This is a genomic window from Actinoplanes sp. NPDC049548 (assembly GCF_040676695.1).
GTDB lineage: Bacteria > Actinomycetota > Actinomycetes > Mycobacteriales > Micromonosporaceae > Actinoplanes.
The window spans coordinates 1-57,671 of the sequence record NZ_JBFAPM010000018.1; the positions used below are offsets into that span (position 1 = coordinate 1).

A 57,671-nucleotide genomic window follows, 5' to 3' on the forward strand; every position below is an offset into this window, starting at 1 on the left:
CCGGTCAGGTCACTGCCGGCGCCGACGGTCACGGCCTCGGCGGCCATGGCGGGCGCGGCCAGGCCCATCGTGGCGGCCACACCCGCGGCGGCGGCCGTGCCCAGCAGCGTCGTCCAACGCCGCAGACCCTTCGAGGTCGAAGCCTTCATCACAGTGATCCTTCCCCGTTGTGCGCTTACCCGGAGAAGCATGCCGACGCAGGCTCAACCCCAGCTCAAGCGCACATCTGGATCACCGCAGAAGGGGCGCCGGGCAGTGGACCTGCCCGGCGCCCCCCGTCGTACCGCTTACGGCCGCGCCGCTCCGGAACGGACGAACACCGGCATCGTGTCCAGCGTCGTGATGACCGAGGCGGTGGTGCCGCCCGCGTACCGCTTGCCGGTGAAGTAGTCCGTCCAGGTGCTGCCCGGGGGGAACCACACCGTGGTGGACGCGGTCGCGCCCGGCGTCGTCACCGGCGCCACCAGCAGGTCGGGGCCGTACAGGTACTGGCTGCCGGCCGTCGCGTACGCCTCCTGCTCACCCGGGTACGCCAGGTACATCGCCCGGACGATCGGGGTGCCCGTGCGGGTGGCCGCCGCAGCTGCCGCGTACGTGTAGGGCAGCAGCTTCTTGCGCAGGTTGAGGAACTTCTTCGCCGAAGCGTTCGCGGCCGCGCCGTACTGCCAGGGCAGGCGGTCGCTGTGGTTGGAGTGCAGGCGGTCGATCGGCTGGAACGTGCCCATCTGCACCCACCGGGCGTACAGGTCGTCAGGGAGCTTGGTGCTGCCCGGCTCGCTGCCCGGCTCCTGCAGTCCGAAGGTGTGCCCGCCGATGTCGTGGCTGATCGCAGCCAGACCGGTGGCCGCCGACTCGCCCGGCGTGTAGCCGACCTCGAAGCGCAGCGTCTCCCAGTTCGAGATCGCGTCGCCGGTGAAGTGCAGGGTGCTGCGCTTGTCGGCCCACGGCCCGGTCGGCACCGCGCCCGGGTTGCTGTAGCCGCCGGCCTGCAACGACCCGTAGGCCCGGGAGAAGGCGAAGCCCGTCTCGTCGGCGTACTTCTGGTTGATCCAGGCGTCCGGGGTGACCCCGGCCAGGGTGGAGCGGGCGGCGTCGCAGCACCAGTCCAGCCACCAGAAGTCGAGGTTCTTCGCGCCCATCGCCTCGTGCAGCCAGAAGTACGCCTTCAGCTGGTCCGGGTCGCCGAAGTCGAACACGAAGCAGTCCGGGCCACCGTTGCAGCCGGTCCGCTGCAGCTTGCCCTTGGCGATCTCCTGCGCCTGCGCGAACTTCGGGTCGGAGCCGAGGATGCTCGGGTGGATGTTCAAGCCCGTGCGCACCCCCTGCGCGCGCAGCCGCTTGGCGAACGCGTTCCAGTCGGGGAAGCGGGTCGGGTCGATGGCCCAGCCGTTCCACTTGTCCGGCGCCTTGAAGTCGGTGTCCACCACCATGACGTCCAGCGGCACGCCCTCGCTCTTGAAGCGCGACGCGATGCTCTCGAACTCGGCCGCCGTGCGGTCGTAGTACTCCGAGTACCAGACGCCGTACGCCCAGCGGGGCAGCAGCTTCGTCGGCCCGGTCAGCGTGGACAGCTCCCGCAGGCCGCGCCGGTAGTCCTGCCCGTACGCGAAGACATAGCCGTCCTGCCCGGCGGCCGGACGCTGCGTCACGGCACCGGTGGCCGGACGGTAGAGCGCGGACGCCGAGTCGTCGAGCAGCGACCAGCCGTCCTGGTAGAGCAGCCCGCCGTTGGTGCGCGCACCGCCGTTGACGCCGTCGAGGCCGCGCCGGTAACCGCCCAGCGGAGCGTGCGGGGCGAGCAGCGGTGCACCCTTCGCGGCGACGGCGACCGTGTCCACGTTGACGTTGCAGCTCTGGTCGGTGGGGCAGCCGAGCGTCACCGTGTTCGTCCCGGACCGCAAGGGAACCACGACCGACGCCGTACGCCAGTAGTCCCATCCGCTGGTCGGCGGCAGCGTGGCCGTGACGGGCGCGGCGTCGTTCGCCGTCACCGACATGGTCCGGGTCTGCACCGGCTGGCTGCCCGCCTGGCCGTTGGCGTAGCGCAGCTGCACCTGATAGTCGCCCGCGGCCGGCACGCCGGTCACGGTGAGAGCGACCCCCGCACCGGTACGCTCAAGCCCGGCCAGGAACCCCTCACCCGAGTACCCGTTGTGGTCGTCGGCGAGCCGTGCGCCCCCGGCCGGCGCGCCGGTGTCCGCCTCGCAGACCGCGCCGAACGCGCACGGCTGCGGGCTGGGCGGCGTGGGCGCGGGATACCCGGCGCCCGGCGCGAGCACCGCGAGACTGTCGACGTTCACGTTCCCGGAGTCGCCCGCCGTACGCACGAGGCTCACCTCGTGCCGCCCGGCGCTCAGCTCCAGCGGCACGGAGGCGAGCGCCCAGGTGTCCCAGTTCCCGGTCGGCGGCAGGCTCAGCGTCCCGGCCGCGACACCGTCGACCGTGACGGTGAGCGTACGGGCGACGTTCTGCCCGTCCCCGCCGGTGCTGTTGGCGTAGCGGACGGTTAGCTCCTGGGCGCCCGCAGCGGCGGGAGTGACGGCGAAGGTGAGCGCGTTGCCCGTACCTTCGAAACCGGCCGCGAACCCCTGACCGGTGTAGCCGCGATGATCGGTCGCGGTGCCCAGGCCGTGCAGCGCGAGCGCCTCCGCCTCGCACAGGGCACCCGGCGCGCAGTCGGGAGCGCCGAGACCCGCCCAGGGCGCGGCGGTCACCGTCTGCCGGCCCGCCTTCAGGCGTACGGTGAGGTTGTCGGCGGTGAACGGCCCGGAACCGACCCGGTAGCGCAGCGTCGCGGCGCCGGTGTCGATGGTCAGCCAGCCCTGCGAGACCCGCTTGGTGAACCGCGCCGGCGCGAAGTCCGCACGGCCGATCACGTTGAAGGTGTCCTGGTCGGTGAACCGGCCGCCGGGGGAGTACTCGGTTCTGATCAGGGTCGGCGAGAGAACCTGGAACCGGGCGTTCCCGGAGACGACGGTCTGCCGTCGTGCCGCGGAGGCTTGGGCAGAAGCGGGCGGTATCAGGGCCAGGCCGCCCGTCACCAGAAGAAGAGAGGCCGCGGCGGCGACCCTCCGTCGATCGAAGTCGCGCACAGACGCTCCCAGTAGCGAATGAGATCTTTCGATGGCAACGCTGTCATCTATGCGTAACAGAAGTCAATGCTTCGAGGTGCCGGGCGGGCTTGCCGTCAGCCGAGATGCCGCAGCAGGAATGCGCCAGCCGCCGAGAAGGCCTTCGCCTGATTCTCCCGTTTGGTGAATCCGTGGCCCTCATCCGGGAACACCTCGTAGCGGACCTCGACACCGTGGGTGCGAAGGCGTTCGACGATCTGCTCGCTCTCGGCGGGCGGGACGCGGGGATCGTTCCTGCCCTGAATGACCATCAACGGTGCCCGAATGTGCTCGGCGTAGGTGATCGGCGACCGGGCCAGCAGTTCGCCGGCGTCCGCGACGGGGTCACCGAGCATGGTCTCCACCAACGTGCGCCAGGTGGGGGGAGAGGCCTCGGCCAGGGTGACGAGGTTGCTCGGACCGTAGAAGCCGACACCTGCGGCCCAGTTCAGCTCCGGCAGCCGGCTCAGGCAGGAGAGTGCGGCGAAGCCTCCGTACGACGTACCGAAGACGCCGATGCGGCTGCGGTCCACCCAGGGCTCGCGATGGAGGAACGCGACCGCGTCGGCGAAGTCGGCCAGGTCGACGCCGCCCCAGTCGCGGAAGATCCGGCTCTGGTAGCTCCTGCCGTACCCCGTCGATCCGCGCACGTTCGGCGCGAGCACGGCGATGCCGTGGCCGAGCAGGTACTGGTAGAACCCGTCGTACATGTACGCGGGGGTTTCCTGCCAGTTCGGGCCGCCGTGAATGGAGAGCAGGACGCCGGCGGGACGCTCGAGCGCCGCCGGACGGTAGAGAAACGCGGGCACCTGTGCGCCGTCCCGGGTGGGATAGCGAACGAGGCTCGGTTCGACGAAGTCCGCTGCGCTCGCGCGTGCCGGCTTGGCGTTCGTCAGCCACCGGACGGACCCGGTAGCGAGCTCGATCGCTGCGACGTTCCACGGGCGGGTGGGGGTGGACAGCTGCAGGATCGCCTGCTGCCCGTCCGGTGTGAGGCTCAGGCCGCTGCCGGCGCCCACGGGCAGCATCGGCACGTCCACGTCTTTCCCGGTTGACAGGTCACGGGCGCGCAACTGGGCGGATCCGTCGACGCGCACGTTCCATGCGACGACCGCCCCCGACCGGGCCGAAGTCACCTCTTCGATGTCCCAGTCCGGCGTGTCGAGCCAGGACAGCGCGCCGGAGGTCGCGTCCATCACCGCCAGCCCGACGAACTCGCGGCCGGCATTCGTCAGCACGAGGAAACCGCTACCGTCGGGCAGCCACGGTCCGAGCCGGTAGGAGTGCGACTCGTCCTCCGGTGTCAGCCGGACCGCCGGTCCACCGTCCAGCGGCACGACGTATACGAGGTGGTCGGTGTTGGTCGTCCGCCATTCGGCCGCCGTCAACCGGGTGCCGTCGGGAGACCAGTGGCCGGCGACGACTCGCCCGCCGCCCGAGTACACCCGGTGGACGGCCCCGGTGGCCATGTCGCGCACCAGAACGTCCTGGTCCTGCGGCACGCGGTCGTTGCCGGCGTACGCGAGGTGGCTGCCGTCGGGGGAGAAGGGGTCGCCCTGCGCCAAGGCGTACTGCGCGCCGGGCGAGGCCGTCAGGGCGACGGGATCACCACCGGCCGCCGGCACCTGGTAGATCTGCGTACTCTCGTCGCCCCGGGCGTCCGCGGTGAAGACCAGGAGGCCTTCGGCGGGGTGCCAGGCGACGCGCCGCACGGATGAGTCGGTGTACGAGGTGAGCGTGTGCCGCTCTCCGCCATCGATCGACCGGACGGTCAGGTTGAACTGGCCGGACGCGTCATCGACGTAGGCGACCCGGCGGCCGTCCGGCGATACGGCCAGCGTGGGAAGAAGCCTCAGATCCGGCTGGAAGTCGGGATAGTCCGGCATGAGCGCAGCGTAGCGTCGATAACCCTCAATGCGAGGTCCAGGACCAACCCCGCGCGAGCAGGGCGTCGCAGGCGACCACGGCGTCGCGCAGCCGGGTGGGATAGGGCCCGGTCAGGACCCGATGGGGTACGCCCTGAGCCGCCAGCACCTCGGTGAACCGCCGCGTCATCCACGGCCGGATGTCCTCGCCGTCGCGCAGCCCGTCGTCGACGAACGGTACGCACTCGTGGTGGGTCAGCAGGTAGAGATGCGGGGCACGGATCTGGGCGCGGACGGCCGGCGAGCAGCTGCCCAGGTAGCGCTCCTCCCACACGGTGGTCGCCAGGGCATCGGTGTCGCCGAAGAGGATGGGTGAGCCCGTGCGGGCCGCCTCGTCCTCGGCCGCGTTCTGCTCGCGGGCGACCGTCACGAAGTCGGCGCGGTCCCAGGTGACGTCCTCGACCCGGGCGCCGGGGTCGGTCTCGCGGAGCGCCGCCAGCTTGCGTTCGGTGAGCTCGCGGCCGAACTCGGGCACCCACCGCGTGTCCGCCCACACGCCGCCGCGCAGCCGGAAGTGGCGGGCGAGAGCGCGGGCCAGCGTCGTCGTCCCGGTGGACTCGGCGCCCACCACGACGACCCGCCGGGCCAGCCAGGACCGTACGCCGGGGCCGAGCCGCGGCCAGTGGGCGACCGGGTCGGCGCGGACCGCCGTGCCGGAGACGGGCAGCTCCTCGCGCCGGAGGGTGACGGCCGCCGCCCCGAAGCGCCGGGCCAGCTCGGCGCCGTACGGTTCGCCGGAGAACACCGCGTCGACGCGGTCGGTGGCGACGGCCGTGCGGAACACCGCCATGTGCAGGTCCCACACCGCCGGGTCGGCGTAGTCGATCGGGTGGTCGTCGTAGGTGCCGACGAACCGGACGTGGGGCGGGTGCGCCGCCCGCAGCCAGGCCAGGCGCAGCTCGAGTGGTGGGGACTCGCGGGTCGTGGGTGCGACCACCACGGTGACCCGGTCGCAGGCCTTCGCGGCCGCGTCGATGAGGGCGTGGTGGCCGGCGTGCGGCGGGTAGAACTTGCCGACCACCAGGCCGTGGGTGTACCTCATGCGGGCACTGTCGCCGGCGCCGGCAGTGCCGCACGCCAGGTGCGCAGGCCGAGCACGCACAGGGTCAGGAACGCCACGTAGAGGATGGCGGTGAGCCAGAGTTCCTTGTACCCGTACAGCGGGATGTAGATGAGGTCGGCGGCGATCCACAGCCACCAGCTCTCCACCAGCTTGCGCGTCTGGCCGTACGTGGCGAGCAGCGACAGTGCGGTGGTGACCGCGTCGGCGAGCGGCACGGTGGAGCCGGTGAGCCGGTCCAGGAAGAGCCAGAGGGCGGCGGTCAGTACCGCGCCGGCCACGGCGAGCCCGGTCCACTCGCCGGTGGTCGTGGTCCGCACCGTGAGCCCCGCGTGACGCTCGCCGCCGGAGAGCCAGGCCCACCAGCCGTACAGGCCCAGGAGGATGTAGACGATCTGCAGGCCGGCGTCGGCGTAGAGGCCGGCCGACCAGAAGACAACCATCAGCAGCACCACGTTGAGGATGCCGACAGGCCAGTTGAGGATGTGCCGGCGTACCAGCAGCCAGACGTTGACCACCCCGGTGGCGAAGCCGAGGAGCTCCGCCCAGGTGGTCGGTGCCCCGAAGGCGGTGAAGGCGGTCGTCAGCAGCCCGTCGATCATGGTGACAGCATCCCGGGCGGCGCCTCCCCAGGCAAACGGGTACGGCCTCACGTGGGGCGTGCCAGCTCCTCGCCGGTGTGGGCGAGGATCGCGTTGAGGGCCGCGACGTGGATCTTGAGGGCTGTGCGGCCGGCCGGCGTGAGGGCCAGCCAGGTGCGCGGGCGGCGGCCGACGTATCCCTTGCGGACGGAGATGTAGCCGGCCGCCTCCAGGGCGGTGGCGTGCTTGGACAGGTTGGAGTCGGTCAGGCCCACCGCGTCGCGGACGCTGGCGAAGTCGGCTTCGGTGGTCGCGGCGAGGAAGGCGACCAGGGAGAGCCGGGTGGTCGTCGACAGGACGGGGTCCGGCTGCGCGGGATCGGGTTGCGGTGTCACGCCCGGGGGCCCAGCCGTCGGTTGAGCACCACCGCGGCGACGGTCATGAAGACGGCGGTCGCGACGCCGGCGAGGGTGTGCGGCAGCGAGGTGTGCGGCTCGAGGACCTGGAACGTGAGGAACCACACCGCACCGCTGAGCAGCGCGGAGCCGACCAGGGCGGCCCAGCGGACGACGCCCCAGTGGCGGGCTCGGGACTTGACCCGGCGGCGCCGGTCGACGATGAAGGAGCCGGCGACGTAGACGGCGGCCACGCCGAGGAACAGGGGCATGGCGACAGCCGACGGCCGGTCGGTGAAGAAGCCGATGGCGATGAGCCAGAGCGCGGCCAGGGGCACGGCCGGCCACTGGATGGGTGCGTCGGCGGCGACGGCCTGGCGGGTGCGGGAGTCGATGTCCGCGAGGGCGGCGCGGGCCTCGTCGGCGTTGTACTGCGTCATGGCGCTCTCCGGGGGGATAGTACTTTCCAAGTGGAAAGCTATTGCCGAATGTGTAGCACAGTCGGGCCACCCGCGCCAGCCGCGCCGTGAACCGCCGGCCCCTCGGCGCCGTCACACGAGGGCGCGGCGTCCGATCACCCGACGAGAAGAGGTTTCATGCCCGGGACCACTGTCTGGGTCGGCGACGACCTGCCGTCCTACGCCTTCGACCGCCTCCGGGAGATGGCGGCGGCCTCGCCCGGCCGCCCCCGCGACCTGTGGCTGCACGCCGCCGATCCCTCCCGGGTGCCGGAGGTCACCATCAGGGCGGAGCAGGCCGGGTTCGCCGTGCGCGACCTCATGGCCGGGACCGACGACCTGGCCCGGGCGTTGCCGCCGGGCACGCCGTACACCGGGCAGACGCTGCGCGACATCTGGGCGTACGAGATGCGCTCGCACGGGCAGGTCTCCGTCAAGGACATGGCCGTCTACCTGATCGAGGCCCGCAGTGGCGACGTCACCACCGACCTGTCCGTGCGGCCGTCGCCCGGCGCGACCGGGCTGCGCGACGGCGATCTGAAGTTCCCGATGGTCGACGACCGTCCCGAGGCCGTGCTCTACACCGCGATGGACCAGGGCGGCAACCCGTACGACCCGGACAACGACGACGCCCTGATCCCGATGCCGAAGATCGACATCTGGGCCTTCCACGCCCGGCCCGGCGGGGCGGGTCAACAGGTCATGAGCCTTGCCGCGAAGAACATGATCGACCGGTACTTCGCCATGGCCCAGCAGGACATGGCCGAGGGCAACGCCGTTGTGCGATCCGACGACGTCGCCCGGGGCCGGTTCCTGCCGAGCGACATCCGGCCCGGCTCCCGGCTCGCGGAGAAAGCGGATCCCGCCAGCACCTGGCGGGTCACGCTCACCGGCGAACTGGCCGCCCACGCCTTCTACGACGCGTACCGCCAGGTCCGCGGTGTCCCCGGCAGGAACCCCAACAACGGCGCCCCGATGCTCGAGGTCCCCGCCGCGCAATGGGCAGCGGACAGCTGGCCCACCCACCAGCCGGCGCGGAACGTGCGAGTGGCGCCGGACGCCGGGCTGACCAAGACGTACGAGAACTCGTGGAAGCGGGAGGCGGTGAGCGCGGTGGCGGCGGCCGCCGGGGTGTGGCACGACCGGTCCCGCTCCACGTCCGGGAAGTCGTCGCCCGTGGCGGCATCCCCGCCGCGCACGCCTCCTGCGGTCCGGTCGCCGTCGCGGTGACCGTCAGACCGCAGTGACGGCGGCGGCCAGGGCCCGGCGGGCGTAGGCGCGCACGTCGGCGTCCGGGTCCGCACCCGCGGCGCGCAGCGTGGCCGCCACGTCGTTGCGGTGAGCCCACCCGGCCAGGGAGCGGACGGCGGCCCGGCGGACGTCCAGGTTCTCGTCGCCGGCCGCGTGCAGCAGCGCCGGGACGGCCGCCTCGGGCTCGGCGGCCGCGAGCGCCTTCGCGGCGCCCTCGCGGACCTGCCAGGCCGGGTCGGCCAGTGCTTGCCGGGCGACCTGAGCGAGCGGGCCGGGGCAGCCGACCGCAGCCGCGGCCTGGAGCGCGGCACCCCGGACGAGAACGTCGCCGTCGCCGGTGAGCCGGTGCAGGGCGGCGGCACCCCGCGGGTCGCCGACCGTGCCGAGACCGTGGGCGGCGGCCACCCGTATCTCGCGGGCCGGGTCGGTGGCAGCGGCGGCCAGCCCGTCGACGTCGTCGCGGCGCACCAGCCCGCGGACGGCCTGGAGGCGTACCGTCACCTCGACGTCCTCGGCCGCGGCCCGGAAGTCGGCGGCGGTGCCCAGACCGGTGACCCGGAGCAGTTCCACGACGAGCTGCCGGACGGCCGGGTCGACGCTGCCGTACGCGGTCCGCAGCCGGTCGGCGAGGCGCTCCTCGGCGGGCAGCACGTCGGCCAGTTCCCGCAGCCCCGAGGCGGCGGCGGCCCGTACGGACGGGTCGGCGTCGGCGAGGGCGTCCACGAGCGCGTCGGCCACCCCGGCCGGTGCCACCTCGGTCAGCGTGGCCACGGCGGTACGGCGTACCTCCGGCTCCTCGTCGGTGAGGAACGCCGAGAACGCGGGCAGCGCCGGCTGCTGCTCGGCCAGCGCGAGGACCGCGACGATGCGGTCGGCGGCCGGGCCGGCCACCTGTGCGGCCGTACGCTCTCCGCTGCGCTGCCCCGACACGGTGCCGAAGTGGCGCGGTTCGGCCACCGGCGTCTCGGCGGGGCCGGCGGGCGGCTCGAAGGCCTCCACGGGCACCAGGTACTCGGCGACCGGCCGCTTCACGAACTCCATCTCGCCGTCGGCGCGCCGGCGCACGTTGAGGTGGTAGAGCCATTCGGCGTCGTCACGCTGCGGGTGGTCGGTGCGGTCGTGGTAGAGCCCCCAGCGGCTCTCCGTACGGACCAGGGACGCCCGCGCGGCCATCTCGGCGCAGTCGCGGATGAACGTCACCTCGGCGCAGCGCATCAGCTCGTGCGGGGTGCGCGCGCCCATGCCCGCGATCTCGGCGGCCATCCGCTGGAACGTCTCGACGGCGATCTCCAGCTTGGCCGCCGACTTCGGGGGCGCCACGTAGTCGTTGACGAACCGGCGCAGCTTGTACTCGACCTGCGGCTGCGGCGGCCCTTCCGGCCGGGTCAGCGGGCCGTAGATCAGTTCGTGCGCCGCGGCGACCTGGTCGACCGGGAGGGGGGCGGGCGCGACGGGCGGCAGGCCGGCGGCGTGCGTGCCGGCCAGGTCGCCGAAGACGAACGCGCCGATCATGTAGTTGTGCGGTACGCAGGCCAGATCGCCGGCGGCGTAGAGGCCGGGGACGGTGGTGGCGCCGTTCTCGTCCACCCACACACCCGACGCGGAGTGCCCGCCGCAGAGGCCGATCTCCGAGATGTGCATCTCCACGTCGTGGGTGCGGTAGTCGTGTCCGCGCCCGGCGTGGAAGGTGCCTCGCGTCGGGCGCTCCGTGCTGTGCAGGATGCCCTCCAGCGCGCCGATGGTCTCCTCGGGCAGGTGGCTCACCTTGAGGTAGATCGGGCCGCGGTCGGAGTCGAGCTCCCGGGCCACCTCGGCCATCATCTGCCCGGACCAGTAGTCACAGTCGACGAAGCGCTCGCCGCGGTTGTTGACCTGGTAGCCGCCGAACGGGTTGGCCACGTACGCGCACGCCGGCCCGTTGTAGTCCTTGATCAGCGGGTTGATCTGGAAGCACTCGATGCCGGACAGCTCCGCACCGGCGTGGTACGCCATCGCATAGCCGTCGCCGGCGTTCGTCGGGTTCTCGTAGGTGCCGTAGAGGTATCCGCTGGCGGGCAGCCCGAGCCGGCCGCACGCCCCGGTCGCCAGGATCACCGCGCGGGCGGCGACGGTGACGAACTCGCCGCTGCGGGTGTCGAACCCGACGGCGCCGACGGCCCGGCCCTCGTGGGTGAGCACCCGGACCGGCATCACCCGGTTCTCGATCTGGATCTTCTCGCGCATCTCGCGGCGGCGCAGCACCCGGTAGAGCACCTTCTTGACATCCCGGCCCTCCGGCATCGGCAGCACGTACCGGCCGGAGCGGTGGACCTGGCGCACCGCGTAGTCGCCGTACTCGTCTTTCTCGAACTTGACGCCGTAACCCTCGAGCCGTTGCACCATCGCGTGGCCGCGGGTCGCGGTCTGGTAGACCGTGCGCTGGTTCACGATGCCGTCGTTGGCCCGGGTGATCTCGCGGACGTAGTCCTCGGGCGTGGCCTTGCCGGGGATGACGGCGTTGTTGACCCCGTCCATGCCCATCGCCAGCGCCCCCGAGTGCCGGACGTGTGCCTTCTCCAGCAGCAGGACGCGGGCGCCGTGCTCGGCCGCGGAGAGTGCGGCCATGGTGCCTGCGGTGCCGCCGCCGATCACGAGGACGTCGCACTCGAGCTCGCGGCGTTCGGTGAGCGAGGGGATCAGCACGGGACACTCCTGTCGTCGTGGGCGCCGAGGGCGGTGAGGATCTCGCGGCGGGCGGTACGCACCAGCGGGGTGCCGCGGGTGGCGGCGTCGCGCGGGTGCGGGACGTCGACGAGGGTGCGGACGCCTTCGGCGCCGAGCACGGCCACCCGGTCGCCGATGAAGAGCGCCTCGTCGACGTCGTGGGTGACGAAGACGACGGTGGCCGGGGTGGTGCGCAGCACGTCCACGAGCAGCCGCTGCATCGCGCCGCGGGTCTGCGCGTCCAGCGCGCCGAACGGCTCGTCCATGAGGATGGCGCGGGGCTCGCCGGCGAGGGTACGGGCCAGCTGCACGCGCTGCCGCATGCCGCCGGAGAGCTGGGCGGGCAGGCGGTGTCCCTGACCGTCGAGGCCGACCTGCGCCAGCCAGTGTTCGGCGCGGGCGCGGCGCCGCGCCCGGGCCACCTTCCGGATCGCGAGGGGCAGCTCGACGTTGCGCCGGGCCGTACGCCAGGGGAGCAGCGCGTCGTCCTGGAAGACGAGGGCGCGGTCGGGCGAGGGGCCGGTGACCGTGGCGCCGTCCGCGCTGAGCGTCCCGGCGCAGACCGGCAACAGGCCGGCGAGGCTGCGCAGCAGCGTGGACTTGCCGCAGCCGGAGGCGCCGACGACGACCAGCACCTCGCCCGGGTGGACGTCGAGGCTCAGGTCGCGGACCACGGGTTCGCCGCCGTGGCCGAGGCTGACGCCGTCGACGCGCAGCGCGAGGCCGGTGCGGGCGCTCATCGCGCACCGCCGCGGGCGGGCAGCCAGCGGGTGACGCGCCGGCCCAGCAGCTCCACCGCCGCCGCGGTACCCCAGCCGAGCACCCCGATGGTAATCATGCCGACGAGCACGGCCGGATAGTCCACGATGGTGTACGCGTGCCACGTCCGGTAGCCGACGCCGAAGTCCCCGGAGATCATCTCGGCGGAGATGACGCAGATCCAGGACACGCCCATGCCGACGGACAGCCCGCCGAACACGCCCGGCAGCGCCCCGGGCAGCACCACGCTGGTGAGCACCCGCCACCGCCCGCCGCCCATGGTGCGGACGGCGTCCTCCCAGACCGTCGGGAGCGCGCGGACGGCGTGCCGGGTGCTGACGAGGATCGGGAAGAACGCCGCGGTGAAGGTGATGAAGACGATGCCCTGCTCGTTGCGCGGGAACAGCAGGATGGCGACCGGCACCAGCGCGATGGCCGGGATGGGCCGGACCACCTCGAACAGCGGTTGCAGCAGGTCGGACAGCAGCCACGAGCGGGCGACCGCGATGCCGGCGGCGATGCCGGCCAGCGCGGCGAGCGCGAACCCGGTGAGGATCCGGACCAGGCTCTGCGCGATGTCCTGGTAGTACACCGGGTCCTGGAGCAGGCGCCCGAACTGGGCGGCGACCTCGACCGGCGTGGGCAGCCGGTCGAACCGGACCCACGGGGTGGCGTCGGTGACGGTGAGCCACTGCCAGATCAGCAGAGCGGCCACGAGGGAGGCGAGGCGTACCGCCCAGCGCAGGCCGGTCACGCGCCGCCGGACCGGGGGCAGGGCAGTGGCCGGCCTCGCCGGGGCGAGGGGTTCGGCGACGGTGGACACGGCGGTCATGCGGCGCTGACCGCCTGCTCGTACGACAGCACCGCGCTGCCGGTGTGCGCCGACGCGTACCGCTGAGCGGCCGCGGTGGTCACGAAGGGCAGGAACTGGGCGCCGTCGCGTACCCATGCCGTCTTGTCGGCGAACCAGCGGGTGCCGGTGCCGGCGTCCGGGACGTACGCGGCGCGGATCTGCTTGCCCGCGGCGCGGGCGGCCTTGACAGCGCGCAGCAGGCAGCCCGGGTCCGCGGCGGCCTGGGTGGTCTTCTCGCCGGCCAGCCACAGCTCGCTCGCGGTCGCCGGGTCGCGTACGGCCTTGTGGCAGACGGCGTCGGTGCCGCCCAGCGCCGCCTTGTTGGCGGTGCTCGCCTCGTCGGCCGGGTAGCCGGAGCCGTACACCTGCTTGAGGTAGCTGTCGTCGACGAAGGCGTTGAGGTCGATGTGCTGGAGCACGCCGATCGAGGTCAGGAACGGCACGTCGCGCTCGAGGGCCTGCCGCAGCGAGGGCTTGAGCGTCAGGTCGAAGGTGGCGATGCCGTTGGCGCCGTTGTAGAGGTAGACGACCTCGGCCGGCAGCCCGGTCTCCTTGGCGACGATCTCGGCGGCCTGGACGGGCTGCTGCCAGAGGAACCTGCTGGCGTCGAGCTGGGCCTGCAGGAAGGCCTTCACGACGTCCGGGTGGGCGCCGGCGTACTGCTCGCGGACCACCGTGCCGTGCAGGGTCGGCACATTCAGCTCGCCGCCGTCGTAGAGCACGGTGGCCTGTTCGCGATGGACCAGCAGGCCGGGCCAGGCGACGAACTGGGAGAGCGCGTCGACGTTGCCGGACTGCAGGGCCGAGGCGCCCACCGGCGGCTGCTGGTTCTCGATCTTGACGTCCCGCTCGGGGTCCAGGCCGGACCTGCGCAGCGCCTGCACCAGCGTGCCGTGCGCGGCGGAGCCGGAGCTGGTGGAGACGACCTTGCCGCGCAGGTCGGCCAGCGAGCGGATCGGCGACTTCGGCGCGACGACGACGGTGTTGAGGGCACCGTGCAGGTTGTAGCCCGTGACGGCGACCATCTTGGTCCGCGTCTGCTCCGACTGCTGCCCCCGGGCGCCGTTGATCAGCAGTGGGTAGTCGCCCATCGAGCCGATGTCGATCTTGCCGGCCATCATCTGCGCGGTGATCGGGGCGCCGGTGTCGTAGTCCTGCCACGTGACGGCGTACTTCTTGCCGGTCCGCCCGCCCAGCTCCGCGAGCCGTCTCTCGAAGAAGCCCTGGGCGCGCAGCAGCGTGCCGGCGGTGACGGTGTTGATGGTCTTGGACTGGTAGCCGACGACGACGGGCTCGCTGCCCGCCTCGGCGGCCTGGCCGGCGACGGTGCAGCCGGCAGCGGCGGTGACGACCGCCAGCGTGGCCGCGAGACGGGCGATGCGACGGGACTTCATCGGGAACCTCACCTGATCAGGAACGGCATGTTGACGGTCACGGCACCGGTGGGACACCGGGCGGCGCACGGCCCGCAGTACCAGCACTCGTCGACGTGCATGTACGCCTTGTTGCTCTCCGGGTCGATCGCCAGGGAGTCCAGCGGGCACATGTCGACGCACAGGGTGCAGCCGTCGATGCAGAGGCTCTCGTCGATGGTCACGGGCACGTCGACCCGCTGGTTCACCAGGGCCATGCGCTTCTCCTTCGGGTGTCCTGCGGGACGATGTCGGGCCGGACCCGCCGCAGCTGGGTCTGGAAGGTCAGGCGGTCGCCGCGGAACCGGATCCACTCGAGGTCGACCGGGCGGCCGTCGTCGAGGTGGCTGAGCCGCTCGACCATGAGCAGCGCGGCGCCGTCCGCCACGGCGAGCAGGGCGGCGGAGTGCGGGTCGGCGTTGACCGCCTCCACGCTGATGTCGGCCGTGCCCAGCGGCCGGCCGGTGAGCTGTTCGATCAGGGCGAAGACGTCGCGGTGCGCCAGGTCCTCGGCCATCAGCGGGGCGCCGATGTCGTGCGGGAGGTAGGTCAGGTCCAGCGACACGGGTACGCCGTCGATCCGGCGTACGCGTTCCAGGTAGACGACCGGCTCGTCCTCGGGCAGCTGGAGGCGCTGCGCCACCATCGCGGGCGGCCGGACGACCGTCAGGGTGCGGACCTCGTTGGTGACCTCGCCATGCTCGTGCAGGGTCTCCGCCAGGCCCGCCAGCCGGTGCAGGCCGTGGGCGTACTTCGCGGTGACCACCGTCGTGCCCACTCCCGGCAGGCGCTCCACCAGGCCCTCGGCGGCGAGCAGCCCGAGCGCCTCGCGGACCGTGTTGCGGGAGACCGCGAAGTCGTGGCAGAGGTGCGCCTCGCCCGGCAGCTGCCCGCCCGGGAAGGCTCCGGCCAGCACCTGGTGGCGCAGCACGTCGGCGACCCGCCGGGCCTGGTCGGCGCGCCGCCGCCGCGCCTCGACCAGCGTCGTCGCGGCCGTCCGCTGCGGCTGCGTCATCTGCCACCCCCCTCTGCGGTCAACGGCTCCGCCGAAACCTATGAAACTAATAGGAGAAGTGGAAGTACCGGCGGCCTGCGCCACCTCCTCCGGCCACCCGTACGGCCGTGAGCTGCGCAAACACGTCCCGGGCGAATGGTTGCGCCGGCAACATGTCCGCATCCTGGAACCGGGGCCTCCGAGGGGTCCGCGCCCGCGGCAGTCCGGCGCACATCGCGATTACTGGGCAGATTGCTCAACAAATGCTGGCCTGGCACGGCAACTCTGCGCAGACTGCTCGCTTCAGACTGGACGTGTTGTGCAGCACACTTCGGTTCGCCAAGGTGGAGTCCGCAGCCCGGCCCAGCGGAGGGGGAGAAGCCCATGTCCGTCCATGACACGCTCACCGACGAGGAACGGCTCGCGGAGCTCGACCTCGACACCCTCAAGCAGCTCGTCGGCCTGGTGGAGTACGACTCCACCGCCGACCCGTTCCCGGTGACGGGCTGGGACGCGGTCGTCTGGGCGGTCGGGAACGCCACGCAGACCGCGCACTTCTTCCAGTCCGCCTTCGGCATGGAGCTGGTGGCGTACTCCGGCCCGGAGACCGGCAACCGCGACCACATGTCGTACGTGCTCAAGAGCGGCGCGGTCCGGTTCGTGGTGCAGGGCGGCGTGCACCCGGACAGTCCGGTCATCGCCCACCACGCCCGGCACGGCGACGGCATCACCGACATCGCCCTCGAGGTGCCCGACGTCGACAAGTGCATCGAGCACGCCCGGGCGCAGGGCGCCAAGGTCCTGGTGGAGCCGCACGACGTCGCCGACGAGCACGGCACGGTCCGGATGGCCGCGATCGCCGCGTACGGCGAGACCCGGCACACGCTGGTGAGCCGCCGCACGTACTCCGGGCCCTACCTGCCGGGCTACGTCGCGCGCACCTCGACGTTCCGCAAGCGCGACGGCGCGCCGAAGCGGGTCTTCCAGGCCCTCGACCACGTCGTCGGCAACGTCGGCCTCGGCGAGATGGACGAGTGGGTCGGCTTCTACAACCGGGTCATGGGCTTCACGAACATGGCCGAGTTCATCGGCGACGACATCGCCACCGACTACTCCGCGCTGATGTCCAAGGTGGTGGCGTCCGGCAACCACCGGGTCAAGTTCCCGCTCAACGAGCCGGCGCTCGGCAAGAAGAAGTCGCAGATCGACGAGTACCTGGAGTTCTACCGCGGGCCGGGCGCCCAGCACCTCGCCCTCGCCACCAACGACATCCTGCGCACGGTCGACGTCCTGCGCGACGAGGGCATCGAGTTCCTCAGCACCCCCGACTCGTACTACGAGGACCCCGAGCTGCGGGCGCGCATCGGTGAGGTCCGGGTGCCGATCGAGGAGCTGCAGAAGCGCGGCATCCTGGTCGACCGCGACGAGGACGGGTACCTGCTGCAGATCTTCACCAAGCCGATCGGCGACCGGCCTACCGTGTTCTTCGAGCTCATCGAGCGGCACGGCTCGCTCGGCTTCGGCAAGGGCAACTTCAAGGCCCTCTTCGAGGCCATCGAGCGCGAGCAGGAGCGCCGCGGCAACTTCTGACGGAGGTACGGATGGCGCACTACCAGCGAGCCGGTAGCATCCCGGCCAAACGTCACACCCAGCACCGCGATCCCGGCGGCGCTCTCTACTACGAGGAGCTGATGGGTGAGGAGGGGTTCTCCTCCGACTCGTCGCTGCTCTACCACCGGCACGTGCCCTCGGCCATGGTCGACGCCCGGGCCTGGGACCTGCCCGACCTGGCGACGGTGCCGAACCAGCCGCTGATGCCGCGGCACCTGAGGCTGCACGAGCTGTTCGGCGAGCAGGAGTGGAAGTCGCGGGACGCGGTGCGCGACCGGCGGCTCGTGCTCGGCAACGCCGACGTGCGGATCGCCTACGTCGTGGCCGGTGAGGCGTCCCCGCTCTACCGCAACGCCACCGGCGACGAGTGCGCGTACGTGGAGTCCGGCGCCGGCACCGTGGAGACCGTCTTCGGTGACCTCGAGGTCGGATCCGGCGACTACGTGATCATTCCGCGCGCGACCACCCACCGCTGGGTGCCGGCCGGGAACGAGCCGCTGCGCCTCTACGTCATCGAGGCGAACAGCCACATCGCCCCGCCCAAGCGGTACCTGTCGCGCTACGGCCAGTTCCTGGAGCACTCGCCCTACTGCGAGCGCGATCTGCGGACCCCCGGGCAGCCGCGCACGCTCGACGAGCAGGACGTCGAGGTCTTCATCAAGCACCGCGGCGACGGGCCCGCCGGGCTCGCGGGCACGGTGCACGTGGTGCCCCATCACCCCTTCGACGTCGTGGGGTGGGACGGCTGCCTTTACCCGTACGCCTTCAACATCGCCGACTTCGAACCGATCACCGGCCGGGTCCACCAGCCGCCACCGGTGCACCAGGTCTTCGAGGGCACGAACTTCGTCATCTGCAACTTCGTGCCCCGCAAGGTGGACTACCACCCCCTGGCGGTGCCCGTGCCCTACTACCACTCCAACGTGGACAGCGACGAGGTCATGTTCTACGTCGGCGGCGACTACGAGGCCCGCAAGGGCTCCGGCATCAACGTCGGATCGGTCTCGCTGCACCCCGGCGGCCACTCCCACGGCCCGCAGCCGAGCGCCGTCGAGGCCAGCCTCGGCGCCGAGCGGTTCGACGAGCTCGCCGTCATGGTCGACACGTTCCGTCCGCTCGGCCTCGGCGAGGCCGGCCGGGCCTGTGACGACGGGAAGTACGCCTGGACCTGGGCCGGCAGGGGACCGGCCTCGTGACGGGGCTGTTCGCCGGCCTGCTCGACGACGCCGCCATCTTCCCGCCCGGCAACGCCCCCGTGCCGGACGCCGTGGCGGCCTACCGCGGCCGCCGGTCGTGGCCGCTAGTGGGCCCGTTCATCTGCTCCCTGCCCCGGTGGGAGGAGCTGAGGGGGACGCTGACCGCCGGCTCCCCCCTGCCGGTCGCCCTCACCGTCCCCGGCGGCGCTCAGGACGTGCCGGCGGCCCTCGCCCGGGCACGCGCGGAACCCCGCGTGGAGCTGGCGGCACTGGAGGTGCCGGCGTCCGCCGAGACGCTGGACGACCTCGTGAAGGCGGCCGACCCGCACGTGCTCACCTACGTCGAGCTGCCCTGGGCCGATGTCACGGCAGCCACGGTCGCCGCGCTCGCCGACGCCGGCCTGCGCCTCAAGGTGCGCACCGGGGGACTGGTCGCCACCGCCTTCCCCGACGAGCGTCAGCTGGCCCGCGTCCTTGTCACGGCCGTGCAAGGAGGCGTCCCGTTCAAGCTCACCGCGGGCCTGCACGACCCGATCCGGCACCGGGACCCGGCCACGGGCTTCGAACACCACGGTTTCGTGAACGTGCTCCTCGCGACCGCCCGCGTCCTGGACGGCGGCGACGTCGTCGAGGCCCTGGCCGACCAGGACGGCGTCCGTGTGGCGCGCGCGGTGGCCGGGATCGACGACACCCTGGCCGAGCGCATCCGGCACCACTTCGTCAGTTTCGGCACGTGCAGCGTCACCGAGCCGGTCGACGGCCTGCTGCGCCTCGGACTACTCCCGGAGGACCCGCGTTGACCACCGTCTCTGCCGCCACCTGGCTCGACGTCCCGGCGGACCACCCGTTCGGCGTCGCCACCCTGCCGTACGGGGTGTTCAGCACGGCGTCCGACCCGGGCGCCCGGGTCGGGGTGGCGATCGGCGAGATGATCCTCGACCTGGCACCTCTGCTGCGGAGCCTGGCGCCGTCGCTGGCGCCGGCGGTGACGGGACCCTCGCTGGACACCCTGCTGGCCGCCGGTCCGCGGACCTGGGCGCAGTTGCGGGCGTCGGTGACCACCTGGCTCACCGACGCCACCTTCAGCTCGCGGCTCAGCGGATATCTGGTGCCGGCGCGGGACGCCGTCATGCACCTGCCGTTCACGGTCGCCGACTACGTCGACTTCTACGCGTCGGAGCAGCACGCGACCAACCTGGGCCGGATGTTCCGGCCCGGGCAGGACCCGCTGACCCCGAACTGGAAGCACCTGCCGATCGGCTACCACGGCCGGGCCGGCACCGTCGTCGGCTCGGGCACCGACATCGTGCGTCCGGGCGGGCAGCGCCGCGGCGCCGACGGCACCATCACGTTCGGCCCGTCCCAGCGGCTCGACATCGAGGCCGAGCTGGGCTTCGTCGTCGGCACCCCGTCGCGCCTGGGCCGGCCGGTCGGCCTGACCGCCTTCGAGGACCACGTCTTCGGCGTCTGCCTGGTCAACGACTGGTCCGCCCGCGACATCCAGGCCTGGGAGTACGTGCCGCTCGGGCCGTTCCTCGGCAAGTCCTTCGCCACGTCGGTCTCGCCGTGGGTCGTGCCGCTGGCCGCGCTCGCGCCCGCCCGGGTGTCGCCGCCGGCGCGTACCGTGCCCCTGCTGCCCTACCTCGACGACTCGGGGACGCCGCCGTGGGGCCTGGACGTGCGGCTCGAGGTCCGGCTCAACGGCCACGTCGTCTCCCGCCCGAGGTTCGACGGCATGTACTGGACCGGCGCGCAGATGCTGGCGCACCTGACCGCGAACGGGGCGTCGCTGCGTACCGGTGACCTCTACGCCTCCGGCACGATCAGCGGTGACTCGCCCGACCAGCGCGGCTCGCTCATCGAACTGTCCTGGGGCGGCGCCGAACCGCTGCGGCTGCCCGACGGGACGAGCCGGACCTTCCTCGAGGACGGCGACGAGGTCGTGATCAGCGCGCGCGCGCCGGGCGCCGACGGTACGGTCATCGGCCTCGGCGAGGTCCGCGGTCGCATCCTGCCCGTCCGTACCCGGTAGGAACCGCGGTCGGCACGGCTGGTGAGACTCGTCAGCTGTGCCAGGCGGCGAGCTTCGTCTCCTGAACGGTGAGCGACGGCAGCTTCGGAGTGAACTGCGGCGCCGAGGGATTCCAATCGGCCCAGGGACCGTCCACCTCACCGACCGGCCGGTACACGGACTTGCGTCCGATCCGGTCGCTGGTCTGGATGCCCGTGAAGCGCCAGACGCCGGCCGCTGCGTACTTCGGGAGTGAGCCGCGGAACTCCCACACGCCGTCGGTCGCCGTACCCTGCACGAGTCTGGGCCAGGACATCTCGAGGACGACCCCGCCGGGCCCGCCGAGAGTGACGAAGAGATTGGTCGCGCCGCCTGGGCTGACCCCCACCCCGTCGTCCGTGATCCGGACGCGGACGACGACGGGCTGGTCGACATTGTTGGTCACGGTCGACGGGCTGGTGAAAGTGATCGACTCGAAGTCGGCTGCCGGGCCCGCCACGTCGGAGACAACGCCCTTCACGGCGAACGGCGAGAGCGGATTGGGTACCGTCCCCTTCCCGTCACCGGAGTCCAGGACGGTGTTGGTCTCGAAGTCGGCGTTGTAACCCACGCCCTGGCCGCCTCGGTCGGCGGACGCGATGCTCAGCAGGTGCCAATCGGCCACGGTCGCGTTGGCGGGCAGGACCGTCGTCAGCTCCCAGACGCCGTCGGCGGGTGTACCCGACACGAGCCGGCCCGTCACGTGGAGAACAGCTCTGCGGTCAGGCGAAAGCACCGCGGAGACCCAGGCCACGCCGGTGCCCGCGTCGGTCACCCGGACCCGCAAGCCGACTGTCTGCTCGGTGGAGTTGTCCACCACGGACGCGTTCGTCCATTGCGCGGACGGCAGATCGATCGTCGGCGGCGCGTCGTCGGTGGCCGCTCCGGTGACCGTGAGCGGCCCGAGCGCCGAGACGCCGGCCTGCTCGGAGAAGTCGACGGTGTAGGTGCCGTCAGCCGCGATCCGGTACGCCGTATCGTGCAGCGCCCGGTCGGACACCCACAGGTTGGTCAGACGCCACTGTCCGGTCGTTGCACCGGCGGGCAGGGTTCCGGAGACACGCCAGACACCATCGTTCGCCGTACCGGAGCTCGGCCGGCTCCCCTCCAGAGAGATGTAGCCCTGCGGTCCTGCCAAGATGGCCGACACGCGGGCGACCCCGCTGCGGTCGTCCGTCGCCCTCATCTGCAGGGTGACGGTGCGTGCCTGGTCATTGTCCACCGTGCTCGAGCCGAGCCAGGTGGCGCCGCCCAGATCAGCCTGGGCTCGGGTCGTGTCCGAGCACGCGTCCGCGGGCGAGATGTCCTCGGCGACGATGACGCAGGTGTCCAGGCCGGTGCCGCCGTCCACCCGGTCGCTGCCGGGACCGCCGTCGAGCTTGTCGTCGCCGTCGCCGCCGGAGAGCTGATCGTCGCCGTTGCCGCCGCCGACGATGTCGTCGCCCGCTCCGGCGTCGAGCTTGTCGTTGCCTTCGCCGCCGTCGATCACATCGTCACCGCCGCCGCCCTCGATGACATCGTCGCCACCGAGACCGCAGATGACGTCGTAACCGGGGGTGCCGTAGATGCGGTCGTTGCCGTGGGTGCCGACCTTGGTGCACGCCGTCTTGTGACCGGTGATCGAGGTGGTCACCGCAAGCGGAACGTCGGGGCTGTCGGGTACGGGGCTGGTCGGTGCGGGCGCGCTGGGCAGGGGGCAGCTGGACCGCCGATCACCGGCGCCGCCGGTGCAGAGATCGCGACCTGCCCCGCCGTCCACCGTGTCGGTGCCGGTGCCGCCGTCGATCCGGTCGTCACCATCCTGGCCGCGTATCGAGTCGTTGCCGGCTCCGCCGGCCAGGATGTCATCGCCGGCTCCGCCGATCAGCTGGTCGTTGCCGGCCCCGCCGTCGATCCGGTCGTTGCCGGCTCCGCCGGTCAGGGTGTCATCGCCGGTGCCGCCGATGAGCTGGTCGTTGCCGGCCCCGCCGTCGATCCGGTCCCGGCCGGCACCACCATCGATCACATCGTTGCCGGTCCCGCCGACGATCGTGTCGTTGCCGCCCAGGCCGCAGATGACGTCATTGGCGCGGGTACCCCGGAGCCGGTCGTTGCCTTCGGTTCCCACGATCGTGCACGCCTTGCCGGTGGAGGCTGCCGGCCGCGCGGCCGACGCCGGACCCGCCGAGGTGATCGTCGCGCCGAAAAGGGAGGCCACGACCACCAGACCCACCGCCGGAACCGACCGGAACGCCGAACGACCGGGACGACGCAGCATCTATGGTCTCCTTGTGCCCGTGAAACGTCGAGACACCGCCGACGCGGGTGCCCGAAGGGAACACCAACTGTCCCGGTGATCCGTTGAGGCCCGGGATCCCACCGGGTGCAATGCGGGTGCGGCCGTACGCCTCTCGCGTATGGGGGGATATCGCGGTTTTCACTTATGGTGAGTGTTGGTCCGGCGCCCGTGTCGGCGCGGGGCCCTTGCCCGTTAGGGCGGTGTGCGGCCTCCGTACCTTCTGCATCGACACGACCCGGGCCACGGGGACGGCGTCAACGTCCAGCTGGACCCCGACGCCTCCATGGTGGTTCTCGAGGTGCACGGCGCCTGGCAACGGCCGCTGCGACGCCGCGCGTCCACGGCGGTCGTCAAGTGCCTCAGCGAGCACCCCGGCGCGCTGCTCATCGACCTGCGGGCGATGGCGGATCCGGGGGGCCTCAGCGTGCCGACGTGGATCACCGCGCGGCGCACGGGTCAGGCGATGGCGCCCGCCGTCGAGGTCATCGTCTGCCTCCCGCCGGAGACCACGCTGGCCGACCGGCTCCGGCGTGTCGGTGCCGAGCGGTTCCTGCCGGTCTTCCCCACCATGGCCCTGGCCCGGGCGGCGGCGGCCGAACGCCTCCCGATGACCGGCCGGCTGAGGATCCAGCTGCCGGCGAACGACAGCGCCCCGGCCGTGGCACGCGCCGTGGTCACCGACGTGTGCACGGCCTGGCGGATGCCGCACCTGAGGGACGACGCGTGCCTGGTGATCACCGAGCTGGTGAGCAACGCGATCAAGCACGCCGGCATGCCGGCCAGCGTCCTGCTGTCGCGCCGGGGCCGCGGCATCCACCTGGCGGTGCGCGACAACGATCCCCGGCTGCCCCGCCCGGTCGAGACCCCGGCCGGTCCGAAGCAGACCCATGGTCTGGGCCTGCGGCTGGTCCAGGCGACCGCCGCCGCGTGGGGAGCGATGCCGACCGAGGACGGCAAGGTGGTCTGGGCCGCCATCTACTCCCCGCTCCGCGGAGGCGCCCCCTCGTAGCCCGGCAGCGACAGCAGGGCGCGCAAGGGCGCCGGCGGGGCGGGCGAGCGGCGCCAGACGAGGACCTTGCGGTACGGGATCCGGGGCGTCACCGGAAGGACGGCCACCCGTGCGTCCTGGCGGATCTCGGGATCGGCGCCCGGAGCGAGGGCGATGCCGATCCCCTCGGCGGCCAGCGCCACGAGCAGTGCCACGTCGGGCGTCTCGTAGGCCGGCCGGAACGCCGGCCCGGCCGCCGCGAAGGCGCTGTCGATCAGCGGGCGCAGGCCACTCTCCGGGCCGAAGCTGATCAGGGTCTCGCCCCCGAGGGTCTCGAGCGGCAACGACGGCCGGGTCGCCGCCGCGTGGGTGGCCGGGACCACCGCCACGATCTCGTCCTCCAGCACGGTCCGCACGCCGAGGCTCGCCTCGAGCGGCTCCAGGGGGTGGGCGATCGCCGCGGCATGCAGCGACCCCTGCCGGACCCGGTCGAGCAGCACGGAGCTGGTGCCGCCGCTCAGCCGTACGCTCACCGCGGGGAAACGGCGGTGGAACATCCCCAGCAACGCCGGCAGGGCGGTGACCTCGACGCCGTCGACGCTGCCGAGCGCGAGCTCTCCGGACAGGACACCGGCGCGCAGGGCGAACTCCGCCTTGGCCGCGGCGACGGCGGTGAGGGCCTCGCGCGCGTACGGCAGCAGGGCCGACCCGGCGGGGGAGAGCCGCACCGATCGCGGCAGGCGCTCGAACAGGGGCTCGCCCATCTCCTTCTCGAGGCCGCGGATCTGCTGGCTGATCGCCGGCTGGGCGACCCGGCAGCGCTGGGCAGCGCGGCTGAAGGACTGCTCCTCCGCGACGGCGACGAAGTAGTGCAACGTCCTGAGCTCCATCGCGGCACCGTATCAGCGCTGCTTATGCGTACCAGAAGATCTTCGTCTTTGTCTTATAGATCGGGCCGATCGAGGCTGAGGCAATGACGTTGGAAAACAAGTCGACGCTCACCCCTGGCCGTGACAGGCACCGTCCCGGGCTGGTGCTGCTGCTCGCCGTCGCCTGCGGCATCGCGGTCGCGAACATCTACTACGCCCAGCCGCTGCTGACGCCCATCGCCGGCGCGTTCGGCATCACGGCGGGGCATGCCGCGCTCGCGGTCACGCTCACCCAGATCGGGTACGCCGCCGGGCTGGCCCTGCTACTGCCGCTCGGGGACCTGGTCGAGAACCGCACCCTTGTGTCGCGGATCCTGCTGGTGACCACCGCCGCGTCGCTCGCCGTGGGACTCGCCCCCACCTTCGGAGTCTTCGCGGCGGCCGGGGCGCTGCTCGGCTTCACCTCCGTCGTGGCGCAGATCCTCGTCGCGTACGCCGCCCACGTCGCCCCGGACGAGCGCCGCGGCGCCACCGTCGGCGCGGTCATGACCGGGCTGCTGCTCGGCATCCTGCTGGCCCGGACGATCTCCAGCCTGGCCGCCGCCGTCTGGGGCTGGCGTGCCATCTACTTCCTCTCCGCCGGGCTCGCGCTCGCTCTGGCGGTCCTGCTCAGGCGGGCGCTGCCCGTCAAGCCGCCCGCGCCGGGAGTCACATACCCCCGGCTCATGGCGTCCCTCGCCGAGCTGGCGCGCACCGAGCCGGTCCTGCGCCGCCGAGCGGTGACCCAGGCGCTCGTCTTCGGGGCGTTCAGCGCCTTCTGGACCTCGGTGGGCGTAGAGCTCGCCCAGCGGCACCACCTCGGCCAGGCGGGCATCGCCCTGTTCGCCCTCGTCGGTGCCGCCGGGGCGGCCGGCGCGCCGATCGCCGGACGCCTCGGCGACCGCGGCTGGGGAACGGCCGCCACCGGCGCGGCCCTCGCCGTCGCCGCCGCCTCGCTGGTGCTGGCGTGGCTGCAGGTGGCGAACCTCGTCCTGCTCGCCGTCACCGGGGTGGTCCTCGACGTCGCCGTGCAGTGCCACCTGGTGCTCAGCCAGCGCGAGATCTACGCGCTGCGCCCCGACTCCCGCGCCCGGATCACCACGGTCTTCATGACCACGGTGTTCCTCGGCGGTGCCGTGGGCTCCGGCGTGAGCGGCCTGCTGTTCGACGGCCACGGGTGGGCGGGCGTGACGCTGTTCGCAACGGCGCTGACCGTGGCGGGCCTGCTCGTCTGGGCCGCCGCCGTCACACGAGGTCGAACGACTCCCAGGCGCCGACCGCCGTACGGTTCGCGATGAGTGGGTCGGCGCCGGCGCCGGCGTGCTCGACCTGACCCGACCGGGCCCGGATCTTGCCCGTTCGGGCACCGGTTTCCCGTCACATTGACGCGTATCTGTCCCGAAAATACGATCTTGCGCGGAGGGACGCAGGAAGGGATCGCGACAGATGGGGGTACCCGGCTACCGGGATCATCCGGCCGCCGGGTGGGATCCGGCCGCGCCCGCCGACGCCGGCGAGGCCGAGGACTTCCTGCGGCAGTACCACGCCGAGAACCCGGACGCGGGTCCGGTCGAGCCCCGGCTGGCGGCGGTGCGAGCCGAGATCGACGCGACCGGCACCTATGGACACTCCCTCGAGGAGATCACGTACGGGGCGAAGCTGGCCTGGCGCAATGCCAGCCGGTGCATCGGGCGGCTGTACTGGCGCAGCCTCGTGGTGCTGGACCGCCGCACCGCGCGTACGCCGCACGAGATCTTCGCCGCGCTGGTGCAGCACCTGGAGGTTGCGGGCGGCACCGGTGCGCAGGCCGGGCGGCACGCCCGCGGCGGCGCGATCCGGCCGGTCCTCAGCGTGTTCGCGCCCGCCGTCCCCGGCCGGCCGTACGCTCGCGTGTGGAACGACCAGCTGATCCGGTACGCCGGACACCGGCAGCCCGGCGGCGGAGTCGTCGGCGACCCGGCGCAGGAGGGGTTCACCGCGGCGATGGAGCTGCTCGGCTGGAAGGGCGCGGGCACCGCCTTCGACGTCCTGCCTCTGGCCGTGGAGACGCCCGGGTACGGGGTCACCCTGTTCGACCTGCCGCCCGGCGCGGTGCTCGAGGTGCCGCTGACGCACCCGGAGTACGCCTGGTTCGCCGAGCTGAACCTGCGCTGGCACGCCGTCCCCGCGATCGCCAACCAGCGGCTGACCGTGGGCGGCGTGCACTACCCGCTGGCCCCGTTCAACGGCTGGTACATGGGCACGGAGATCGGTGCCCGCAACCTGGCCGACCGCGACCGCTACGACCTGCTGCCGACGGTGGGCCGGCTGCTGGGCCTGGACCTGTCGGCCGAGTCCACGCTGTGGCGCGACCGGGCGCTGGTCGAGCTCAACCGGGCGGTGCTGCACTCCTTCGAGCGCGCCGGTGTGAAGATCACGGACCATCACACCGAGGCGGCCCGGTTCCTGGAGCACGTGCGGCGCGAGGAGCGCGCCGGGCGGCCGGTGCCCGCCGACTGGACGTGGATCGTCCCGCCGATGTCCGGGGGCGTCACGCCGGTGTTCCACCGCTACTACCACGAGGCCGACCAGCGCCCGAACTTCTATCTCGACGCGGAGGCTGCGATGCTCGCCCGCGGCTCACTCCAGGCGGAATCCTGAGGCGAGCATGTGCGCGCTCATCCAGTCGTACACCCAGATCCATGCGGAACTGGTGGCGACCGTCCAGTCGCCCGACACGTCGCGGACGGCGCGGACGAGGGCGTGGCCGACGTAGGGGTAGTGCTCGGGCTTCACCGCGTACCGATGGGCATGGTCATGGCCGAGCCGCCGCAGCGTGTTCTCCATGCCGGCGGCGAAGCGGTCGGGGTCGACCAGCGCCTGGACCGCCGCCAGCAGGGCCCGGCAGAGCCGCTCGTTCTGCGCCGTCATGTCCTCGGGGAACATCTCCCGTACGTCCGGCGCGAGCTGGAACAGGTGACGGTAGAAGGCTTCCGCGAGCGCGACCGGCCGATCGGTCACCGCGGCGGCGCTCTGCTGGACGATGGTCATCGCTTGTGCGCTCGGCCGCCGGTCCGGCCCGAGCCCGAGGCCCCGGCCGGTCCCGGCTCGCGTGTCGATCATGGACACAACCTTACGGCGCTACGCAGAATATGTGCTCTGCTACGCAGCGTCTGCCCTCGCGGGCGCCACATTGGGGACGCGAGGGAAGACGAGCGCCGCGCCCGGTCAGAATGGCTCCGTCAGGCGTAGTCCTCCGCTCGGCGCCTGGCGAGAAACCGCTTCCCCCACCTTTCCGCTGGATTACGCACATGACGCGGATCCAAGCGGGATGCTGTTGAGAAAGCGCTTTCTCGCCGTCGATACTCCTGGGCACCCCGATCTCCCCATCCCCAAGGAGCATCGATGCAACCATCCCCGCGTACCCGCATGCTGCTCGCCTCGACCCTCGCCGCGGCCGCGGTGGTCCTGGCACCCACCCCCGCCCAGGCCGCGACCGTCACCGTCCAGGCCGAGGCGTATGCCGCGCAGGCCGGCGCGCAGACCGAGGCCACCAGCGACACCGGCGGCGGCCAGAACGTCGCCTACCTCGCCAACGGCGACTGGCTGCGCTACGACGGCGTCGACCTGGGCGGCGCCGGAGCGCTCACCGTCTCGGCCCGCGTAGCCTCCGCCGTCGGCACCGGCACGGTTGAGCTTCGTACGGGCACCGCCACTGGCCCGCTCCTGGCGCAGTTCGGCATCACGGCCACCGGCGGCTGGCAGTCCTGGACCACGCTGTCCGCCACCACGTCCAGCCACCCGGCCGGCGCGCAGACCGTGTACGCGGTGCTGCGCAACACCACCGGCGGCGACTTCGTCAACATCAACTGGTTCTCGTTCGGCGACGGCGCGCCCGCCAACTCCGGCCCGGGCTGGGTCCCGATCGACCAGGCGGCGTGGAACGCGCAGCTCGCGCAGTTCAACGCGCTGGTGCCCAGGCCGGTACCGGCGAACAGCGTCCGGGTGCCCGAGTTCAACGCGACGTGCGCGTACAGCCATTCACGCCCGGACGACCCGATCGTCTTCCCGGGCATGCCGGGCGCTTCGCACATGCACTCGTTCCTCGGCAACTCCAGCACCAGCGCGACCACGACCACCGGTTCGCTGCTGGCCAACGCCGGCACGACGTGCCGGCCGGGGGCGGACCTGTCCGCGTACTGGATTCCCAGCCTGTACCAGAACGACCAGGTGATCGAGCCGAACGACGTGGTGGTCTACTACGGATCCCGGCTGACCGACCCGTCGCGGACCGTGCCGTTCCCACAGGGCTTCCGGATGATCGCCGGTGACGCCAAGCTGCAGACCCCGACCCCGGCCGGCTCGGTGAACGCCTTCTACTGCGCCGGTCCCGGCGGCGAGATCGGGCGCAGCTCGGACGGCAACTGGCCGATCTGCGCGTCCACCGCCACCCTGATGTTCCACCTGGTGTTCCAGGACTGCTGGGACGGCAAGAACCTGGACAGCCCGAACCACAAGTCCCACGTCGCCTACAGCTACGACGGCACCTGCAAGGGCGACTACCCGGTGGCCATCCCCAACCTGTCCTTCCTCATCTCCTACCGCACCAGCGGCTCCGCGGCGGGCTTCCGGCTCGCCTCGGGCATGGCCTCCTCGATGCACGGCGACGCCTTCTTCGCCTGGGACAACCTGGCGCAGAGCCAGCGGGTGAAGAACTGCCTCGTGCAGAAGGCGAAGTGCAACAGCGACGGCGACTTCTGAAAGATCCGTGCGGCACGTCTGGCTTGCGGGGCTTCCGCTCACTAATTTCGATGCTTGAATAAAGGCGGAAGCTCCGCAACGAAGGGATCTCAACGTGTCACGACGAAGGTGGGGCGCCGGGTTGGTCGCCGCGCTGACCCTGGTCACTCTGTGTCCGGTCGAAGCATCCGCGGCGGCCGGCCCGTCGGCGAGCGTGTCCGTACACCTGACCGACCTTGCCGCCAAGACCTATCTGTCCCGGCAGCCCGGCGTGTCGTGGCGCCGCGGCCACGCCCCGGACGGGCCGACGATCACGGTCGACAGCCGGCGGCGGTACCAGGAGATCACCGGTTTCGGGGCGTCGTTCACCGACTCGTCCGCGTGGCTCGTCGGCACCCGCCTCGACCCCGCGCAACGCGATGCGGTGATGCGTGACCTGTTCAGCTCCCAGGGCATCGGCCTGAGCCTTCTGCGTCAGCCGATGGGCGCCAGCGACTTCGCGGTCACCGGGAACTACTCGTACGACGACATGCCGGCCGGCCAGACGGACCCGGCGCTGGAGCACTTCTCGGTCGGCCACGACCGGGCGTACATCATCCCGTTGCTCCAGCAGGCGCGCCGGCTCAACCCGAAGCTGACCCTCATGGCGTCACCGTGGAGCCCGCCGGGCTGGATGAAGACCAGCGACTCCATGATCGGCGGAACCCTCAGGCCCGACGCCTACCAGCCGCTGGCCGACTACTTCGTGAAGTTCCTCCAGGCCTACGCGGCGGCCGGGGTTCCGGTCCGCTACATCACCCCGCAGAACGAGCCGCTGTACGTGCCGTCCGGGTATCCGGGCATGTCGCTCAGCGCCCAGCAGCAGAACGACCTGATCAAGAACCATCTGGGCCCGGCGATCCGTGAGCGCGGGCTGCACACCGGGATCCTCGCCTACGACCACAACTGGGACGTGATCGGGTACCCGGAGACCATGTACGCCGATCCGGCCACGACGGGCTTCGTGGAGGGCACGGCGTGGCACTGCTACGGCGGCGACGTACGGGCCCAGTCGGTGTCCCACAACGACTACCCCAACAAGCCGGCCTGGCACACGGAGTGCTCGGGTGGCACCTGGGAAGGCGACGAGCAGGCCGGATTCGCCGCGGGCATGGGCCTGGTCATCAACAGCACCCGGGACTGGGCCAAGGGTGTCGTCCGCTGGAACATGGCCCTGGACCAGAACAACGGACCGACCAACGGCGGCTGCCCCACCTGCCGCGGCGTGGTGACGGTCGCACCGGACGCCTCCGGCCGCTGGTCGTACGCCAAGACCGTCGACTACTGGGCCCTCGGCCACGCCAGCAAGTTCGTACGCCCGGGCGCCCGCCGCATCGCGTCCAGCTCGCTCGGCGCCGGTGACGTGCAGGACGTCGCCTTCGTCAACCGTGACGGCTCCACCGCCCTCGTCGCCTTCAACTCCGCGACCAGCGCGAAGACGTTCCAGGTGCAGTGGGGCGACAAGTGGTTCACCTATCGTCTGCCCGCCGGGGCGGCAGCGACGTTCACGTGGTCCGGCACCCAGCACGGCGCGGCGAGCCCGTCCGAGCTCGGTTCGGTGGACGTCCCGTTCGTGAACCGCGACGGAACCCGGGCGGTGATCAGCTACGACTCCGGTCTGCTGGCTCACCAGGCGCAGGTGCGGGTCGGCGACCAGTGGCTCGGCTACTCGCTGCCCGCCGGGGCCTCGCTCGAGCCGCCGACCGCCTCGGCGCCGTTGCCGCGGGACGCGTGGACGGTCTCGGCATCGACGAGCAACCCCACCGAGCCGCCCGGACGCGCGGTCGACGGCGACGCGGCCACACGGTGGAGCACCGGCCGTGGGATGAAGGCCGGCGACTGGTTCCAGGTGGACCTCGGCGCCAACCAGACGTTCAACCAGGTCGTCCTCGACACCACGGGAAGCAGTGGCGACTCGCCGCGGGGTTACCAGCTGTTCGTGTCGGACGACGGCACAAACTGGGGCCGGCCGATCGCGACCGGGCAGGGCAGCCCGGTGACGAAGATCCTGGTTCCGCAGGTCACGGCGCGCTACCTGCGCGTGGTCAACCAGGGCGACGCGGGCGGCTGGTGGTCGATCCACGAGCTGAACGTGCTCGGGCCCGGCGGTCCGGCCGCCGGGGCGGCACGTACCGACGAGCGCGGCCTCCAACGCAAGACCGCCGTGCTGCCGGACGGTACGCGGCTGCTCGTCGCGTACAACTCGGGCCGTTCCGTCACGACGTTCGACGTGCGCTGGGGCGACACGACGTACCGCTACCGGCTGCCGGCGGGCGCCGCCGCGGTCTTCACGACCCGGCAGGCCTGATACCGGGCCGGGTGCCGGCCGAGCGTCTCCGGCCGGCACCCGCGCCGATCGGGGCCTGCTTCACCAGGGTGTGTCGCCCCGCGGAACCAGCGACGAAGCGGAATAATCGGACAAGCCGCCTCCGCTCTCCGCTCAGGGGGTCCCCGATGCAGGTCCTTCACGTCATCGCCACGCCCCGTTCGGCGATGTCCGCCACGCTGCGGGTGTCGACCCCGTTCCTGGAGCAGCTGCAGCTCGCGTGCCCCGGCGCCCAGGTCGAGACGCTGGACCTCTTCACCGCCGACATGCCGACAGTGGCCGGCCAGAACATCGACTCGAAGTACGACATCATGCGCGGCCGGCCGATCGAGCCGTCCCGGGCCGCGCCGTGGCGCAGCATCGAGGCCCTCATCGGCCAGTTCCAGCGGGCCGACATCTGCCTGATCTCGTCGCCGATGTGGAACTTCAGCATCCCGTACGCGCTGAAGTACTACATCGACGCGATCGTTCAGCCCGGCTACCTTTTCGCCTACGACGAGACCGGCGTCCCGGTCGGCCGGTGCGGCGGCAAGAAGCTGGTGTGCGTCACGTCCCGCGGCGGCGACTACTCGGCCGGCAGCCCGATGCAGGTTCTCGACCTGCAGGAGCCGTACCTGCGCACCATCTTCGGGTTCGTCGGCATCACCGACATGGAGTTCATCAACGTCCAGCCGACGGACCTGGGCCCCGCCCGCCGCGAGGAGGCGATCGGCGCCGGCATCGTCGCGGCCCGGCAGCTCGCCGACCGCCTGGCGCCGGCGCTGCAGGGCTGAGCCCAGGTCTCCCGCGGAGATCCTTGACTCTGACACAGTGTCAGGGCCGAGGGTGGGGAGACCATGTTCAGTATCGGAGAGTTCGCCGGCCTGGGCCGGGTGTCGGTGCGCATGCTGCGCCACTACGACGCCATCGGCCTGTTGCGTCCCGCCCATGTCGATCCGCACAGCGGTTACCGCTTCTACACCGCCGCGCAGCTGCGGCTGCTCAACCGGGTGACCGCCCTGAAGGACCTCGGGTTCAGCCTGCAGCAGGTGCAGACCCTGATCGACGAGAAGGTGGAGACCGCCGAGCTGCGCGGCATGCTGCGGCTGCGCCGGGCCGAGCTGGCCTCGCGCATGCGGCAAGACACCGCCCGCCTGGCCCAGGTCGACGCGCGCCTTCGGATGATCGAGAGTGAGGGACACATGGACACCGGAGACGTCGTCCTCAAGAGCATTGCTGCGATGCGGGTGGTGCAGCTGTCCGGCACGGCCGCCGGCTACGACCACCCGACGTCGATCACCGAGAACCTCAGCCCGCTCTATCCGCGCCTGATGGAGCTGATGGAGCGGCACGGGATCGCGATGACCGGGGCGCCGATCGCCTGGTACGAGCCGGCGCCGTCGGAGCCGGGCGACGAGACGATCGCGGTGCACGCGGCCTTCCCGATCGGGGAAGCCGAGGTGGGGCCGGATACGGGCCTCGAGGTGGTCACGCTTCCGCCGGTCGAGCAGGCGGCGACCGCCCTGCACCACGGCTCGATGGCGGAGGCGTTCCGCACCGGGCACAAGATCGCCACCTGGATCGACGACAACGGTCACCGGGCGGTCGAGCCGGGCTTCGCCCGCGAGGTGTACCTGGACTGTCCGCCGGACGACTTCGACAAGTGGGTCACCGAGATCCAGGTGCCGGTCACGGGCTGAGGGTGCCCAGGACCACGGTGAGCTTCTCCAGCTCGGCCGCCCACGCGCGCCGCGGCGCCTGCCACTCGACGGCGTACGCCTCCCCGTCCGCCGTCAGCAGCCGCCGCAGGCCTCGCATCTCCTTGCCCGAGCGGCTCTGGTACGTGTACTCCCACACCGCGTTCCCCGGCTCGGGCAGCGCCTCGATCCGGATGCGCCGGTATGCGGCGAGCCGTACGTTGTCCTCCTCGGCCACGAGCGCCGCGACGACGTCGCCCGGCGGCGTGGCGTACCTGCTGATCCGCAGCGTGGGCGAGCCGCCCGGGGCGGTGAACGTCAGCACCCCGGCGGCGTCCCGGCCGCGGCGCCAGCCATCCGGGACGGCGACCCGGAATCCCGTGGGGTCGTGCCACCACGTGAAGCCGCGCGGCAGCACGATCGCCGTGCGGGCGGTCGGGGAGGCGGCCACAGTGGGCTGCGCGGGCGCCCGGTCCTCCTGGCGGGGGACCTGGGCCGCCGCGCCGGCCCCCGCGATGACGGCTGCCGCGGCGACGGCTGCCGCCCAGTAGACGCGCCGGGACCGGGAGGGTGCCGGCGCGGCGGACGGTTGCGGCGGGAGCGGCGCGGGCGGCTTCGCCACCGTGCGCAACCGTTCCTCCACCTCCGCGGGCAGCGGCCGGGCGGCGGGATCGGTCCGCAACAGATCTTCCAGTACGCCGGTGAGCGGTCCCGCCCGCACGGGCCGAGCCGGTGTGCCGCCGGGCGGACGGCCCTCCACCGCGTGGTAGAGGGTCGCGCCCAGCGACCACAGGTCGGCTTCCGGTGTGGAGCCGCCCCCGAGCAGCCGTTCCGGGGCGACGTACCGGGGCGAGCCGAGCCTGACGCCGGTGTCGGCCGGGCCGAAGTCGGACAGCACGATCCGCCCGCCGTCGCCGATCAGGACGGTCGCCGGTTCGACGTCGAGGTGGCGCACCCCGGTGCGGCTGGTGCCGGTCAGCCCGTGCAGCACGGCCAGGCCGACGGCCGCGACCCGGGCCGGCGGGAGGGGGCCGGTCTCCTCGATGACCTGCAGCAGGGACCGGGACGCGACGTACTCCATCACGATCCACGGCTCGTCCTCGTCGGGCAGCACGTCGAGGATGCTGATCACGTTGGGGTTCGCGGCCCGGGCGACGGCGCGTGCCTCGCGCATCGTCAGCTCGCGGACCCGCTGCTGCTCCTCGGCGCCGAGGCCCGCGGGCGGCGCATACTTCTTGATCGCCACGAGCCGGTGGAGCATCTCGTCGGCGGCCAGCCACACCCGTCCGACGCCCGCGGTGGTCAGGGTGCGCAGCAGCCGGTAGCGCCCGGCCACCAGTCGTTCCTGCGGCACCATGCCGTCACCTCGGGATTTGCGAAGGTCAGCAGCCCTCTCGACCGTACCCGCCCGCGTACGGGTAATTCATCTCGCACTGCGCGGATTTCGGGTGATGCCGGATGGTCCACAAGGGCGGTGACGATCTCCGCTCGGGGGACTCGACCGCTGTCTATGCCGGCGTATGGTCGGCTCCGGGATCACCGTCGGCAACCGCTTGGGTGCTCCGCGGTCACCGGCTGCGACGGCCGGACCGCCGCCGTCCTCCCGGCTGCCGTTCCTGCACAACGGACGGACGATGAACACATGCGGATGCGCAGAGTCGAGCACCACCGGTACCTGTTCCCGCTGCTGTGTGCCGGGCTCGCCGTCATACTCGCGGCGGGGGCGGCCGCTGTCGGGTCCCGGCAGCCGGCGGCGGTGGCCGGAACCGGCCACATCCACTCCCACACGGGTGGCGCGGCCGTCCTGGCGGCCCCCGCCTCCGCCGCCGACCGGGCGGTACGCCTGCAGGCGTTGCTCGGCCAGCACTCGGTGCTGGCCGCCGACCTGATGCGCAGCCGGATCCGCGGCGACGACAGCTTCGCGCAGGCCGCCAACGCCGCGCTGGGCGGCAACACCGACGCGATGGCCACCCTCGTGGGGGAGCTGTTCGGCACCGCCGCGGCGGACACGTTCCGGCCGATGTGGTCGAAGCACATCGTGGCGCTCTTCGCGTACGCGGGTGCGGTGGCCGACAAGGACGACGCCGCCCGCGGCCGCGCCCACGAGGACCTGGTCCGGCTGGAGAACGACCTGGCCCGCTTCTTCGCCGGAGCCTCCCACGGCCGGCTGCCCCGCGACGCGGCGCTCGGCGCGGTCGCCATGCACGTCGGCCACCTGACGAGACAGGCCGACGCGTACGCGACCCGCGACTACGCCACCGCGGACCGGCTGTACAGGGAGGGCTTCCAGCACACGTACGACCTGGGCCTGACGCTGGCCGACGCGTTGCTGCCGGCGCACGACCGTGCCGTGCTCCAGACGCCCATCTGGCGGCTGCGGTCCCAGCTGGGCAAGGTGCTGGCCGAGCACGCCGTCCTGGTGGAGGACGTGACCAGGGCGGCGGTCACGAACACGGCGGACTTCGACGCCGCGGCCGACATGATCAACGGCAACACGACGGACCTCGCGGCCGCGGTCGACACCCTGTTCGGTGCGCCCACCGCGCGGCGGTTCCAGTCGCTGTGGGCATCGCACGTGGAGCTGCTGGTGGCGTACGCGGGCGCCACCGCGGCCGGCAAGCCCGACCGCCGGCACGAGGCGCGGGCCGACCTGCGGACGTTCGAGCGTCGCATGGCGGACGTGCTCGCCCCCGCGACCGGGGGACGGGTGCCGCCGGCCGAGCTGTCCGCGGCGCTGCAGGCACACGACCAGATGCTGCTGGGCCACGCCGACGCGTACGCCGCCCGGGACTACAAGAGCGCCCAGGACATCGCCGACGACACGTACGAGCACATGTTCGAGCTGGCCCGCCGGCTGGCCGACGGGTTCGGTGCGACCGTCGCCGCACGCCTGCCGCAGGGCGGTGCCCAGACCGGGTACGGCGGGCTGGCGGGGCACCACTGAGATGTCCCCCTCCCTCCGCACTGCGGCGCTGAGCTGCCTCGCATTGCTGCTGACCGCCGTCCTGACCGGCGCCCCGCCGCACGCCTCCCGCCCGGATGCCGCGCCGGTCGCCACCTCGGCGGCGGGCACCGGGCCCGTGGTGGCGGACTCCTTCCGGTCGGTGCGCACCTATCCCGCCGTCGCCACGCCGGTGCGGCTGCGGATCCGGGCGCTGGGCGTCGACAGCAAGGTGCAGCGGCTGGGCCTGCAGCCCGACGGCACCGTCGAGGTGCCCGAGCGCCCGGACGTGGCCGGCTGGTACGAGCACGGCCCCCGGCCGGGCCAGGCCGGACCCGCCGTGATCCTGGGTCACGTCGACTCCCGCAGCGGCCCGGGGATCTTCGCGCGGCTCGGCACCGTGCGGCGCGGCACCCTGGTCGGCGTCGACCGCGCCGACGGCAGCACGGTGACCTTCCGGGTCACCGGGATCTCGCGGGTGCCGAAGGTCGAGTTCCCGACCGACCTCGTGTACGCGCCCAGCCTCGACGCCACCCTGCGGCTCGTCACCTGCGGCGGAAGCTTCGACCGCACTCGAGGAAGTTACCGGGACAATGTCATCGTGTTCGCGGACAAGGTCTGAGCGGCTGCGGCGGCGGGCGGCGATGCTGCCGCTCGTCCTGTTCGCAGCGGTGATGGCGGTCCAGGGCGGCGGGCCCGGCGCGGCGGCCGCCCCGGTCGCGCTGCCGGTCGCCGCGGTCCTGGTCCGCGGTGACCGCACGGCCCTCGTCGTCGATCTCGGTGCGAGCGCCGGCAAGGGCGCGCGGAGCGTCACGGTGACGCGCGACGGCCTGCCCCAGCAGGCGAGCCTGGTCCCCGTGATGTCGGACGGGCTCGGCGTCGCGCTGGTCGTCGACACGTCGGTGGGCGGTGCCGCGATGCTGCCGGCGTGGCAGAGCGCCGGCGCCCGGTTCATCCTCGAGGCGCCGGCCGCGACGGAGGCGGTCGTGATCGCGGACTCGGCGCCCGCGACAGTGATCGCCGGGCCGCAGCGGGGGCCCTCCGGCCCCGTGAAGGCGCTCACCTCGGTGCCCGCCAGAGGCGCCCGGGACACTGCCACGGCACTGACGCTGGCCATGCGGCAGTTCCCGGCTGCGGCGCCCGGCCGGCGGCTGGTGCTGCTGTACACGACCGGCACGGACGCGGCCGGGGAGGACGCCGGGGCGCTCGCCGCGCGGCTGCGGCAGAGCGGGACGATCCTGGTCGTGGTCGGGACCGCCGGCGCCGCCGCGTACTGGGCGGGCACGGCGGCGGCGACCGGGGGCTTCTTCGCGCCCGCCGGCGATCCCGTCGTCGTTCCGGCGCTCGATCAGGTGTCGGCCGTGCTCGGGAGCCGGTACCTCGTCGAGCTGCCCACCCCGCCCGCCCTGCCCGCGCGGGTGGCCGTACGCGTCGACACCGGCGATCTCACCCTGACCGGCGAGGCGATGGTCGCAGCCCCTCCGGCGCCCGCCTCCCCGAGCGCCCCCGACGGTTCCCTGGTCCGGGCCGCGGTGGTGCTGTGGGTCGCGGTCGCCGTCCTCGCCGCCCTGATCGTGGGGGCCTGGCTCATGCGCCGCCGCCGTTCCCGCTCGGCGCTCGTCCCGGCGGCACCGCCGGTCGTGCGGGGCCGTGCGGCAGTGCCCGGCTCCGCGCGCGAGGACCCGCCCGAGCAGTGACCGCTACCGTCGGGGCGCCGGTCCGCACCCGGCCACAACCGTCGCCGCGTATCCATGGTGGGAGTTGAAAAAGGGGGACCAGCCGCTGGTGGACCTGACGACCGGGGCCGTACGCGGGGTGGAGGCGCTGCTGCGGTGGACCCCGCCCGGCCGTTTGCCGGTGCCGCCGAACGCGTTCATCCCGGTCGCCGAGCAGAGCGGCCTGATCGGCGCCCTCGGGACTGGGTGCTGCGCCGGGCGTGCAGCGAGGCACGGCCCTGGTACGAGCGCTACGGCACCACGGTGTCGGTCAACGTGGCCGGCCCGACCGCGGCGGCTCGGCGGACGACCTCACCCTCACGCGGGCGACCTCGCGGCGGTGCTCGCCGGTGCCGCGGCGGCCGGCGATGTCAGCCTGCCGGCCGCCGCGTGAGGGCTGCGGCTCAGCCGTACGGGAGGTAGTAGGTCCCGCTCCCGCTGAAGTCGTGGCCGCCCCCGGCCGGGCACACGCCGTTGCCGTTGCCGCTGTACGCGAGGCAGTAGCACTTGTTGCACCAGCGCCAGCCAGGCTGCTCACCGTTCGGCGGCGTGCCGTAGGAGACCCGGTAGTCGCCGCTGGTGTTGCGGTTGTGCACCCCGCCGTTGTGGCAGCGGCCGTTCGACGAGCTGCCGCCGTACCAGAGGCAGTAGCAGCGGTTGCACCAGCGCCATCCCGCCTGACCGGGACCCGAGGTGTGGGTCACGATGTAGTTGCCGCTGCCGCCGTAGTCGTGACCCCCGCCGACGATGCACCAGGCTGTGGTCGTTCCGCCGCCGTAGAAAAGACATTGGCACCGGTTGCACCACCGCCATTGCGACTGCACCGCGGCGATTCCCGGACCGCGGGCGAGGGCCGCGCCGGGCATCAGAGCGGCAGCTCCGAGGACGCCCGCGGTGGCGGCCCCGGCCTTCAGGACGGCGCGACGCCCGATAGACGTGTCCACAGTTCCCCCCTTTCGAGAGTGCATTCATCGAAAAGGTTTTACCTATCGCGGTTCGCGGGCAAGGGCGGTCGGCTCTGATCCTCTTCAATTAGCGTCGAAATGCGATTTCGTCGAATTCGACGAATGCGCGTTTCACGGTTGGTAAAGCTCGGCGATCCGCACGAGGACGCCGTCGCGCACGGTCACGCTGACCGCCGCGTCGGCTTTCGCCAGGTCCTGGATGTACGCGGGGGTCACGGCGCACGTCGCGCCGCCGGTCATCGAGCCGAGGCACTCCGTGTCGCCGTCACCGACGCCCCGCAGCTCCGGCTCCGCGGCCAGCGGCAGCGTCACCCGGGTCTTGTCGCCCTCGATGGCGATCTCCTGCGCGCACCGGACGTCGATGGGGGAGATGCCGAAAGCCTCGCAGTAGTCGGGGCCGGGCAGGAACACCGCGGGCTCGACGACCGCCGAGCGGGCCCGGGGGTCGAAGGACAACAGCAGCACGGTGGCGCTGCCGTCGCGGGTCACATCCGGGAACGGGTCGCGCGCCCCGGCCGGGCCGCCGCCGGGCAGCCGACGACCGGCGCGATCGTACGCCGCCAGGTCGGTCCACTGGGTCGCGTCGCGCACCTGGGCAGGGTCGAACCAGAAGACGGTGACGCCCGGGTCGTGGCTCCACCGCGCGAGCCGCGCGTCGACGACCTGGCCCACCTCCGTCACGGTGATCCGCGCCGGGTGACCGACGTAGTAGCCGTACGCGGGCAGCACCGACCCGTCGACGAGGTCCATCTGGCCCTGCAGGAGATGGAAGCCGGGCGTCGCCGGCGGGCCCTGGCCCTCGGTGTTCGAGGCGTCCTCCGTCACCCGGTCGCCCGGCTCCCGGACGCCGAGGGCGAACCCGAAGTCCTCGGGAGAGCGCACGCCGCCGCCGGTGATCCCGTAGACGAGGTACTCGGCCCCGTCGGCGTTGCGGACGCCGGTGCTGATCAGCTCGCCGACCGGGCCCTTGATGCCGTTGACGCGATCGATGGTCACCGGGCGCGGCGGCTGCCCGTCGTACCACTCGGGCCGGTCGTGCTCGGCGTCCGTGCACCCTGCTGTCAGGATCAGTACGGCCGCGACAACGGCGAAGGGACGCATGGGTGCCGATCGTAGGCGGCGACGCCATTCACGCGCCGAGGACTGCCTCGGAGTGATGGTCCTCCGACGATGGGGCTGCGGCGTTGCGTACCCGGTTGCGGCCCTCCTGCTTCGCCCGGTAGAGCGCGGCGTCGGCGCGGGCCAGGAGCGCCTCGGCGGTGTCGTCGCCGCGGTCGGCCGACACGGCCAGCCCGGCGCTGATGGTCACCACCTCAGCGGGGTTGTCCGGATGCGGGATGCGCAGCGCCTCGACCGCCGCGCGGGCGCGCTCGGTGGCCGCCGCCGCGCGCGCCTCGTCGGCGTGCGCCAGCACCAGGACGAACTCCTCACCGCCGTAGCGGCACGCCACATCGGAGTCGCCACGCACACTCGCGCGCAGGGCGGCGCCGACCCGCCGCAGGCACTCGTCGCCCGCGGGGTGCCCGAACCGGTCGTTGTACTTCTTGAAGAAGTCGATGTCGATCATCGCGACGGCGAACGAGCGCCCGGCGTCGGGGTGGTTCCAGCTGTCCGACACGACCTGCTCGAAGCGGCGGCGGTTCGGCAGCCCGGTGAGCGCGTCGGTCAGGCTCAGCTGTTCGAGCCGGCTGTTGGCCGCGGCCAGCGCCCGGGTGCGCTCGGCCACCCGTTCCTCCAGCGAGGCGTACAGCAGGGCGTTGTTCAGCGACACCATGAGCTGGCCGGCGATGAGGGTCACCGCGTCGAGGCGGTCGGTGGTGAAGACACCGCTGGCGTGGGGGTTGGAGAGCACCAGCATCGCCCGGGCGGTGTCCTGGTGGAAGACGGGGACGACCAGCAGCGAGCAGCGTTCCCCGGCGGCCACGTACGGGTCCCGGGCGAAACGGTCGTCGCGGGTGGCGTCGTCGACGAGCAGCGGCTGGCCGGTGCGCTCGGCGTAGCGGACGGCGGACAGCGGCACGAGCGCCCGCCGGCCGGCCTCCTCGACGGGGATCGGCGTCGGGCCGAAGTCGGAGCCCGGCGGCAGGAACCAGTCCCCGCCGTTGTCGTCGCGCAGGGCCAGGACCACGTCCGCGGCGCCGGTCAGCGCCGTCAGCTGCTTGACGATCACCCGCTGCAGGGTGTCCAGGTCCGTGGCCGAGCTGAGCGCCTGCGACGCCCGCAGGATCGCGAGGGTGTCGATGACGTCCGCCCGGATGGTGCCGGTCCGGGTGCCCCGCGTGCTCGGGTGCGTGCCCGGGACGCCCGGTGCGTGCCCGAGCGGGAGTCCGGGATGGGCCTCGTCCAGCTGGTCGACCTTGCCGGTGGCGCCCCACTCCAGGTACGCCTGCCGCGCCTCGACCAGCGATTGCCGTGCCGCGCGGGACAGTCCCTGCGCCTGCTGGACGGCCGCGGTCCGTTCCATGATGAACGCCCGGTGCCAGGGCCGTTGCACCGTCTCCACGACGGCCAGGGCCGTGTCGAGAGCCACCAGCGCCGCAGGTCCGTCGCCGACCGCCCAGGCCCGTTCGGCGTCCAGCAGGTGCATGAGGTGGCGGAAGTTCGCGGGGGCGTCGGCGGCCCGCCCGGCCAGCCAGGCCCGCGCCTGGTCGACCTCGGCGAGCAGCGTCGCCGACTCCTCCTCGGTCGCCTGCCCGCGCCGCAGCCGTTCGGTGCGGATCAGTGCCCGGATCAGGTGGACGTACGTCAGGGGGTATCCGGGGGTGGTGCGCCCGAGCTCCGTCAAGGGGGCGTCCAGGCGCTCCAGCGTCTCCTGATCGCCGAACAGCACCGCCGCGAGGCACCGGAAGATGTGGTATTGCGTCAGGGCCGGCCCGTTCCTCGCCTGCCGGAGCCGGTAGAGGTGTTCGGCCTCCACGAAGTGCTCGTCCTCGAAGTCACCCGGGCCGGCCGTGCGGCCGAGCAGCGCCCGGGAGAGCTGGCGGTGCGCCACCGCCACGCCGCCGGCGAACTGGTTGCCGGTCCGGAGGTCGAACGCCTCGACGGTCTCGATCTCGGCCGCGTACGACTCCACCGAGCGGGCGGAGTCGAGCAGACCGACGAGCACCGAGAACGACGTGGTGCTGGCCATCTGGAGGTTCCCGCTGCGGACCAGGCCCTCGTGCGCCGCCCGGGACTGCTCGACGACCCGATCCAGCGGCTCCATCCAGGGCATCACCTGCATCGCGTACGGGTGCCGGATCGCCGACGTCAGTCCTTCGATGCCGAGGGTCTCGCTGTAGGCCAGCATGTGCCGGCCGGCGATGAACCCGCTGCGGTAGTCACCCAGCACCTGGGAGACCGTGGGCCCGATGACGCCCAGCACCGAGGCGAGCGCACCCGACGGGCCGTGCTCGCGCCACATCCGGCTGCTCTCGAGCAGGACCCACGCGCCGATCGGGAACTCGCCGGACATCAAGGAGATGGGCAGCAACCGGCTGAGCACGCGGCCGCTCGCGGCGATCCGGGGATCGGTGCTCGGCTCACGTCCCAGGTCGGCGGCGAGGTCCAGGTCCGCGGCGAACCGCACCAGCTCCTGGCACAGGGCGGGCATCGGGAGGGGCGGCGCGGTGGCCGGCGTCGGCCGGCCCAGCCGCTCCAGCAGGCCCAGGCCCAGCGCCAGCGCCTCCTTGTGCCGGCCGCGCTGGGCCAGGGCGTTCAGCTGGATGTCGGCCGCCGGGGTCAGCGCCACCGGGTCGGGAGCGGCCCGCTCGATCTCGCCGTACGCCGCGTCGGCGTCGTCGAGGCGGCCGAGGACGTACCGGGCCGCGTGCTGGCGGATGCGAACCGCCAGCAGCTCGGCGTCGTCGCCGGGCACGTCGAGCCCGGTCAGCAGCCCCGCGGCGGCGGTCAGGAACTGCTCCGCCGCCTGGTGGTTGCCCGCCCGCTCGGCGGCGGTGGCCGCCTCGCGGTACAGGCCCACGATGCGTCGCTGCTCCCCGGCGTCCGGGACGGCTGCGGCCCGCAGGTACTGGTCGGCCGCCGCGATCCTCGACTCCGGGGAACCCGCCAGCCGGCGGGCCAGTGTCAGGCGCAGCTGCGTACGGTCGGCCGCCTCGACCGCCGTGAAGGCCGCCTGCTGGACCCGGTCGTGCCGGAACCGCACCCGGGCGTCGGACCCGTCGTCGGCGTCGCCGGGTGCGACCAGGATGAGCAGACCGTCCTCCAGCGCCGGCGTGAGCCGGCCCAGAGCGGTGGCCGCGTCGACGTCCAGGCCGCGGGCCAGCAGCCCCACGTGGGTCTCGCCACCCAGGTAGGCCATCGTCTGCAGCAGCTCCGCCGTCGCGGGCGGCAGCGTCCGCATGCGGGCCTGCAACACCTGCACCACGTCGCCGGTGCCCACGTGCCCGCGGATGGCGGACCGGTCCCAGGACCAGCCGGTCTCGCCGAGCACCAGCACACCGTCCCGCCGCAGGGCGTTGACCAGCTCGAGGGTGTCGTACGGGTTGCCGCCGGTGCGCTCCTGCAGGGCCTCGGCCAGTTCCGCGGCCGGGCCCGGGTCCAGCCGCAGCATCTCGCCGAGCAGGTCCGCGGAGGCCGAGGGGAGCAGGTTGGCGAGCTCGAGGCGGGGCCGGGCCGCCCCGAGCCGGGCCCAGCGCGCCATCATCGCGGTCAACGGGTGACCGGCGTCGACCTCCTGCGCGCGGTAGGCGCCGACGACCAGCAGCCCGGGCAGGCCGGGCTCGGTCAGCAGGGCGTCGAACAGGTCGAGCGACGCGGGATCGGCCCACTGCAGGTCGTCGGCCACCAGCACCACGGGACGGCTCGGCGACACGATGGCGCGCAGGACCTCTACCACGACCCGGCGCAGACGGGCTCCCGCGGTACGGGGATCACCGCCGGCGCGGGCACCCTCCGGCCCGGTGGGTTTGTCGGGAGGGCCCAGCAACGCCTCGAGCTCGGGCACCAGGACCGACGCCATGGCGGTGTCGGCGGCCAGCGCCTCGATCAGCCGGACGCGGGTGGCGGCGACGACGTCGCTCGGCTCCGCCAGCAGCAGCCGGCCCATCCCGCGTACGGCTTGCAGCACGACGCCTACGGCCGTGTCCGCCTGGTACTGCTCCGCCTTGCCGGTCACGAACCAGCCGTTGCCGGTGGCGACGGGCCGGCGCAGCTCGTTGACCAGCGCGGACTTGCCGACACCCGGGGCGCCGGCGACCAGCAGCCCGCGCGGGCCGCCGGTCAGCGCCTCGTCGAGGGCCGACAGCAGGGTGACCTTCTCGGCCTCCCGCCCGACCAGCCGGGACGGGGCGGAGAGCCGCAGCGGGAAGTCCCACCGGCCCAGCTCGAAGCGTTCGGCAGGGTTCTCCACCACCCGGGCCAGGTCCCGCGCGGCGCCTTCGGCGCTCTGGTAGCGGTGCTCGGGCTCCTTGGCCAGCAGCCTGGCGACGATGTCGGACAGCGCGGGCGGCACGTCCGGGCGCAGCGTGGTCAACGGTACGGGCGCCCGCAGCAGGATCTCCCGGATCATCTGCAGGTCGTCCCCGTCGGCCACGGGCGGCCGCCCGCAGACGAGCTCGTACAGGGTGGCCCCGAGGGAATAGAGGTCGGCCCGGTGGTCGACGGGCAGGCCGGTGCGTCCGGTCTGCTCCGGCGGCAGGTACGGCATCGTGCCGACCAGCTGCCGGTGGCTGACGAAGGCCGCCCGGTCCACGGCGACCGTGGTCGCCACGTCGAAGTCGATCAGCACCGGCCGGTTCGTCCCGCCCGCCAGCACGATGTTCGCCGGGTTGACGTCCTTGTGCACCACCCCGCGGGCGTGCATCGCGGCGATGGTCCGGGCGAGCTCGCATGCCAGGGCCGGCACGTCGGCGAGATCGACCGCCGCGCCGGAGATCACCGCGGCGAGCGACCGGCCGCCGTCGTCGTCGAGCACGATGCCGTCGGGGTCGCTGACGTCGGACAGATGCGCCACGCCCGGCACCTCGGCGAGCCGCAGCAGGATCTCGTGCTCGTGGCGCCGGCGGGCCACCGCGCCCGGGCCGATGAACTGCTTGACGATGACCGAGGTACCGCCGGGCAGCCACCGCCGCAGCACCCGGGTGCGCTCACCGGTGGACAGCAGCTCTTCGGCACCGGCTCGGTCGGTGTCCTCGTCACCCCGCCTCATGTGCCCGCTGACCTCGCTCGTCGCCTGTGCCGATATCCCTTCTGTTCGGCCGGCGCGCCCCGCCGATGAGATCTTCCGCCGTTGCAAGGCGTTGTGTCCATCACCACGAATACGCCGTGGACCCGTCACTCTGGGTCGACGCGACGTAACGTCGAATGGTTTGACGTCGACCCCGTGAGGTGAAGATGGTGCGCGCCCGGTGACCGTGACGACTCAGCTGCTGCAGGACCCGCTCTCGGACATCGTCTTCGCCCCGGTGCCTCCGGCCGTGTACCGGTCCGCTTCCGCCCCGGCACGGCGCACCCTCGTCGACATCCTCGACGAGACCGTTCGCAGGCACCCCGGCGCCCGGGCTCTCGACAACGGCTCGACCGTGCTCACCTACCGGGAGCTCGCCGACGAGGTCGACGCGGTGCGCGAGACCCTCGCCGGGCACGGGATCGGCCCCGGCGACCGGGTAGGCGTCCGCGTCCCGTCCGGTACGGCCGAGCTGTACCTGGCCATCCTCGGTGTGCTGGCGGCCGGCGCGGCGTACGTGCCGGTCGACGCCGACGACCCGGACGAGCGGGCCGAGCTCGTGTTCGCCGAGGCAGGTGTGTCCGCTGTGGTCGGTGCCGGCCTCGCCGTGTCGCTGCGCCGCACCCCCGCCGGCCGTCCGGGACGTCCGGGCCCCGCCGACGACGCCTGGATCATCTTCACCTCCGGCTCGACCGGGACCCCGAAGGGCGTCGCCGTCAGCCACGGTGCCGCAGCGGCCTTTGTGGACGCCGAGGCGAGGCTGTTTCTCGCGGGCGAGACCCCGATCGGCCCGCACGACCGGGTCCTGGCCGGGTTGTCCGTGGCCTTCGACGCGTCCTGTGAGGAGATGTGGCTGGCCTGGCGGCACGGCGCCTGCCTGGTCCCCGCCGAGCGGGCGCTCGTGCGCAGCGGCGTCGACCTGGGCCCGTGGCTCGTCGAGCAGCGGATCTCCGTGGTCTCCACCGTGCCGACGCTGGCGGCGCTGTGGCCGGCCGAGGCGCTGGACGACGTACGGCTGCTGATCTTCGGTGGTGAGGCCTGCCCGCCGGAGCTGGCGGAACGGCTGGCGGTCGAGGGCCGCGAGGTCTGGAACACCTACGGGCCGACAGAGGCGACCGTGGTGGCCTGCGCCGCCCGGATGACCGGTGACGCGCCGGTGCGGATCGGGCTGCCCCTCGACGGGTGGCAGCTCGCGGTCGTCGACCCGGCCGGCGAGCCGGTCGCGATGGGTGACACCGGCGAGCTGGTGATCGGCGGGGTGGGGCTGGCGCGGTATCTCGACGCGGGCAAGGACGCCGAGAAGTTCGCGCCGCTGCCCGCGCTCGGCTGGCAGCGGGCGTACCGCAGCGGGGACATCGTCCGGGCGGAGCCCGAGGGGCTGGTGTTCGTCGGCCGCGGCGACGAGCAGATCAAGCTGGGCGGGCGCCGGATCGAGCTGGGCGAGGTCGACGCCGCGCTGCAGGCGCTGCCCGGCGTCGCGGGTGCGGCCGCCGCGGTGAAGCGGACGGCCGCGGGCAACCAGCTGCTGGTGGGCTACGTGGTGCCGCACGACGACGCCGCCTTCGACGTCGACGCGGCGGCGTCGCGGATCCGGGAGCAGCTGCCCGCCGCCCTCGTGCCGTTGCTGGCCGTCGTGGACGGGCTGCCGACGCGTACGTCCGGCAAGGTCGACCGGGCCGCGCTGCCCTGGCCGCTTGCCACCGCCACGGCCGCGGCGAGCGAGCTGACGGCGACCGAGCAGTGGCTGGCGGGCGGCTGGGAGGAGATCCTCGGCGTACGCCCCACCGCGCCGGACGCCGACTTCTTCCACCACGGCGGCGGCAGCCTGACGGCGGCGCAGCTGGTGGCCTGGATCCGCGACCGGCACCCGCAGGTGGCGGTCGCCGACATCTACCGTCACCCGACGTTGTCGCAGCTCGCCGCGGTGCTCGCCGCGCTCGGAGACACCACGGCGGTCCGCCGCGATGTCCGGCCGACGCCGTGGTGGACCGGCCTGGTCCAGGGGGTGCTGCTGCTCCCCATGCTCGCCCTGGTCGGGCTGCGCTGGCTGACCGCCCTGGCGGCGCTGGGCAACGTCGTCGCGGTCCTCATGCCGGCGCCGTGGGCGCCCGCCGTGTCGTGGTGGTGGATCGCGCTGGGGTGGGCGCTGCTGTTCAGCCCGCTGGGCCGGATCGGCGTGGCGGCCGGGGGAGCGCGGCTGCTGCTGCGCCGCGTACGCCCGGGCACGTACCCGCGCGGCGGCAGCGTGCACCTGCGGCTCTGGGCCGCCGAGCGGCTCGCCGAGCTCACCGGTGCGACCGGGGTCGGCGGCGCGTCGTGGCTGATCACCTATGCCCGCGCGCTCGGCGCCGAGATCGGCCCCGACGTCGACCTGCACTCCGCGCCGCCGGTCACCGGCCTGCTGAAGCTGGGCCGCGGCGCCGCCGTCGAGCCCGAGGTCGACCTGGCCGGCCACTGGGTCGACGGCGACGTCGTGCACGTCGGCAAGGTCCGTGTCGGCGCGGGAGCCCGGGTCGGGTCGCGCAGCACCCTGATGCCCGGCGCCCGGGTCGGCAAGGGGGCCCGGATCGCCGCCGGTTCCACCGTGACCGGCGCCGTACCGGCGAACCAGCGGTGGGCCGGTTCGCCGGCGAGGCGCGCCGGCAAGGACCCGGTCGCGTGGCCGGCTCAGCGGCCGCCGCGCTCGAGGGCGCGGTCCGGCTTCTGGGTCGCCGCGTACGGGGTGACCGCCCACCTGCTGGGCCTGGTGCCCGTGGTGGCCGCGCTGCCGGCACTCGCCCTGCTCGCCTGGACGGCCGCGTACCACCCGGGGTGGGGTGCCGTGGCGGCCGCGGTCGCGGTGGCGACGGTCGCGTACGTCGTGGGCTATGCGCTGCTGGTGCTCGTCGCCGTCCGGCTCCTCAGCATCGGCCTGCGCGCCGGCCACCACCCGGTCCACGGCCGGGTGGCGTGGCAGGTGTGGGCCACCGAGCGGCTGATGGGGATGGCCCGCACCGGGCTGTTCCCGCTCTACGCCAGCCTCTTCACGCCGGTGTGGCTGCGGCTGCTGGGCGCGAAGGTGGGCCGCGGGGTGGAGGCGTCGACGGTGCTCGCGCTGCCCGCGATGACCACGGTCGCCGACGGGGCGTTCCTGGCCGACGACACCATGGTGGCCACGTACGAGCTGAGCCACGGCTGGCTGCGGGTCGCCCCGGCCCGCATCGGCAAGCAGGCGTTCCTCGGCAACTCCGGGATGGCGGCGCCCGGCCGCTCGGTGCCCAAGCGCGGTCTCGTCGGCGTGCTGTCGTCGGCGCCGCGCAAGGCGAAGAAGGGCTCGTCGTGGCTCGGTGCCCCGCCGATGCCGCTGCGCCGCACCGTCGAGTCCGCGGACACCAGCCGCACGTTCGACCCCCCGGTCCGGCTGAAGGTGGCCCGGGCCGCGGTCGAGCTGTGCCGGATCATCCCGGTGATGTGCGCCGCCGCGCTGGGCGTTGGCGTGCTGGCCGCGCTCGCGTACGTGTGGCAGCTGGCCGGGGCGTGGGCGGCCGCGCTCGCCGCCGCCCCCGTGACGCTCGCCGCGGCGAGCGTCGCCGCGGCCACGGCGACGGCCGCCAAGTGGCTGCTCGTCGGCCGGTTCCGGGTCGCCGATCGGGCCCTGTGGACCTCCTTCGTGTGGCGCAACGAGCTCGCCGACACGTTCGTCGAGGTCCTCGCCGCGCCCTGGCTGGTCCGCTTCGCGACCGGCACGCCCCTGCTCACGGCGTGGCTGCGGACGCTCGGCGCGAGCATCGGCCGCGGCGTGTGGCTGGAGACCTACTGGCTGCCCGAGTACGACCTGGTCCGGCTCGGCGACGGCGCCACGGTGAACCGGGGTTGCGTGGTGCAGACCCACCTGTTCCATGATCGTGTGATGAGCATGGACCTGGTGACCCTCGGCGCGGGAGCAGCGCTCGGCCCGCACGGCATCGTTCTGCCCGGCGCGAGCATCGGCGCGCGGACCACCGTCGGACCCGGCTCGCTGGTGACCCGCGGTGACGCCGTACCGCAGGACAGCCGGTGGCTCGGCAACCCGATCGCGACCTGGCCGGCAGCGGCCACCCGCCGGGCATGATCTCGCGGGCGCCGCGCGGCGCCACGGCAGGTGCCGACCGCTCGACCGACCCGTACCTGCCCGAGCACGGCAACGGTGGGTACGCGGTGCTGCACTACGACCTGGACCTCGACTACCGGATCGCGTCGAACCGGCTCGCCGGCCGCGCGGTCGTCACCGCGGTCGCGGTCCAGGCTCTGTCGCGGTTCTCGCTCGACCTGGGCCGGTTCCGCATTCAGGACGTCCGGGTGGACGGCCGGCCGGCGAAGTACACCCACCGGCCCGACAAGCTGCACGTCAAACCCGAGCGCCCCATCGGCGCCGGGGACACCTTCCGGGTCGAGATCCGGTACGCGGGCAAGCCCGTGCCGGTCTCCGGCCGATGGGGCGAGCTCGGCTGGGAGGAGCTCACCGACGGGGTGATCGTCGCCAGCCAGCCGAACGGCTCCCCGTCGTGGTTCCCGTGCAACGACCACCCCGCCGACAAGGCCCGCTTCCGGGTGGCGGTCACGACGTCCTCCCCGTACGCCGTCCTGGTGACCGGCGACCTGGTCTCCCGGCGCCGCGGCCCGGGCACCACGACCTGGGTGTACGAGCGCGAGGAGCCGACCGCCCCCTACCTCATGAGCGTCCAGATCGGACGGTACGAGCAGGTGGCGCTCACCGTGGGAGAAGTCGTGCAGCGCGCCGCCGTCCCGCCGGGTGTGCGCGCCGCCTTCGCCCACGACTTCGGGCGGCAGGGCGAGATCATGGAGGCCCTGCAGCGCCTGTTCGGCCCGTACCCGTTCCGGGAGTACGTCGTCGTGGTCACCGACGACGAGCTCGACGACCCGGTCGAGGCGCAGGGCATGGCCGTCTTCGGGAAGAACCACGTCGACGGCCGCCGCACCCACGAGCGGCTCGTGGTGCACGAGCTGGCGCACCAGTGGTTCGGCAACAGCCTCACGGTCGCGGACTGGCGGCACATCTGGCTCAACGAGGGCTTCGCCACGTACGCGGAATGGCTGTGGTCCGGAGTCAGCGGCGACCTGCCCACGGACGCCCTCGCGGAGCAGTGGTACGCCCGCGTCGCGGCCCGCCCGGCAGCCGTCCTCGTGGCGGATCCCGGCGTCGACCGGATGTTCGACCCGGTGGTCTACAAGCGCGGCGCCCTGACGGTGCACGCCCTGCGGAAGAAGGTCGGCAACGAGGCGTTCTTCCCGCTGCTGCGGTCCTGGGTCGCCGAGCACGAGCACGGAACCGTCACGACCGAGCAGTTCCGGGCCCACGCCCAGCGGTTCTCCCGCGAACCGCTGGACGCCCTGTTCACCGCCTGGCTGGACAGCACGGCACTGCCTCCGCTACCGCGCTGACGGACCCGCGTGCCGGTGCTCGAACGGCGTGCTCACCCCGTCGTAGACGAGGCGCAGCATCATGCCCTGCTGCTGGTGCGGCAGGTTGTGGCAGTGGTTCATCCAGATCCCCGGGTTGCGGGCCTGGAACGCCACCTGCCACACCTCGCCCGGCCGGACGTCGAAGGTGTCGACCCATACCGGGCTGCCGGTCGCCCGCTCGCCGTTGCGGGACACGAGGAGGACGGCATGGCCGTGCAGGTGCCACGGGTGGGTCTCCAGACTCCGGTTGACGACGGTGAAGCGGACGACGTCCCCCTCGGCGACGAGCTGGTCCGGGACCGACGGATGCCCGAGGCCGTCGACGGTCTGCGCGTACGACGGCCTGCCGTCGACCAGGGCGAGCGCCCGGTCCAGCACGATGGTGAAGTCGCGGTCGGCGTCGGCGGCGTCGAACGGTACGGCCGCAGGATCGCCGTAGTGCAGCAGGTCCAGCTCCGGCCAGCCGGAGGTGTCGGGTGCCGGATCGTCGCCGCTGCCGCCGGCCGGCCGGAGCGTGACACCCTTCTCGTGGTCGTCGCCGAGCACGAGTGCGACCGGCGTGGCCGGCATGGTGAGGACCACGTCGTACCGCCCGCCGGCGGGCAGCCGGAGCAGAGTGTCGCGCAGCTCGCCCGGCGCATGGAGGTCGCGCCCGTCCACGGCGGCCACCCGGAAGGGGGCACCGGCGACCGCGAACCGGTGCGGCACGGAGTCGGTGTTGACCGTCCGCAGGCGTACGGGCGTGCCGGGCCGCACGGTGTGCACGGCGCGGTCCTCCCGATCGCCGATCACCACGCCGTGGTCGAAGGTGTGCACGGGCAGCGTCAGGTCCAGCTCCATCGGCTGCGCCTTCCGTGGCGTGACGACCAGCGTGCCGTACAGGCCCTTGCGGACGGCGGGATGGGACGCCTGGTGGGTGTGGTACCAGTACGTCCCCACCTGGGAGGCGCGGAACCGGTAGCGGAACTCGCCGCCGGGTGCCACCGCGTGCTGGGTGGCGCCGGGCACGCCGTCCTCGCCGCAGGGCACGTCGTACCCGTGCCAGTGGAGGGTGACGCCCTCCTCGACGTCGGTGTTGCGCAGCGTCACCTCGATGAGGTCGCCCTCGGACGCCGTGATCGCCGGTCCGGGCAGCCGGGCGTCGAACGTCAGAGCGTCGACGACACGGCCGGACGCCAGTCGTACGGTGGCCGCCTGAGCGGTGATCGTGTGCCGCCGGACGATGCCGCCCGGGGCCGGTGCACCGGGGCCGCGCAGATCCGCCACTGAGACGGCCGCGACCCCGGTACGCCCCGGCCCGCCACCGGTGACGGTGGCCTCCGGCCTGCGGAACAGCAAGGCGACGCCGGTGATCCCCGTACCCACCGCCGCCGCTTGCAGGAACCGCCGCCGGGAGAGGGCCGCCGGACCCACCGGGCCCCCGTGGCCGGGGGTGCCGAGGACTCTCCAGGTCAGCAGCGCGCCGGCCCCGACGACCGAGCCGGCGATCAGCGCGGTGCTCCAGGTCAGCGGGTAGCCGGCCACGAAGGTCACCACCAGCCCGGCCAGCGCCGCGTACCCGGCGGTGAGCAAAGCGACCACGGTGCCGGCGCGGCCGGTCGCCGAGCGCAGCCGGGGACCGGTGACCAGGACGGCGGCCAGGCCGGTGACACCGAGCAGGGGCAGGTTCAGCAGCACCTTCTCCTGCACGAACCACCAGCCCCGGCCCCAGAGCACCGCCACGGTGCCCACCCGCGCCATGCTGACCGCGACCGCCCCCAGGAGCAGGTTCGCGCCGAGCCGGCGGCGCCGCAGGGCCGTCGCCACCCCGGTTGCGATCCACGAGACCACGCTGAGGACAGTGACGGCGTGGTCCAGCAGGATCAGCCGGCCGGTGGTCATGACACCGGCGCCGGCCGGCGAGCCTCGCGCACGACGGTACGGGCCGTTGCCGCCATGACCAGGCCGTTGATCGCGTGCAGGCCGAACACCAGCCGGCCCGTGGTCCCCCCGAGCGCCCCGGCGGCCACGGCGATCACCGGCTGCAGGATCCCGAGGCCCGTGACGAGCGCGGACAGGCCGACCAGCCGGCCGGGCATCCGAGCCGCGGCGCCGACCACGGTCAGCACGAGGGCCAGGGCGACGGTCCCCATTCCCAGCGTCCGATGTGGCCCGAACGCCTCCTCGGTGGGGGCGGGGTCGAAGGCAGCGCCGGCGGCCAGGAAGAACTGCACGACGATGGCGAGCATGACCGATGCCGCCAGTCCGGCGAACGCGCTACGCATGGCAAGGCCCCTTCGGGTCGACAGGGCAGTGATCGTCGCACCGGTGAGACGGCCGGGTCCTCGGCCGGCGGACGGCGGGGACTACGCGTTCTGACGTAGGTAGCCCTGCCCGGACCGCGCTCTCCGTCGTACCCGTCGCCGTCGCCACCGTCTCTAGGATGGCGGCATGCGCGACCGAATCGCTGCGTTCCGGCTGCGTGCCCCGGCGCAGGACCTGATCATCGCCCTCTTCGTCATCGTGATGCAGGTCCAGGGAAGCGTCCGGCGCACGGCGGCGGAGCCCGAGACCGTCGTACGCCCGCTCGGCGACCTCGGGAACCTCGGGTACGCCCTGCTGATCCTCACCGGAGCCGCGCTCGTCGTACGGCGGCGCCGGCCGGTCGCGGTGTTCGTCACCACCGCTCTAGCGAGTCTCGTCTACTACGGGCTCGACTTCCCCGACGGCCCGGGCTGGCTCGGGCTGTTCGTGGCCACCTACACGCTCACCGCCCACGGCGACGGCCGGCGCTCGCTGGTGGTCGCCGCCGGTGGCATCGGTGTCCTGGCGGTCGGCTGGCTGACCGCCGCCTCCGGCGTGGAGCCCCGCGCCGCGATCGGATGGGTCTTCTTCCGGATCGGGGCGAGCATCATGAGCGCCGCCCTGGGCGAGTCCGTCCGGTCCCGGCGCGTCATCGCGGCCGAGGCGGTGGGCCGCGCCGAGGCGGCCGAGCGGACGCGGGAGGAGGAGGCGCGGGCCCGCGTCGACGCCGAGCGCCTGCGCATAGCCCGGGAGGTCCACGACACGGTCGCCCACGCCATCGCCGTCATCAACGTCCAGGCCGGCGTCACCGCGCACGTCCTCGACAAGCGGCCGGAACGGGCGCGGGACGCGCTGCGGGCCATCGAGGAGACCAGCTCCCGCGCGCTGCACGAGATGCGGACCATCCTCGGGGTGCTGCGGGACGACACCGAACGCCCGCCGGAGGACATCGACGAGCTGACGAGGCGGGCGCGTGAGGCAGGCCTGGACATCAGCCTGCGCATGACGCCGCCACCGTCGCCGCCGTCGAGCGTGGTGAGCGGTGCCGCCTACCGCATCCTCCAGGAGTCGATCACCAACGTCATCCGCCATGCCGGCCCGACCCGGGTGGACGTGGTCCTCGCGTACGGCACCGACGATGTGGAGGTCCGCGTGACCAACGCGGCCGGTCGGCGGGGCGAGGACGGTCGTGGTGCGCCGGCCGGGCCGGGCCGCGGCATCCTCGGCATGCGCGAACGCTGCCTGCTGCTCGGCGGTGACCTGGCGGCCGCGACGCTGCCGGACGGCGGCTTCGAGATCAGGGCGCGGCTGCCGCTCGCGCCCGCCGGGCAGGCTCGATGAGCGCGCCGATCCGGGTGCTGCTGGCCGACGACGAGCTCCTGGTGCGGTCGGGATTCCGGCTGCTGCTCGAGGTCGAGGACGACATCGAGGTGGTGGGGGAGGCCACCACCGGGAGCGAGGCGGTGGCGCAGGCCCGGGCCGCCCGGCCGGACGTCGTGCTCATGGACATCCGGATGCCGCGGCTGGACGGGATCGGGGCCACCGCGGAGATCGCCCGGACCGTCGGGCTGAACCGGGTCCGGGTGCTGATCCTGACGACGTACGAGACGGACACTTATGTCTTCGAGGCGTTGCGGGCCGGAGCATCCGGCTTCCTGCTCAAGGACTCCGGCCCGGCCGAGCTGCTGCACGCGGTCCGGGTGGTCGCCGGCGGGGAGGCACTGCTGGCGCCACGGATCACCCGCCGCCTCATCGCCGAGGTGACGGCGGCGCGTACCGTCGCCGAGGCCGGCGGCGAGCGGCTGGCAGTGTTGACCCAGCGCGAGCGTGAGGTGCTGGCCCTGGTGGGCCGGGGGCTGAGCAACGACGAGATCGGCGCCGCGCTGTTCCTCAGCCCGGCCACCGCCCGCACCCACGTCAGTCACGCGATGGGCAAGCTGGGCGCCCGGGACCGGGCGCAGCTGGTCGTCATCGCCTTCCAGACCGGCTTGGTGACCCGGGCGCACCTGGAGCAGCCCCCGTTTCCCGGATCCTGACCGGGACATCACCACGGCAGCTGGCGGGGCGGCATCATGGCAGTCATGGCGAAGTACCGGCGCCGGCTCCTGACCATCGCCGTCGCGATCGTCGCCGGCACCGCCCTGGCGGGTTGCCCCCGGAATGCGGACAACAGCAGCGTCTGCGAGCAACCGTCGCCTGGAGCGTCCCCTGTGCCCTGCGCGGACACCGGCGGGTGGCCAGGCGGCGGCGGTGAGCGTTACCGCTCCGATAGCGGATCTTCCGGTGCCCTTAAGGCGCGGCCGTCGACACTTCAGGCCGACGGAGATCGATGCGGCCCCCGGGACCACCCCAGGAGAGCAGGAACGGGGCCCTGATCTTCCTGGGGAGGGGGCCAGTGGCCGGGGACGGTTCCGTGGTGGGCGCGGGCCGTCCCCGGCCGCTATGGTCGGCACTCGATCTTCCGACCGGCGGTGCTCCTGGAATGAGACGCAGTTACGTTCGCGTGGCCCTCGCGGTGACGACGCTGGTGGCTCTGGCGTTCGTCATCCCGCTCGCGCTGCTCGTGCAGACCGCGGCGCAGGACCGCGCGCTGCGCGAGGCGGAACGGCAGGCCCTCGGCCTGTCGGCCGTCGTGGTGGTCGCCACGGATCGTGACCTCGTGCTCACATCGATCATGAGCACGGAGGCGGGTCAGGAGGGGCGGCTCGCGGCCCATCTGCCGACCCTGGGCACGGTGGGCGTCTCCCGCGTCGACACGGCGGCCGTCATCCATGTACGCCAGCAGCAGAGCGCCGGCACGATCGGCGTGACCGGCGGCCGCGTGTACCTGCGCCCGGTGGCGCTGCCCGAGGGCCTCATCGCGGTGATCGAGGTGTACGTGCCGTCGAGCTCGCTGCGGGCGGGCGTGGGCCTGGCGTGGCTGGTCCTCCTCGGCGAGGCCGTCGTGCTGGTCGGGGTCTCGACGGTGCTGGCGGACCGGCTCGCCGCCCGGGTGGTACGCGCCAGCCGGGACCTCGCCCGTACGGCCGCGAGCCTCGGTGCTGGCAGCCTGCACGCCCGGGTCCGGCCGAGCGGGCCCGCGGAGATCGAGGAGGTCGGCGGCGCGCTCAACATCCTCGCCGACCGGTTCGCCGAGCTCCTGGCCACCGAGCGGGCCCTCGCCGCGAACCTGTCGCATCGGCTCCGGGTGCCGCTGACGGCGCTGCGGCTGAACACCGAGGCGCTGCCGGCCGGCGCCGACCGCGACCGTCAGCTGCGGGTGGTCGACCGGCTGGAGACCGAGATCAACGCCGTGATCGTGGAGGCGGCCCGCCCGCTGGCCGCGCGCCCGCGCCTGCGGTGCGACCTGGGCGCCGTCGTGGCGGACCGGACCGGGTTCTGGGGCGCGCTCGCCGAGGACCAGGGCCGGCCGTGGCAGGCCGAGGAGCCCCCGGCCGGCATCACGGTGCCGGCGGCCTTCTCGGTGGTGGCCGAGGCGCTGGACGTGCTGCTGGGCAACGTCTTCCACCACACCCCGGAGACGGCCGCCTGCCGGGTCTGCGTGCAGCAGGGCCCGGACTGGGCCGCGGTCACGGTCGACGACGCCGGCCCCGGCTTCCGGGACGCCGAGGCGGCCGTGTCCCGCGGTGCCAGCGACGCCGACTCCACCGGGCTCGGCCTGGACATCGCCCGGCGCCTGGCCGCCGACACCGGCGGCGCGCTCACCGTCGGCCGTGGCGAGCTGGGCGGCGCCCGCGTCGAGCTGAGGCTCGGCCTGGCCGGCGACGACACCCCGCCTCCCGAACGCCGCCCGCGACTGTGGCAACGGCTGGGAGGTGCGCATGCCCGCCCCTAGTTCAGCGGGCGTCCTCCGGCGCGGACAGGCGGATGCCGACCCCGCGGAGGGTGTGCAGGTAGCGCGGGGCTGCGGCCCGTTCACCCAGCTTGCGCCGCAGCCACGTGACGTGGACGTCGACGGTCTCGAGCGAGCGGCCCTCGGCGCCCCACACGTCGTCGAGCAACTGGCGGCGCGTGACCACCTTGCCGGCGCGCTGCATCAGGTACGCGAGCAGGTCGAACTCCAACCGCGACAGCTGCAGGGGCGAGCCGTCGAGCGAGGCGGTCCGCGCCTCCGGATCGAGCTCCAGGCCGCCCAGCGTGAGGGTGCCGGCCGGAGCCGCGGCGCCCCGGCGCAGCACGGCCGCGATCCGCGCCTCCAGCTGCTCGGCCGAGTACGGCTTGACCACGTAGTCGTCCGCGCCCGCGCGAAGCAGGCGGATCATCTCGCTCTCCGCGCCGCGGGCGGTCGCGACCACGACCGGCACCGCGGAGGCGGCCCGGATCCGCCGCAGCACCGTCGCGCCGTCCAGGTCCGGCAGGTTGAGATCCAGGACCACGACGTCGGGACGCCAGCTCGCCAGCTCCCGGAGCCCGTCGAGCGCGGCGGCGCACAACCGTACGACGTGCCCGGTGACCGAGAGTAGGCGATCGATGGCCTCACGGATGTCGCGGTCGTCCTCGATCACCAGCACGTGAGCCATCGTCATAATCTATCGATCGTTAAGACAGGATGTCATCATGGGCCGGAGCTGGAGATTCGTCGTCGCCTGGCTGACCGCCGCGGCCGCGGCCGTCACCGTGTCCTGGCTCGGGGTCCGGGTCGGCATCGCACCCGCGATCACGGACGAGGCCCCGGTGGCGATCGACGTCAACCGGCGGTACACAGAGGTCCGCTTCGGACTCGCCGACGCCTCTCCGACGCCCGCCCCGCCGAAGGCGACACCGAAGCCCAGCCGGACCTCGGCGCGTCCCAGCCGGAAGCCGTCCACCCCGGCGCGCAGCCGGCCGGCGCCGTCCCGCTCGGCGACGGCCGGCCCCTCGGCCAGCC

The 57,671-nt window shown here is 73.1% G+C and carries 44 protein-coding genes (1 of these 44 running past the window's edge); 22 read left to right on the top strand and 22 right to left on the bottom strand.

The window, feature by feature from the left end:
* Positions 1-287: 287 nt before the first annotated feature.
* The 6 genes from AB0J80_RS28770 to AB0J80_RS28795 form a co-directional block, all read right to left on the bottom strand.
* Complete coding sequence (locus tag AB0J80_RS28770) at positions 288-3,092, bottom strand: TIM-barrel domain-containing protein (RefSeq protein ID WP_364710961.1); 2,805 nt, start codon at positions 3,090-3,092, stop codon at positions 288-290.
* Positions 3,093-3,187: 95 nt separating this feature from the next.
* The gene (locus AB0J80_RS28775) at positions 3,188-4,996 is read right to left on the bottom strand and encodes a S9 family peptidase (RefSeq protein WP_364710963.1); all 1,809 of its coding nucleotides are present in this window, start codon (positions 4,994-4,996) and stop codon (positions 3,188-3,190) included.
* 25 nt (positions 4,997-5,021) lie between these two features.
* Positions 5,022-6,077 carry an AAA family ATPase gene (locus AB0J80_RS28780; RefSeq protein WP_364710965.1) on the bottom strand — a complete coding sequence of 352 codons (1,056 nt, stop codon included), beginning with the start codon at positions 6,075-6,077 and terminating at the stop codon, positions 5,022-5,024.
* Positions 6,074-6,697 carry a nicotinamide riboside transporter PnuC gene (pnuC, locus tag AB0J80_RS28785; RefSeq protein ID WP_364710968.1) on the bottom strand — a complete coding sequence of 208 codons (624 nt, stop codon included), beginning with the start codon at positions 6,695-6,697 and terminating at the stop codon, positions 6,074-6,076. The genes AB0J80_RS28780 and pnuC overlap by 4 nt, the downstream gene beginning before the upstream one ends.
* 47 nt (positions 6,698-6,744) lie before the next feature.
* The gene (locus AB0J80_RS28790; RefSeq protein ID WP_364710970.1) at positions 6,745-7,071 is read right to left on the bottom strand and encodes a transcriptional regulator; all 327 of its coding nucleotides are present in this window, start codon (positions 7,069-7,071) and stop codon (positions 6,745-6,747) included.
* Positions 7,068-7,511: a hypothetical protein gene (locus AB0J80_RS28795; protein ID WP_364710972.1), complete on the bottom strand. Its 444-nt coding sequence runs from the start codon at positions 7,509-7,511 to the stop codon at positions 7,068-7,070. Before AB0J80_RS28795 ends, AB0J80_RS28790 begins: the two co-directional genes overlap by 4 nt.
* A 156-nt stretch (positions 7,512-7,667) precedes the next feature.
* On the opposite strand from AB0J80_RS28795, the gene AB0J80_RS28800 reads away from it, so the two are divergent.
* The gene (locus AB0J80_RS28800; protein WP_364710974.1) at positions 7,668-8,759 is read left to right on the top strand and encodes a hypothetical protein; all 1,092 of its coding nucleotides are present in this window, start codon (positions 7,668-7,670) and stop codon (positions 8,757-8,759) included.
* 3 nt (positions 8,760-8,762) lie between these two features.
* Here AB0J80_RS28800 and AB0J80_RS28805 read toward each other — a convergent pair whose 3' ends face one another.
* From AB0J80_RS28805 to AB0J80_RS28830, 6 genes are read right to left on the bottom strand one after another with little or no spacing between them, the layout of a single operon-like run.
* Complete coding sequence (locus tag AB0J80_RS28805; protein ID WP_364710976.1) at positions 8,763-11,462, bottom strand: fumarate reductase/succinate dehydrogenase flavoprotein subunit; 2,700 nt, start codon at positions 11,460-11,462, stop codon at positions 8,763-8,765.
* The gene (locus AB0J80_RS28810; protein WP_364710978.1) at positions 11,456-12,223 is read right to left on the bottom strand and encodes an ABC transporter ATP-binding protein; all 768 of its coding nucleotides are present in this window, start codon (positions 12,221-12,223) and stop codon (positions 11,456-11,458) included. Before AB0J80_RS28810 ends, AB0J80_RS28805 begins: the two co-directional genes overlap by 7 nt.
* Positions 12,220-13,074 carry an ABC transporter permease gene (locus AB0J80_RS28815; RefSeq protein WP_364710981.1) on the bottom strand — a complete coding sequence of 285 codons (855 nt, stop codon included), beginning with the start codon at positions 13,072-13,074 and terminating at the stop codon, positions 12,220-12,222. The genes AB0J80_RS28810 and AB0J80_RS28815 overlap by 4 nt, the downstream gene beginning before the upstream one ends.
* Entirely contained in the window at positions 13,071-14,489 is a 1,419-nt protein-coding gene (locus AB0J80_RS28820) for an ABC transporter substrate-binding protein (RefSeq protein ID WP_364710984.1), read from the bottom strand. The genes AB0J80_RS28815 and AB0J80_RS28820 overlap by 4 nt, the downstream gene beginning before the upstream one ends.
* Before the next feature lie 8 nt (positions 14,490-14,497).
* Positions 14,498-14,725, bottom strand: coding sequence for a ferredoxin family protein (locus AB0J80_RS28825; RefSeq protein WP_364710987.1), 228 nt, complete (start codon positions 14,723-14,725; stop codon positions 14,498-14,500).
* Positions 14,713-15,522 (bottom strand): GntR family transcriptional regulator, encoded by an 810-nt coding sequence (locus AB0J80_RS28830; RefSeq protein ID WP_364710989.1) that lies wholly within the window; start codon positions 15,520-15,522, stop codon positions 14,713-14,715. Before AB0J80_RS28830 ends, AB0J80_RS28825 begins: the two co-directional genes overlap by 13 nt.
* A gap of 363 nt (positions 15,523-15,885) precedes the next feature.
* On the opposite strand from AB0J80_RS28830, the gene hppD reads away from it, so the two are divergent.
* From hppD to fahA, 4 genes are read left to right on the top strand one after another with little or no spacing between them, the layout of a single operon-like run.
* A complete protein-coding gene (hppD, locus tag AB0J80_RS28835; RefSeq protein WP_364710991.1) occupies positions 15,886-17,091 on the top strand; it encodes a 4-hydroxyphenylpyruvate dioxygenase in 1,206 nt (401 codons plus the stop codon).
* 11 nt (positions 17,092-17,102) lie between these two features.
* Positions 17,103-18,308, top strand: a complete 1,206-nt coding sequence (locus AB0J80_RS28840; protein WP_364710994.1) for a cupin domain-containing protein — start codon at positions 17,103-17,105, stop codon at positions 18,306-18,308.
* The gene (locus tag AB0J80_RS28845) at positions 18,305-19,108 is read left to right on the top strand and encodes a hypothetical protein (protein ID WP_364710996.1); all 804 of its coding nucleotides are present in this window, start codon (positions 18,305-18,307) and stop codon (positions 19,106-19,108) included. The genes AB0J80_RS28840 and AB0J80_RS28845 overlap by 4 nt, the downstream gene beginning before the upstream one ends.
* Entirely contained in the window at positions 19,105-20,340 is a 1,236-nt protein-coding gene (fahA, locus tag AB0J80_RS28850; RefSeq protein WP_364710999.1) for a fumarylacetoacetase, read from the top strand. Before AB0J80_RS28845 ends, fahA begins: the two co-directional genes overlap by 4 nt.
* Before the next feature lie 31 nt (positions 20,341-20,371).
* On the opposite strand, the gene AB0J80_RS28855 is transcribed toward fahA, so the two are convergent.
* The gene (locus AB0J80_RS28855; protein ID WP_364711002.1) at positions 20,372-22,615 is read right to left on the bottom strand and encodes a calcium-binding protein; all 2,244 of its coding nucleotides are present in this window, start codon (positions 22,613-22,615) and stop codon (positions 20,372-20,374) included.
* Positions 22,616-22,838: 223 nt separating this feature from the next.
* On the opposite strand from AB0J80_RS28855, the gene AB0J80_RS28860 reads away from it, so the two are divergent.
* Entirely contained in the window at positions 22,839-23,645 is an 807-nt protein-coding gene (locus AB0J80_RS28860; RefSeq protein ID WP_364711004.1) for an ATP-binding protein, read from the top strand.
* On the opposite strand, the gene AB0J80_RS28865 is transcribed toward AB0J80_RS28860, so the two are convergent.
* A complete protein-coding gene (locus AB0J80_RS28865) occupies positions 23,612-24,514 on the bottom strand; it encodes a LysR family transcriptional regulator (protein ID WP_364711007.1) in 903 nt (300 codons plus the stop codon). The genes AB0J80_RS28860 and AB0J80_RS28865 overlap by 34 nt on opposite strands.
* Positions 24,515-24,597: 83 nt before the next feature.
* Here AB0J80_RS28865 and AB0J80_RS28870 point away from each other — a divergent pair, with 83 nt between their 5' ends.
* A complete protein-coding gene (locus AB0J80_RS28870; protein ID WP_364711009.1) occupies positions 24,598-25,830 on the top strand; it encodes an MFS transporter in 1,233 nt (410 codons plus the stop codon).
* A 148-nt stretch (positions 25,831-25,978) separates the two neighbouring features.
* Entirely contained in the window at positions 25,979-27,172 is a 1,194-nt protein-coding gene (locus AB0J80_RS28875; RefSeq protein ID WP_364711011.1) for a nitric oxide synthase oxygenase, read from the top strand.
* Here the strand turns inward: AB0J80_RS28875 and AB0J80_RS28880 are convergent.
* Complete coding sequence (locus AB0J80_RS28880; protein WP_364711014.1) at positions 27,152-27,634, bottom strand: globin domain-containing protein; 483 nt, start codon at positions 27,632-27,634, stop codon at positions 27,152-27,154. The genes AB0J80_RS28875 and AB0J80_RS28880 overlap by 21 nt on opposite strands.
* Before the next feature lie 282 nt (positions 27,635-27,916).
* On the opposite strand from AB0J80_RS28880, the gene AB0J80_RS28885 reads away from it, so the two are divergent.
* The 4 genes from AB0J80_RS28885 to AB0J80_RS28900 all read left to right on the top strand — a co-directional run bounded on the left by AB0J80_RS28885 (position 27,917) and on the right by AB0J80_RS28900 (position 33,295).
* Positions 27,917-29,272, top strand: a complete 1,356-nt coding sequence (locus tag AB0J80_RS28885) for a DUF1996 domain-containing protein (protein ID WP_364711016.1) — start codon at positions 27,917-27,919, stop codon at positions 29,270-29,272.
* Positions 29,273-29,366: 94 nt separating this feature from the next.
* Positions 29,367-31,598 (top strand): glycoside hydrolase family 30 beta sandwich domain-containing protein, encoded by a 2,232-nt coding sequence (locus AB0J80_RS28890; RefSeq protein WP_364711019.1) that lies wholly within the window; start codon positions 29,367-29,369, stop codon positions 31,596-31,598.
* Between the two features lie 146 nt (positions 31,599-31,744).
* Positions 31,745-32,389, top strand: coding sequence for an NAD(P)H-dependent oxidoreductase (locus AB0J80_RS28895; protein WP_364711021.1), 645 nt, complete (start codon positions 31,745-31,747; stop codon positions 32,387-32,389).
* Between the two features lie 63 nt (positions 32,390-32,452).
* Complete coding sequence (locus tag AB0J80_RS28900) at positions 32,453-33,295, top strand: MerR family transcriptional regulator (RefSeq protein ID WP_364711024.1); 843 nt, start codon at positions 32,453-32,455, stop codon at positions 33,293-33,295.
* On the opposite strand, the gene AB0J80_RS28905 is transcribed toward AB0J80_RS28900, so the two are convergent.
* Positions 33,285-34,649 carry a serine/threonine-protein kinase gene (locus AB0J80_RS28905; RefSeq protein WP_364711026.1) on the bottom strand — a complete coding sequence of 455 codons (1,365 nt, stop codon included), beginning with the start codon at positions 34,647-34,649 and terminating at the stop codon, positions 33,285-33,287. The two genes, AB0J80_RS28900 and AB0J80_RS28905, sit on opposite strands and share 11 nt — an antisense overlap.
* Before the next feature lie 285 nt (positions 34,650-34,934).
* On the opposite strand from AB0J80_RS28905, the gene AB0J80_RS28910 reads away from it, so the two are divergent.
* From AB0J80_RS28910 to AB0J80_RS28925, 4 genes are all read left to right on the top strand, one after another.
* Positions 34,935-36,236 (top strand): hypothetical protein, encoded by a 1,302-nt coding sequence (locus AB0J80_RS28910; protein WP_364711029.1) that lies wholly within the window; start codon positions 34,935-34,937, stop codon positions 36,234-36,236.
* 1 nt (position 36,237) lies between these two features.
* Positions 36,238-36,855, top strand: coding sequence for a class F sortase (locus tag AB0J80_RS28915; protein WP_364711031.1), 618 nt, complete (start codon positions 36,238-36,240; stop codon positions 36,853-36,855).
* Positions 36,856-36,877: 22 nt separating this feature from the next.
* Complete coding sequence (locus tag AB0J80_RS28920) at positions 36,878-37,930, top strand: hypothetical protein (protein WP_364711034.1); 1,053 nt, start codon at positions 36,878-36,880, stop codon at positions 37,928-37,930.
* A gap of 118 nt (positions 37,931-38,048) precedes the next feature.
* A complete protein-coding gene (locus AB0J80_RS28925; protein ID WP_364711332.1) occupies positions 38,049-38,342 on the top strand; it encodes a hypothetical protein in 294 nt (97 codons plus the stop codon).
* A 10-nt stretch (positions 38,343-38,352) separates the two neighbouring features.
* On the opposite strand, the gene AB0J80_RS28930 is transcribed toward AB0J80_RS28925, so the two are convergent.
* The 3 genes from AB0J80_RS28930 to AB0J80_RS28940 all read right to left on the bottom strand — a co-directional run bounded on the left by AB0J80_RS28930 (position 38,353) and on the right by AB0J80_RS28940 (position 45,061).
* On the bottom strand, positions 38,353-38,892 hold the full coding sequence (locus AB0J80_RS28930) for a hypothetical protein (protein ID WP_364711037.1): 540 nt from the start codon (positions 38,890-38,892) through the stop codon (positions 38,353-38,355).
* 132 nt (positions 38,893-39,024) lie between these two features.
* Positions 39,025-40,014 (bottom strand): hypothetical protein, encoded by a 990-nt coding sequence (locus AB0J80_RS28935; protein WP_364711040.1) that lies wholly within the window; start codon positions 40,012-40,014, stop codon positions 39,025-39,027.
* 28 nt (positions 40,015-40,042) lie between these two features.
* Complete coding sequence (locus tag AB0J80_RS28940; protein WP_364711043.1) at positions 40,043-45,061, bottom strand: diguanylate cyclase; 5,019 nt, start codon at positions 45,059-45,061, stop codon at positions 40,043-40,045.
* A 205-nt stretch (positions 45,062-45,266) separates the two neighbouring features.
* Here AB0J80_RS28940 and AB0J80_RS28945 point away from each other — a divergent pair, with 205 nt between their 5' ends.
* Together AB0J80_RS28945 and AB0J80_RS28950 are read left to right on the top strand one after the other, a co-directional pair.
* A complete protein-coding gene (locus AB0J80_RS28945) occupies positions 45,267-49,169 on the top strand; it encodes a Pls/PosA family non-ribosomal peptide synthetase (RefSeq protein WP_364711334.1) in 3,903 nt (1,300 codons plus the stop codon).
* Entirely contained in the window at positions 49,115-50,500 is a 1,386-nt protein-coding gene (locus AB0J80_RS28950; protein WP_364711045.1) for a M1 family metallopeptidase, read from the top strand. Before AB0J80_RS28945 ends, AB0J80_RS28950 begins: the two co-directional genes overlap by 55 nt.
* On the opposite strand, the gene AB0J80_RS28955 is transcribed toward AB0J80_RS28950, so the two are convergent.
* Positions 50,489-52,402 (bottom strand): multicopper oxidase domain-containing protein, encoded by a 1,914-nt coding sequence (locus AB0J80_RS28955; RefSeq protein ID WP_364711048.1) that lies wholly within the window; start codon positions 52,400-52,402, stop codon positions 50,489-50,491. The genes AB0J80_RS28950 and AB0J80_RS28955 overlap by 12 nt on opposite strands.
* The gene (locus AB0J80_RS28960) at positions 52,399-52,785 is read right to left on the bottom strand and encodes a DUF6220 domain-containing protein (RefSeq protein WP_364711051.1); all 387 of its coding nucleotides are present in this window, start codon (positions 52,783-52,785) and stop codon (positions 52,399-52,401) included. Before AB0J80_RS28960 ends, AB0J80_RS28955 begins: the two co-directional genes overlap by 4 nt.
* A 166-nt stretch (positions 52,786-52,951) precedes the next feature.
* On the opposite strand from AB0J80_RS28960, the gene AB0J80_RS28965 reads away from it, so the two are divergent.
* From AB0J80_RS28965 to AB0J80_RS28975, 3 genes are all read left to right on the top strand, one after another.
* Positions 52,952-54,145, top strand: a complete 1,194-nt coding sequence (locus AB0J80_RS28965; RefSeq protein ID WP_364711054.1) for a histidine kinase — start codon at positions 52,952-52,954, stop codon at positions 54,143-54,145.
* Positions 54,142-54,840: a response regulator transcription factor gene (locus AB0J80_RS28970; protein WP_364711057.1), complete on the top strand. Its 699-nt coding sequence runs from the start codon at positions 54,142-54,144 to the stop codon at positions 54,838-54,840. The genes AB0J80_RS28965 and AB0J80_RS28970 overlap by 4 nt, the downstream gene beginning before the upstream one ends.
* A gap of 446 nt (positions 54,841-55,286) precedes the next feature.
* Positions 55,287-56,639: a HAMP domain-containing sensor histidine kinase gene (locus tag AB0J80_RS28975; protein ID WP_364711059.1), complete on the top strand. Its 1,353-nt coding sequence runs from the start codon at positions 55,287-55,289 to the stop codon at positions 56,637-56,639.
* 1 nt (position 56,640) lies between these two features.
* Here the strand turns inward: AB0J80_RS28975 and AB0J80_RS28980 are convergent, their stop codons facing one another.
* A complete protein-coding gene (locus tag AB0J80_RS28980; RefSeq protein WP_364711336.1) occupies positions 56,641-57,315 on the bottom strand; it encodes a response regulator transcription factor in 675 nt (224 codons plus the stop codon).
* Between the two features lie 46 nt (positions 57,316-57,361).
* On the opposite strand from AB0J80_RS28980, the gene AB0J80_RS28985 reads away from it, so the two are divergent.
* Positions 57,362-57,671, top strand: the 5' portion of a protein-coding gene (locus AB0J80_RS28985; protein WP_364711061.1) for a hypothetical protein. 260 nt of this gene lie beyond the right edge of the window; 310 of the gene's 570 nt are visible here — the first part of the coding sequence; its start codon is at positions 57,362-57,364; the stop codon falls past the right edge of the window.

What these genes read in the sequence shown, in the direction of transcription:
- AB0J80_RS28775 (WP_364710963.1), bottom strand. Translation starts at nt 4,996, where the DNA reads ATGCCGGACTATCCCGACTTCCAGCCGGATCTGAGGCTTCTTCCCACG.
- AB0J80_RS28780 (WP_364710965.1), bottom strand. Translation starts at nt 6,077, where the DNA reads ATGAGGTACACCCACGGCCTGGTGGTCGGCAAGTTCTACCCGCCGCAC.
- pnuC (WP_364710968.1), bottom strand. Translation starts at nt 6,697, where the DNA reads ATGATCGACGGGCTGCTGACGACCGCCTTCACCGCCTTCGGGGCACCG.
- AB0J80_RS28795 (WP_364710972.1), bottom strand. Translation starts at nt 7,511, where the DNA reads ATGACGCAGTACAACGCCGACGAGGCCCGCGCCGCCCTCGCGGACATC.
- AB0J80_RS28800 (WP_364710974.1), top strand. Translation starts at nt 7,668, where the DNA reads ATGCCCGGGACCACTGTCTGGGTCGGCGACGACCTGCCGTCCTACGCC.
- AB0J80_RS28810 (WP_364710978.1), bottom strand. Translation starts at nt 12,223, where the DNA reads ATGAGCGCCCGCACCGGCCTCGCGCTGCGCGTCGACGGCGTCAGCCTC.
- AB0J80_RS28815 (WP_364710981.1), bottom strand. Translation starts at nt 13,074, where the DNA reads ATGACCGCCGTGTCCACCGTCGCCGAACCCCTCGCCCCGGCGAGGCCG.
- AB0J80_RS28820 (WP_364710984.1), bottom strand. Translation starts at nt 14,489, where the DNA reads ATGAAGTCCCGTCGCATCGCCCGTCTCGCGGCCACGCTGGCGGTCGTC.
- AB0J80_RS28825 (WP_364710987.1), bottom strand. Translation starts at nt 14,725, where the DNA reads ATGGCCCTGGTGAACCAGCGGGTCGACGTGCCCGTGACCATCGACGAG.
- AB0J80_RS28830 (WP_364710989.1), bottom strand. Translation starts at nt 15,522, where the DNA reads ATGACGCAGCCGCAGCGGACGGCCGCGACGACGCTGGTCGAGGCGCGG.
- hppD (WP_364710991.1), top strand. Translation starts at nt 15,886, where the DNA reads ATGTCCGTCCATGACACGCTCACCGACGAGGAACGGCTCGCGGAGCTC.
- AB0J80_RS28840 (WP_364710994.1), top strand. Translation starts at nt 17,103, where the DNA reads ATGGCGCACTACCAGCGAGCCGGTAGCATCCCGGCCAAACGTCACACC.
- AB0J80_RS28855 (WP_364711002.1), bottom strand. Translation starts at nt 22,615, where the DNA reads ATGCTGCGTCGTCCCGGTCGTTCGGCGTTCCGGTCGGTTCCGGCGGTG.
- AB0J80_RS28865 (WP_364711007.1), bottom strand. Translation starts at nt 24,514, where the DNA reads ATGGAGCTCAGGACGTTGCACTACTTCGTCGCCGTCGCGGAGGAGCAG.
- AB0J80_RS28870 (WP_364711009.1), top strand. Translation starts at nt 24,598, where the DNA reads ATGACGTTGGAAAACAAGTCGACGCTCACCCCTGGCCGTGACAGGCAC.
- AB0J80_RS28875 (WP_364711011.1), top strand. Translation starts at nt 25,979, where the DNA reads ATGGGGGTACCCGGCTACCGGGATCATCCGGCCGCCGGGTGGGATCCG.
- AB0J80_RS28880 (WP_364711014.1), bottom strand. Translation starts at nt 27,634, where the DNA reads ATGATCGACACGCGAGCCGGGACCGGCCGGGGCCTCGGGCTCGGGCCG.
- AB0J80_RS28885 (WP_364711016.1), top strand. Translation starts at nt 27,917, where the DNA reads ATGCAACCATCCCCGCGTACCCGCATGCTGCTCGCCTCGACCCTCGCC.
- AB0J80_RS28895 (WP_364711021.1), top strand. Translation starts at nt 31,745, where the DNA reads ATGCAGGTCCTTCACGTCATCGCCACGCCCCGTTCGGCGATGTCCGCC.
- AB0J80_RS28900 (WP_364711024.1), top strand. Translation starts at nt 32,453, where the DNA reads ATGTTCAGTATCGGAGAGTTCGCCGGCCTGGGCCGGGTGTCGGTGCGC.
- AB0J80_RS28905 (WP_364711026.1), bottom strand. Translation starts at nt 34,649, where the DNA reads ATGGTGCCGCAGGAACGACTGGTGGCCGGGCGCTACCGGCTGCTGCGC.
- AB0J80_RS28910 (WP_364711029.1), top strand. Translation starts at nt 34,935, where the DNA reads ATGCGGATGCGCAGAGTCGAGCACCACCGGTACCTGTTCCCGCTGCTG.
- AB0J80_RS28915 (WP_364711031.1), top strand. Translation starts at nt 36,238, where the DNA reads ATGTCCCCCTCCCTCCGCACTGCGGCGCTGAGCTGCCTCGCATTGCTG.
- AB0J80_RS28920 (WP_364711034.1), top strand. Translation starts at nt 36,878, where the DNA reads ATGCTGCCGCTCGTCCTGTTCGCAGCGGTGATGGCGGTCCAGGGCGGC.
- AB0J80_RS28935 (WP_364711040.1), bottom strand. Translation starts at nt 40,014, where the DNA reads ATGCGTCCCTTCGCCGTTGTCGCGGCCGTACTGATCCTGACAGCAGGG.
- AB0J80_RS28940 (WP_364711043.1), bottom strand. Translation starts at nt 45,061, where the DNA reads ATGAGGCGGGGTGACGAGGACACCGACCGAGCCGGTGCCGAAGAGCTG.
- AB0J80_RS28955 (WP_364711048.1), bottom strand. Translation starts at nt 52,402, where the DNA reads ATGACCACCGGCCGGCTGATCCTGCTGGACCACGCCGTCACTGTCCTC.
- AB0J80_RS28960 (WP_364711051.1), bottom strand. Translation starts at nt 52,785, where the DNA reads ATGCGTAGCGCGTTCGCCGGACTGGCGGCATCGGTCATGCTCGCCATC.
- AB0J80_RS28965 (WP_364711054.1), top strand. Translation starts at nt 52,952, where the DNA reads ATGCGCGACCGAATCGCTGCGTTCCGGCTGCGTGCCCCGGCGCAGGAC.
- AB0J80_RS28970 (WP_364711057.1), top strand. Translation starts at nt 54,142, where the DNA reads ATGAGCGCGCCGATCCGGGTGCTGCTGGCCGACGACGAGCTCCTGGTG.
- AB0J80_RS28975 (WP_364711059.1), top strand. Translation starts at nt 55,287, where the DNA reads ATGAGACGCAGTTACGTTCGCGTGGCCCTCGCGGTGACGACGCTGGTG.